We start from the raw sequence: 48,830 nt of genomic DNA on the forward strand, positions 1-48,830 counted from the left end.
GTCAATACACTAAGCGTGATCAGAGTAGTCGGCAAATAAATCTTGGTAATGATCCGGTAGAAAAAAACATCTGTTAAGGGAAGCGTACTTATGATGCCCAGAACAATGTAGAACGGAAGCAGAAACTTGACCACGGAATAGGTATGTAGGCGATTAAGCAGCTCATGAATGAGAAACATAGCAGTCGATATGCGCAAAAAAGCGCCTGCCATCCACTGATAAATCGAGAGAAAGTCGAGCCGTTCCACATTTTTGGCAATAATAATTAACTTCCATTCTTCGAAAGCGGGATAACGCAGTCTCGACATCTCATCAACACCGAATTCGGCAATGCCTCCAGTTACAGGTCCTAGTGTCAAGCCGACGAGAATAAGCGCTAGGATCATAAGTTGCCAATATCGAATGGGACGGGTCAAATATTGTTGCATGAACAGCAGGATAGTCAGTTCGACCAATCCAGCTCCACAGATAATCATTCCACTGAAGACTGGATTCCAGCCGTGCTCGAGAATGGGGAGTAATCGAGTGTAATCTTTGTTCGGAATATTGCTTCCCATTACAAAAAATCCTAACGCCACGATTCCCGGCAACAATATTCCGGCCATAACAGAAATTACACGAAGGCCTTGGATGGAAGTTATATAGCAGAGCAGTATGAGAGAGAGGATCAGAACGAATCTCGGAGTTTCCGGCAAGTAGGATGTGACTGCCCWAGTGACCGTATCTTGAACGGTGATGACTGCCGAGAAAAACAAATAGATGCTGGCTACTACCGCGATAGTCATGGCGACGAATGTTCCGTAAGCGCTTTGAATCCATGCAATCAAATGCTGTTGACTGCTCTTCTTCATGACGAAGTACAGCAGGCTGCACCAAACCAGAAATGGCAGGGTAACGAGAATAACGGAAACCCAGGCATCTCTTCCGGCATGATCAAGCAGCATAGGGATAATAAACACGTGGTTGATCAGGCCGACGGAGGACATGATGATCATGATGATTTGCAGGATGCCGATGGATTTCATCTGATGCTCCTTTCAATACGGAAATGGAAACATTGTATTAGAGTTTCCAGCAGCCCCCTATATTATGTACAGATAATGGTTCCATACCTGTCTTTCACCTGATATAGTAATAGTGTMATCTGGAATATAATGTAGGGAGGATGAGAACATGATTACATTAGAGCAAAATACAGAGGTTGACCGTAAACGAACAGGTCCAGTAACAGCCATTATCGTAGGAGCCGGGCATCGTAGTCTTGTATATGCTTCTTATGCTAAGCTTCATCCAGAGGAGTTACAGATTGTAGGGGTGGCAGATCCTGATCCGATTCGCCGAGATCGAACTGCAGAGAAATATGGTATCCCAATGGAACACCGATTCGAATCGGTACAGCAGCTCGTATCTGTTGGTAAGTTGGCCGATGCGATCATTAACGGGACGATGGACGCTCAGCATGTTGAGACGACATTGCCACTTCTGGAAGCAGGGTATGATGTACTGCTGGAAAAACCGATCGGTACTACTCAGGAGGACGTACTGAAGCTGTTGGAACGGGCTAAGGCTCTGGGACGCAAGGTGATGATCTGTCATGTACTGCGCTATGCTCCGTTCTACGCGGAGATTCGCCGTCGTGTATCGGCAGGCGACATCGGGGAAGTATTGAACATCCAGACGTCTGAGAACGTCAGCTACCACCATATGGCGATGGGTTTCGTACGCGGAAAGTGGAGCAGCAAGGAGAAGTGCGGATCGCCAATACTCATGTCGAAATGCTGTCATGACCTGGACATCCTAACCTGGATGAAGGGCGAGTCGAAGCCGGTCACGGTCAGCAGCTTCGGTGGATTGTCCTACTTCCGTCCGGAACGCGCACCGGAAGGAGCGGGGACCCGCTGCCTGCTCGATTGTCCGATCGAAGCGGACTGCGAATACTCAGCCAAGAAGCATTACCTGGAGCAGAAGCTGTGGGCTTCCTATGTGTGGGTACATTCTCATCTTGGCATTGCCCCGTCTGAAGAAGAGCAGATACAATCGCTTCGTATGGATAACCCTTATGGACGTTGTGTGTGGCACAGCGACAATGATGTCGTCGATCATCAATCGGTTATGATTGCGTTCGATGATGGCTCCACAGCTACCCACAACTTGATGGGCGGAACGTCCAAGCCTTGCCGCCGCATTCATTTGCTCGGAACGAAAGGCGAGATCGAAGGTGTCATCGAGGACGGTTATTTCATCGTGCGTCATCCGGATCCACGGGCAGGACACGAATACACGGAAGAGCGGGTAGAGCTTAATGTGTCGAATGATATGCATGGGGGCGGCGATCTGCGGCTTGTTGCTGATTTCGTTCGTGTCATTCGTGGCGAAGCGGCATCGCTATCAACGACAACGCTTGAGGATTCCATCTATGGCCATCTGATCGGATTCTCCGCAGATGTGTCGATGGAAGAGAGACGTGTGGTAGACATTCCGAAACTTTAGTTCGGTCACCTATCGGACTTATGAAGGAGGATGATTTGTATTGGAATCGACTGGGTATACGTTCCGTCCTGCGACCAAGGAAGATTTTGCTATTATCTGTACATTTCCTCAGAATGCTCTGGAGCTGTTCTATATGTACCCGAGCGGAGTGTTTCCCCTAACGGCAGAGCAGTTGGAGCGCGCAGCTTCTACCCGCTGGAAGCCTACCGTCGTTGTGGATGATTCGGGTCAACTTGCCGGATACGCCAACTTTTACGGACTTGATCCAGAAAAGCATTGTTGGCTTGGTAATTTCATCGTACATACGGAATATCGGGGCAAGGGAGCTGCTTCTGCGTTGATCGGAGAGATGGTTCGCATTGCAGGGGTGGAGTTAGGTGTCCCTAAGCTGCTGCTCGGTTGTCACAACACGAATCTAACCGGACTGCTCTTCTACAAGAAGCTGGGCTTCAAGCCGTTTGACATGAATGTGATGAAAAATCATCTTGGCGAAACCGTTGTGGGCATTCAGATGGGGCTCGCTACATAGCCATATAGTAGATAGTAGATACACTTTGCACCCGCGGCTTGATCAAGCCTGCGGGTGTTATAACGTCACGCGGTCTTTGAACAGGAAAGCGGAGATGGCATAGTAAGCGGCGCCCCGTACGGTGGAATGCGTCTTCAATTCAGCGAAGCGAATATCCAATCCTTCTCGATGATAGGGAAGGGCTCGTTGGCGTACCGCCCGTTGTACAGGATTACGCAGCCAAGCTTCGGCCCGAACCATCTGATTGCCGATCAGGATCAGCTCGGGATTGAATGTGTTGATGACATTCGCCATCCCGATACCGAGATATTCGCCGGTCTGGTGGAACAGTTGCAACGCTTCAGGCATACCGGCCTCGGCCAGTTCAATGAGTTGATCGAAATCAGCGGCACCGATCAATCGGGCATGCTCCATTAATGCGCCTTCGGAAGCGTACAGCTCGAGGCAACCGCGGTTCCCGCAACTGCAGCGCTTGCCATTCGATTCAATCGACGTATGACCGATTTCCCCGGAAAATCCCGATGACCCTCGGAATAGATGACCTTTGATGACGATCCCGGCTCCGATGCCGGTGCCGACGCTCAAGTAAACCAGATCATCCGACTCCCGTCCTGCTCCGTATTGCTTTTCACCCATTGCACCTGCATTCGCTTCGTTGTCGATTGTGACGGGCAGCCCGAATTCTTCCTCCAGTCGCTCACGCAAAGGGAAATGCTCCCAGTGCAAATTCGGGGCGAACAGGATTGTTCCTCCGGCATCTACGATTCCCGGAACCCCGATGCCAATCCCAATGATGCCATATGGACTAGTTGGCGCACGCTCTAGCAGATTCCTCACTTGCCGGACGAGGATCTGGATTACGGATTCAGGGTCCTGCACATGAAGCGGCATACGTTGCTCCGCCACGATATGTCCATCCAGATCGGTAAGCACGGTCAAGATGTAAGTGACTCCCAGATCGATGCCAACCGCAAACCCTGCTGTTTTGTGAAAATGCAACATCATCGGCTTTCGGCCGCCGCTGGATTGACCGAGTCCGATCTCATAGACCAGATGGTCGTCAATCAGTTCATTGACCAAGGTGGATACCGTGCCTTTATTAAGACCAGTCGTCTCCGATACTTGAGCTCGAGATAAGGGACTTTCCGAGCGGATCGTCTCCAGTACGATCGACTTGTTAATTTTTTTGACTAGAAATTGATCGCCTGTTGTACGCAATGTTGCAGCTCCTTTGGCTTCAAACTTCGTTTAACCGTTAGTCTAATATAGCTAGTGTAGAATAGATTAAGCAAAAGTACAATAATAGTTACTCGAAACTTAGTTTAATGGATATACAAAGTTAGTGGGCTTTGTTATGATGAGGACAGAACATGGTTCACTACACATTCATCTTAGGAGGCAGGGCATGAACTATTTTTCATCGATTGATCGCATTACTTATGAAGGCAGTCGTTCAACGAATCCGCTCGCGTTTCAACATTACAATGCGGAGCAGATCGTGGCAGGGAAGAAGATGGAGGAGCACTTGCGTTTCTCGATGGCATACTGGCATACTTTGACTGGCGGGGGCAATGATCCGTTCGGCAGTGCGACCGCTATACGTCCTTGGGGCTCGCTGAGTGGAATGGATCTGGCCAAAGCCCGGGTTGAGGCGGCATTCGAGCTGATGGAGAAGCTGGGCCTCAAATACTTCTGCTTCCATGACCGGGACATCGCACCGGAAGGCGATACGCTGCAGGAAACGAACCGCAATCTGGACGTGATCGTCGAGATGATCAGCTCTCATATGAAGTCCACGGGTATCAAGCTACTATGGAATACGGCGTGCTTGTTCTCACACCCACGTTTCGTCCATGGCGCAGGTACGACGAGCAATGCTGATGTATACGCTTACTCAGCCGCACAACTGAAGAAGAGCCTGGAAATCGGCAAGCAGCTTGGCGCTGACAACTATGTGTTCTGGGGCGGCCGTGAAGGCTACGAGTCGCTATTGAATACGGATATGAAGCTGGAACTGGACAACCTCGCGTTTCTGTATCGGATGGCGATTGATTACTCGAAGGAGATTGGCTTCGACGCTCAATTCCTGATCGAGCCTAAGCCGAAGGAGCCGACCAAACACCAGTATGATTTTGATGCAGCGACTACAATCGCTTTCCTGCAAACATACGGTCTGGAGGATCACTTCAAGCTGAACCTGGAAGCGAATCACGCTACACTGGCTGGTCATACGTTCGAGCATGAGTTGCGGGTTGCGCGCCATCAAGGGATGCTGGGCTCGCTGGACGCCAATCAGGGCGACTTACTGCTGGGCTGGGATACAGATGAGTTTCCGACCGATCTGTACGCTACAACATTGACGATGTACGAGGTGCTGAAGAACGGTGGCTTAGGCCGTGGCGGTATTAACTTCGATGCGAAGGTGCGCCGTGCTTCTTTCGAGCCAGAAGATTTGTTCTATGCGCACATTGCCGGGATGGACGCCTATGCCAAGGGTCTGAAAGTAGCAGCGCGGCTTATTGAGGATCGTGTCCTCGATGATGCGGTCGATCGACGTTATGCAACGTTCCGTGAAGGTATCGGCAAAGAGATCGTAGAAGGACGGACCACACTGGCCAGTCTGGAGCAGTATGCACTTCAGAATCAGACGATTGTGAATATCTCAGGTCGTCAAGAACGGTTGAAAGCTGTGTTTAACCAGTATTTGCTGGAGGCGGACAAGTAAATGAGCTATGTCATTGGCGTTGATTTGGGCACTAGCGCGGTCAAGACGCTGCTCGTTGACGAGAAGGGTGTCGTCTGCGCTGAAGCAACCGAGAGCTATCCGCTGATCCAACTGCAATCCGGCTATAGCGAACAGGACCCGGAGGTGTGGGTGACCGGGACGCTGGCAGCGCTGCGGCGGCTTGTACAAGAGAGTGGAGTGTCCGCTGAGTCTATTCAAGGGCTGAGCTTCTCCGGGCAGATGCACGGGCTCGTGCTGTTGGACCGCGATCATCGCGTGCTGCGTAACGCCATCTTGTGGAACGACACGCGCACGACCGCGCAATGCCGCGAGATCGAAGCGGCGCTCGGCGATGAGCTGATCGCGATCGCCAAGAATCGTGCGCTTGAAGGCTTCACCCTGCCGAAGCTGCTCTGGGTGAAGCAGCACGAGCCGGAGCTCTATAAGCAGACAGCGGTGTTTCTGCTGCCCAAGGATTATTTGCGCTACCGGCTGACCGGAGCGCTCGCTCTTGACTTGTCTGACGCAGCGGGAACGCTGCTGCTCGATGTCGCGAGCAAGCGCTGGAGCGAGCGTATATGCGCCGCGGTCGGCGTCGACCCGGCGCTGTGCCCGCCGCTGTGCGAGCCGGCCGCTGAAGTCGGCGCGCTGCTGCCGAACGCCGCTCGGCAGGCCGGGCTCTCGCCGCGCACGCGCGTGTTCGCCGGCGGCGCCGACAACGCTTGCGGCGCGATCGGGGCGGGCATCCTGTCCGCCGGCGAGTCGCTCGTAAGCATCGGCACGTCCGGCGTCGTGCTCGCCTATGAGGCAGATGGCAGCGCGGATTACCGCGGCCAGCTGCACCTATTCAACCACGGCAAGCCGGGCGCTTACTACGCGATGGGGGTTACCCTCGCGGCGGGCTATAGCTTGCAGTGGTTCAAGGAAACGGTCGCGCCGGACATCGGCTTCGACCGATTGTTGGGGCCGGCGGCTGGCGTGGCGCCCGGCTCAGGCGGGCTGCTGTTCACCCCGTATTTGGCGGGGGAACGCACGCCTCATGCGGATGCGAATATCCGCGCCAGCTTCATCGGCCTCGATGCGACGCACGGGTTGCCGCATATGACTCGCGCCGTGCTGGAAGGCATCACCTTCTCCTTGAAGGAGTCGGTGGACATTCTTCGCACGGCGGGGCGGCGAATTGATTCGCTCGTCTCGATCGGTGGCGGCGCGAAGAATGAAGCGTGGTTGCAGATGCAGGCGGACATTTTCAATGCAGACATCGTCAAGCTGGAGAGCGAGCAGGGGCCTGGCATGGGTGCCGCGATGCTCGCGGCTGTAGGGTGCGGCTGGTTTCCGACGCTCGAAGCTTGCGGCGCCGCGTTTCTGAAACGCGCCGCGACTTACAGGCCGCAGCGCAATGCTGTAGCCACATACGAGGCGTTGTACGCCGTGTATAAGCGTGTGTATACGCAGACGAAGGAGCTGAACGAGGCACTCGTTCCGTTCCGGACGAAGTAATCATCAACCAGTAACCAGCAACCAAGCTGTTGCAACGCCGCGTTTGTGTATATAGGAGAACTGAGATCCCTTATTGGCTAATCTATTGCACATGGAGCGCGGATAGCAGAACTCCGTACTTCTATTCACTGAATCATGGCATAGTTGGTGTCGTTCAGAATGAAATAAAAGAACGGAGTTCTCTTATTTCTCTCAAGGCGGCTACATTTTTGTTAATAAGAGAATCCAGTTCTTCTATTTGATACAGGCGGTTAACTATATAGACTTCAAAGCTTGGCTTCACTTTTTGGGGTATTTATGTGGAGGAGGAGTATACGATGGAACAGCAAGTGCGAATCGGGATGATTGGCTACAAATTCATGGGCAAGGCGCATAGTCATGCGTATAGGGATTTGCCGATGTTTTTCCCACAAGCGGCTCGTCCGGTGATGAAAGCGATTTGCGGCCGTAACGAGGAAGGCGTTCGGCAGGCGGCTAAACAGTTTGGCTGGGAAGAGGCCGTTACGGATTGGTCGGAGTTGATCGCGCGTGAGGACGTCGATGTCGTCGACATCAACGCCCCGAGTGATGCCCATCATGCGATAGCGATTGCCGCTGCACGGGCTGGCAAGCACTTGTTCTGCGAGAAGCCGCTCGCGTTAACGCTCGCGGACTCCAGGGAGATGCTACAAGCGGCAGAAGAAGCTGGCGTGAAGCACATGGTCGGTTTTAATTACAGGTTCGCTCCAGCTGTACGGTTAGCTAAAAAACTTGTGGAAGAAGGCCGACTAGGGAAGATCTATCACTTCCGGGCTTGGTTCCTGCAGGATTGGATTGTCGATCCGGAATTCCCGCTTGTCTGGCGGTTGCAGAAAGAAGTGGCTGGTTCTGGCTCTCACGGCGATCTGGGCGCTCATTTGATTGACTTGGCCCATTACCTGGTTGGGGATATGACTGAAGTGATCGGAATGAGCGACACGTTCATCAAGGAACGGCCGATGCCGAGCTCAATGACGGGCCTTAGCGCCCAAGGTAGCAAGGACGGTCCACGGGGACCTGTAACGGTTGACGATGCAACCTTATTCATGACTCGGTTCGATTGTGGCGCGTTAGGCAGCTTCGAAGCTACTCGTTTCGCTCCAGGTCATAGGTGTACGAACTCGTTCGAGATTAACGGCAGCAAGGGCAGTGTCAAGTTTGATTTTGAGCGGATGAACGAGTTACAGGTGTATTTCACTGACGATGCTGCTGATGTGCAGGGATTCCGCCGAGTATTGGCCACAGATCCAGCTCACGCTTATTCCGATGCATGGTGGCCGCCAGGACATACGATCGGGTATGAGCACACTTTCGTGCATGAGGTGTTGGAATTGATGGAAGCGCTTCAGGAGGACCGCCAGCCCGTACCGAATTTTCATGACGGGGTCAAATGCCAGCAGGTGTTGGAAGCGGTGGATCTCTCGATTACGGAGCGGCGCTGGGTAGCAATCAACGAGTTGTAAGTTGTAGCAATCCTCCATCTCATTTTTTAATCTGGAAGGGGCGTGTCGGTTGTGAGTGCGAAAAAAGCGTTAATCGTCTGGGGTGGCTGGGAAGGTCATCAACCAAAGGAAGTATCGGAGCTGTTGGCGGGCCTTTTGCAGGAAGCGCAGTTCGAGGTTGAAGTATCGGATACGCTTGACCGGTTTAAGGATGAAGCAAGCTTGAAGGACGTCGACCTGATCGTTCCGGTGTGGACGATGGGTAAGATCGAGAAAGAGCAGTTGGAGCCACTCATTCGCGCGGTCAAAGAAAATGGAACTGGCATTGCCGGCTGTCACGGAGGTATGGCTGATTCATTCCGGAATGATGTTGAGTATCAGTTCATGGTTGGCGGCCAGTGGGTGGCGCATCCAGGTAACGACGGCGTTCTCTATACAGTCAATATGCAACAGCAAGACCACCCCCTTGTGCAAGGAATTGGTGACTTCGAGGTCAGCTCGGAGAAGTACTACATGCATGTCGATCCGGCTATTGATGTAATAGCGACTACTACGTTCGAAGGCTACGGACCTGGCGGTCGTGACGTGCTAATGCCTGTTGTGTGGACGAAGAAGTATGGTGCGGGTAAAGTGTACTATTGCTCCCTTGGTCATCAAGCTAACATTGTAGCGATGCCGCAAGTGATGGAGCTTATGAAACGCGGTATGGTGTGGGCGGCTCGTTGATTCTAAGCTGTACAATCAAACGGAGGGGAAGCGTTCAGAATGGGTGAGAACAAGAAGCTGAAAGTCGGTATTATTGGTTGCGGCAAAATTTGCGATATTTATTTCAAAACTTGTAAAACGTATGATTCGCTGGAAGTGACAGCTTGTGCCGATCTGGACATCACTCGAGCGCAGGCCAAAGCTGCGGAGTATGGGATCGCTCAAGCTTATACAGTCGACGAGTTGCTTGCTGATCCGACGATCGACCTGGTCATCAATCTGACGATTCCTCAAGCACATGTTCCTGTAGGGCTCGCCGCATTGCGGGCAGGCAAGCATGTGTATGCGGAGAAACCGCTGTCTGTTACACGCGAGGAAGGTTTACAGCTACTTCAAGCGTCTGCTGATACGAAACTGCGTGTCGGAAGCGCACCGGATACATTCCTGGGTGGAGGAATCCAGACGTGCATCAAGCTCATCCAGGACGGATGGATCGGTCAACCGATCGCGGCCTCCGCGTTCATGGTCGGTCGTGGGCATGAGCACTGGCATCCCGATCCGGCCTTTTATTATAAGGCGGGCGGTGGCCCGATGTTCGACATGGGGCCGTATTACTTGACGGCGCTGATCGCTATGCTGGGACCGATTCAGCGGGTCACGGGTTCTGCGAAGATTTCTTATCCACAGCGGACGATTTCGAGTCAGCCTAAGTTCGGGCAAGTGATTGATGTGGATGTGCCGACGCATATTACCGGCATCATGGATTTTCACAGCGGGGTGACAGGTACAATCATTACGAGCTTCGATGCGTTCGGAGGAGCGGACTTGCCGCGAATCGAGATTTATGGCAGTGAAGGAACGCTTAAGGTGCCTGACCCGAATATGTTCGGAGGTCCGGTTCTCATTCGACGCAAAGATGCGAAGGATTGGAGCGAAATGCCTCTATCGCATGGATTTGCGGAAAATGGGCGCGGCCTGGGCGTATTGGATATGGCACGCGCGATCCTGGAAGGACGGCCACATCGGGCGTCTGGTGAGCTGGCTTATCATGTGCTTGAGACGATGCACGGCTTCCATGATGCTTCTGAGCAAGGCAAGCATTACGTGATGCAGAGCTCATGCGACACCCCTCAGCCTATGCCAATCGGCATATCGCTGGAGTCTTTCCGGTAACATTGCATGGAGTAACGAAGCAAGTGACTATCCTTCAAAACATGGATAGTCCCTTTTAATTTTTAGGTGTCGCCTCCATCGTGTAAGGCCGAAAAAGAGGCTGTCGATTCATCGTTGAGCAAGGAGTGGAGAGTGAGAAGAGGACCCCAGCGAGTTTTGGCTTGAACCTCCATACCGCTTAATCCCTTATACAATCAAGGGAGGTTCAAACAAGATGTTTGAGCTTACGGGGTCCCTTTTCACTTGGAACGGCCGTTTTTGCAGTGAATCGACAGCCTCTTCGGCCTTAGAGAGTGTCGAAGGCACCGCCCCGCTCCCGTTTCAACCTACGCAAGTACTCCTTAGGCGTACAGCCGTTATGACGCTTGAACAGTTCATAAAAGTGGGCCATATTCTGGATACCGATTGTCGCAGCAATCTCGGTAACACTGAGATCGCTAGTAACAAGCAGCCGTTCGGCATTGCGAATTCTTCGCAAATTTACGTAGTCTGTGAACGAGGCACCCATCGTTTTTTTGAAATATTTGGAGAAATAGGAGTAGCTCATACCAGCTAACTTGCTGACATCCTCCATATTGATTTTCGCCGACAAATGCTCGTCCACATAATCGATAATACGCTTCATCACTTCGGCGTCCACCCATTCGTGCGCTTGCAGCAGCCCCTTGCGATCCCCACGCAGCAGAGTGAGCAGTAGATGTTTGATATGCATGCTGGCGGCAATCTCGTAACCTTTGGACTTCCCGGTGATCTCCTCCAGAATGGCAAGAATGATACGGGCAATTTCCTGTTTGACGGGCTCATTTTCTTGGAAAATATAATTTAGCTCTTCCAACGGATAGTAAATTTCCGAAAAATGTCGATAATACATCATCATAGCTGGGTCGAAGTAAGGCTGCAAATCAAAATGCAATACTACGCAAGTCATCTTCGCATCACCGATCTTATGACCCAGATGAAGCTGGGAAGAACCTACTGCCACTACATCCCCTGGATGAAGCCGATAGACGTTACCCACCGTATGGATCTCGTGTACCCCTTCCCGCACAAGGACAAATTCGATTTCTTTGTGATAATGCCAGCGCGGCTTGAACTGTCTTTCCTTGTCTACGCTGGTGAACTCCATTACTTTAATGCACATTTGAGGGTTCTGATAATGAATGGGTTCCTTGATTACGTCCATCCGGATTTCACCGTACTTTCGAGTTAGAACAAAATTGGATACAAATGAGACAAATAACGGCATAGTCACGGCCAATCAGACATTGTATCTTTTCACTATAACCATTATACAACGAAAGAAGGAGAGAAGTGAGATGAAAGTAGCTGTAATAGGTTCCGGTGGAATGGGGCGGGTGCATGCGACTGCTTATGCGCAGATGCCTGACGTTGAGCTCGTTGGAGTTTGCGATATTGATTTCGGATTAGCAGAGGAACTGGCTAAAAAAACGAACACTCGTGCCTTTGCTTCTTTTGAGGCTTTGATGGAAGCCGTGAATCCGGATGCAGTCAGCTTGACGCTGCCCAGCCATTTGCATAAAGAGTATGCCATCAAGTCCGCAGAATTAGGCAAACATGTGATTAGCGAAAAACCAATCTCGCTCTCGCTCGAGGATGCTCAGGCGGTTATGGACAGTTGCGAGAAAAATGGAGTTCGTCTGTTTGTCGGCCACGTTGTTCGATTTTTCCCAGAATATGTGCAAATGAAAAAAGCGGTGGAATCAGGGAAATTAGGACGGATCGGCGTTGCTCATTTCAAGCGAATCGGTAGTCATCCAGGCGATGTACGTCCTTGGTTCAAGGATGAAGACAAAAGCGGTGGTGTAATCGTCGATCTGATGATCCATGACATTGATTATGCATTGTGGGCATTCGGAGAAGTGAAATCGGTTTATTGCATGAAGCATACGGATGGGAATCTGGACTATGCGCTTACGACATTGTTGTTCAAGAGCGGGGCTGTGGCCAACCTGGAAGCTTACTGGGGTTACCCGGGGCCGTTCCGTACCGCTGCCGAAATCGCTGGCACTAACGGTGTAGTTCGTAGCGACAGCGCCAATTCCAAATCGTTGCAGATTCGTAAATCGTCAGCTGCTAGTGAGGGAGGCCGATTCGTTGAAATCCCGCAAAGCCCATCCTATCAGGATCCGTATTCCATTGAACTCAGTCATTTCATCGCTTGTATCCGAGACAACGTGGAGTCGATTGTGACGGCTAGGGACGCTTTCAGAGCGCTAGAAATCGCTAACGCCGCGCGTGAATCTGCTAGAACCGGACGAGCTGTATTGATCGGAGGAGAGAACCAATGACAACCAAACTTAAAGTAGGCATGATCAGTTTCGCGCACGGCCATGCTTTCTCGTATCTGGAAGCGCTGGCTGCCCTTCCTGAAGTAGTAATTGCGGGCATCGCTGATGATAACCGGGAGCGTGTGGAGAAAGTTGTAGAGAAACACGGGGTGCCGTATTTCGCGGATTACCGTGACCTGTTGAAGACAGACATAGATGCGGTTGTGATTTGCTCGGAGAACGTGTACCATGCTCAATTGACTATTGATTCCGCGAATGCCAAGAAGCATGTACTTTGTGAAAAACCGCTTGGTATCTCCGTTGAAGAAATGAAGATGATGATTGAAGCATGCGACAACAACGGTGTTCAATTGATGACCGCTTTCCCATGTCGATATATTACGGCCGTTGTGCAGGCTAAAGAAGCCGTTAATCGCGGCGAGATTGGGGACATTGTAGCGGTGAAAGGAACAAATCGCGGTTCGTTGCCGGGCGGCTGGTTTCTGGATAAAGAGCTTTCCGGAGGTGGTGCGCTGCTGGATCATACCGTCCACGTGATGGATTTGATGAATTGGATCATCGGCTCCAAAGTGAACGAGGTGTACGCGTATGCTGCTAATTTGTTCAACGAAGGGATTGGCATCGATGATGCCGGGATGATTCATGTCAAATTCGAGAACGGAGCTTTCGGCGTTATTGATACGAGCTGGTCGCGACCTAAAGCATTCCCGACATGGGGCGATGTAACGATGGAGATCATCGGCACGAAGGGTGCCATCTCGGTCGATTCGTTCGCACAGAAAAACGAGCTGTACACGAATGATGTTGGAAAAGGGGTTTGGAGCTTCTGGGGTGACGGCATGGACGAATACTTGGTCAAAGGCTTCGTTGACGCGTTGCTGCAAGGAACTCCCGTGCCGATCAACGGCGTTGACGGTCTGCGTTCTGCAGAAGTCGCTTTGGCTGGATATCAATCAGTGGAATCAGGTCAACCTGTACGGATATAAAGAATCCTCACAAAGACATCCCCACAAAAGTGAAGTGAACCTCTGTAGTGTTTTCCTATTACTTTGCGGGGACTACGGAACAATCCCGTAACGGTACACTGCAATAGCTTAATTAACGACCTCCCGATGTGTAGCATCGGGAGGTTGTCTTGCCTTCTGGACATATCCGGTATACGATAAGAGCAGCATGAGACAATCGGATCGTGTATTGGTTATAGCAATGTTTGGAATGGGATGGATGGGAGCTATTGTTAATGAATGAAACCAATCTTAATCTGGATCAGGCAAGACGGGTGCTGCAGCGTATTTATGGGTATCCCGATTTCCGTGAAGGACAGCAATTTATCATACGCGATATTTTGAATCAGCACGATACATTGGGCATTATGCCAACCGGTGGTGGGAAATCGATCTGTTATCAGGTTCCTGCACTTTTGTTGCCCGGGACGACGGTAGTCGTTTCCCCGCTCATTTCCTTGATGAAGGATCAAGTCGATGCGTTGGACGGGCTCGGGATCCCAGCTACTTACATTAACAGTTCGTTGACGGGAAGCGAGACGAATCGGAGGCTACGCGGTGCTGCTGCAGGCGAATACAAGCTGCTCTATGTGGCTCCTGAGCGTCTGGAGTCGGATATGTTCCTGTCACTGGCACAACGCATCGATATTCCGTTTGTCGCGATCGATGAGGCCCATTGTGTTTCACAATGGGGGCACGACTTCCGGACGAGCTACTTGGCGGTCGCGCCATTCCTGAAGCAGTTGGAGCGACGTCCGCGTATTGCGGCTTTTACCGCTACCGCAACAGAGAACGTACGGACGGATATCGTAAGGCTGCTTGGATTGAAGTCGCCGCAAGTACATGTTACGGGCTTTGATCGAGCGAATTTGTCGTTCGCCGTGTTGAAGGGAGTCAACCGGGAAGACTATGCGATGCAATATGTGACTAAGCATGAGGATCAAGCGGGTATTATATATGCGGCTACGCGTAAGGAAGTCGATCAAGTGCATCAAACCCTTAGTCGCAAAGGTATTCCCGCAGGCAAGTACCACGCTGGGATGACCGATATGGAGCGGCAGCAAATGCAGGATCGGTTTTTGCGTGACGATGTTCGTGTAATGGTCGCGACGAATGCGTTCGGTATGGGCATCGACAAGTCCAATGTGCGTTATGTGCTGCATTGGAGTATGCCGAAGAACATGGAATCCTATTATCAAGAGGCAGGCCGCGCCGGCCGTGACGGGGAACCTGGCGAATGCATACTTCTGTTCCAGCCCCAAGACATTTTGTTGCAAAAGTTTCTGATCGAACAATCCGTGTCCGCCCCAGAGCGTAAGCAGCAAGAGTACCGCAAGCTGCAGCTGATGATCGACTACTGTCATACACAAAACTGCTTACGGGCGTATGTGTTGAACTACTTCGGAGAACGACTGGAGTCGGACTCTAAATGCGGCAACTGCGGCAGTTGCAACGATGACAGTGAAATCGTCGATATGACTGTAGAAGCACAGCAAATCTGTTCTTGCATCCGACGTATGAATGAACGGTTCGGTGTGACGTTGGTCGCTCAAGTGCTGAAAGGTTCGTCGAATAAGCGCGTCATGGAATTCCGATTCGATCGGCTGCCCACATATGGCTTGATGAAGCAATATCCAGAGAAGACAATCATCGATATGATTCAATTGCTCATTGCCGATGGTTATGTGGGTCTGACCGAGAGTCAATATCCGGTGTTACGCTTGCTTCCGCCTGCTGCGGACGTGCTGCGTGGGGAGAAACAAGTGACGCGCAAGGTTCGCGAGGTCAAGCGTCAGAAGCGGGTAGGCGACGAGCTGTTCGACCGTTTGCGCACGCTGCGCAAGCAGTTGGCGGATCGGGACGGCGTACCGCCGTATGTCGTCTTCGCGGACAACACACTGCGTGAGATCGCTGAGCTGTTACCCGAGACGGAAACGGAGATGCTAGCGGTGAAAGGTGTAGGGCAAGCGAAGCTCAGCAAGTACGGTGCACCGTTCCTGGATATGGTTCGCGGGTATGTTGCTGAAAAGGGTTAGGTAAAACATAACAGCCTGTATGCGAACGATCGCATACAGGCTGTTTGGTTGTTGTTCGATTAGTAGGTGCTGACTCGTTTCAATCCTGCGATGTCGGCATCGTGTTGGATAAAGCGGAACGATAGCTGTTCTATCACTTTTTGTTGCTCCTGCTGCACATTAAGAATCGTTTCTTGTCGCTCTTTTAACTGGGTAACATCGCCATGCAATTGATGAATATCCATAGAGATAGCGTCCAACTTGGCATCCGTCTCGTCTTGGCGATCACGAATCGCTCTAGTAATCTGATGTAGTTCCCGTTGGCCGGATTCCAGCGAGTCCAATCTTCCATTCATCGTGCGCATTTCGGCCTTCATACCCTGTATGTCCGACTTCATTTCTTGAATTTCGGCCTTCATACCCTGTATGTCCGACTTCATGCCCTGCATTTCGGACTTCATACCCTGCATGTCCGCTTTCATGCCTTGAATTTCGGCCTTCACTTCAACCATTTCGCTCTGAAGCTTGTTGATGCCGGAATTAATTTTCTCCAGCTGTTCCAAAATCAGTTTTTCCACCTGAGCTCACTTCCTTTCACCGCTATTCCAATCCTTGCTTCTGCGCTCAAGTTTCCTGTTGGTTATCATTATACAGGAAAACAAGCACGAACGACACCTGTAAAGATGACGAACGGGCTTGTTTTCGACATAAACTTACATATTAACGAGGGAGGAACTGTGTGAACAGAAGCTCCGCCCATTCCTTATTCGCATGGATCGTGCGCCCAGCAATATGGGGCGTATGCACGACGTTATGTCGGCCGATCAGAGGATCATCCAGTGGCAGCGGCTCGATGTCGAACACATCGGCAGCCAAGCTCAGCTCATCGGCTAGTACGCGTTGCCGCAACGTTTCCATGTCCACGATACCGGCTCTTGTGACGAGGACGACTAGACAGCCTTGCGGCAGTGCCCGAATATGTTCAGCGGTGACGAGTCCTTTCGTCGAGTCGATCAGCGGGACCATCGGTACGAATATATCGGCATCTTGGACAAGACGGTCCAGGTAATGCTCTCTCCGTGCACCGGTTCGATGGAAGTTGGGCTCGCTCGCATAAGGATCCCAAACAGCTACATCTGCACCAAGCATATGCACGAAGCTGGCATAACGGCTTGCTATATTGCCCGCTCCAACGATGCGAACCTTCTTGCCAGCTACAGTGCCATTCGTGAATCGGGAATCGTCACCATATTGGCCGCCGCGGGCACCAGGAGCACTTTTTCCGCCAGGAGGCTCGAAATTCCATGGAGCAAGCTCTTGTGCTATCTGACCATGAAGCTGAGGAATGCGCCTCAAGCCGCATAAGGTAAGTGCAAGACCGAACTCCGATACGGATTCGCCCCAGAAGCCTTCGCTTCGTTGTCGGTAGCAGAGAACACCCTTCTGTGACAGATGCTCTATAACATCATTCCCTCGTCCCCCGAAACCGTACCCATAAGATAGAATAACTTCCTCAAGACCGGTCAGCGCATCTGTACAAGCAGGTGTAACCTTGACGGACAATAGGATCAAACGCTGGATTCGCTCAGGTTCATGGTGATGCTGTAATAGCTCTCCCAACGTCCGAGTGTCTTGATGTTGCAGTCGTTGGAACTCGACATCGCCTTGAGCCAAGAAGAGTGAATGCAAGTGATCGGCGGCGAATGGCCATATACTGTCGAAGTCTGGATGAACGATAATAACGGTTCTAGCCATAGCAGGATATCTCCTTTCTATTGTGAAGCTTTGTCAGCAAAATCATTCCATATTTGCTCGATTTGATCTGTCTCCGGTCGGCCCGTATAAACAAACACGCGATGACGGAACTCAACTTGTGCATTTTGTGCAAGTGTCCAAGCCCCTGCGATGCATCGACTCGGCGCTATGCCAAGCTGATGATCGACTCGCCAAGGAACAGGGTGTTCGGGATTGTCCGGGTGGTCCATAATGGCAATTCCAGCCCAACTTCCATCTCTCTCTGGTATCGGCAAACTGACTGCGGTCCATCTGGCTCTCTGGCCTTCGCCATCGCGATCCCGTTGTCCCTCACTGTTCAGTGCTGTTCCCCCCAACTCATGTCGGAAAGGCATGCGAAGAAACAATCCACCATAGTTGTACTGTCCGAATTTCAAGTCCACCAGCGCATGAAGAGTCCATCGTAAATCCAGGACATACGAATCACCATGGTCCGTGAAAGACCAATCTTGAAATTCCGTAATCATAGGAACTTGATCGGGTGCTCTCCACTCCGTCTTCACTTGCCAGCTTACACTATTGGGACTGGTCACTGAATAGTCGAGTGGGGCGGGGTGGAACGTGCCATCTGTTGGTTTGCCGCCACGACCTTCCTCCCAGAACCCAATTCCATTGATATCATTCAATCCGACGTACAAGCCGTGCTGCCAAGGATGATGCGGAGGTTCGTTTTCGGTCAATACCCCAACACCGTCAGGAGCTACAATGGGGTGGATGAATGGTCTCGTATCAGGTTGTGCATGTTGGACAAGGATTGGCTGAGAAGCCTGCATTCGAAAAATCTCAATCTGTTGTTGATTGGCCTGGATAGATAAGCTCGGATAAGATTTACTCAACGGCTTCACCTCCTGCTGAAGAGTGGGACCGCCAAGCTGGCAGCTTAACGATGACTCCTCCATTCATGGCCGATTCATGGGCACACAGTCCGGCACATGTCCAGTTAGCGGATTGAAAGACGTCCGGGAATGGAGCTCTTCCATCCAGAATGCTTCGGACGAATTCGTTCGCCATATGAGGGTGAGAGCCGCCATGTCCGCTGCCTTGCTTGAACGAGAGATGCTGATTGGCATCGCTATCGTATACGCCTTCTGTTGTATAAGAGCGAATTTCCTCTGGAAGTAGATGGGCGAAGTCTGGAATGTGTACTCTTGCTCCATCTTCTCCCTTGAATACTACTGGGTCTTCCGCTTCCAGCTGCTGCCATTCAAAGGTCATCTTATCTCCATACACATTGAAGCTCTCCACATATTCCCGAGAAGTCTCGAAGAGGGAGCGGGTGACTTCAGCTGCCAGGTTGGATTGTCGCAACCGGAATAGAGCTGACTCCACAGCGAAGGGGGAACCATATTTGCTAGCCAACGATTCGGCAATGCTTCCCGACCCGAAGCAGGACACATAGTCCGCTTCTGCACCAGCAAGGGCGAGCAGAGGACTGACGGCATGCGTAGCATAATGCATCGGAGGCAAGCCTTCCCAATACCCCGGCCAACCCGCCATTTCTTGCTGATGAGCGCCACGAAGAAACTGCAGACGACCTAATTGCCCACTATCGCGCAGCTCTTTCACATACAAGAATTCACGTGTGTAGACTGCTGTTTCCATCATCATATATACTTTGCCAGACGCTTGCTGAGCCTCGATGATATTCTGGCATTCTTCGACTGTCGTTGCCATTGGAACGGTACAGGCTACATGCTTACCCGCTCTAAGTGCTTTCACGCTCTGTTCGGCGTGCAGATGAATCGGTGAATTAATGTGTACAGCATCAACCTCAGGATCGAGAATCATTTCATCAAAGGAAGTATATCGTCGCTCGACGCCGAAAGCGTTCCCGATTTCGTTCAGACTTTGCTCTGATCTTTGGCAGATGGCATACAAATTCGTATCCGGATGCTTCTGGTAGATCGGAATGAATTCTGCGCCGAATCCGAGTCCGACGATGGCGATATTCAGTTTTTTGCTCAAGTAAGCACCTCCATAACTTTGATTAGGCTATATGGTAACGACATCAGTATAGGCTACCTGCAGGAAATGGTCTTCTCTGATCCCATCGAATCATTCTCAGTTTCCTTCATTTTCTCGTACTGTTAGCATAAGAAAAAGCCGTCCGGAAGATCGGAGATCACCGGACGGTACTTGGTTGTTGATGATTTCAGTTAGCGTGTGGGTCGGGCAGGTAGGAGGTTCAAGTTCATCACTCCAGACTCTTGCGAATCGTCAGGGTCGATTGGTCGCGGTAATCATTCGGTTTCATGCCAACCCAGTCATGGAACGTCCTGTAGAACGAGGCTCCGCTCTGGAATCCGCTCTGCAAGTACACTTCCGTAATAGTCAAGTCTGTACTAGCTAACAATTCTTTCGCTTCGTTAATCCTTAAGTACATTATATAAGTCTTGAATCCCATGCCGACCGCTTTGTGAAACAGACGCAGCAAGGTGGACTCACTGATCGCGAAAGAAGCGGTCACGTCTTGCAGACTTAACGGTTCGCGGAACCGTTCTTTCATGAACGCGATAATCGGAGCAACCGCTTGATAATCGCGGAGCGCCCGATTCCACTCCATGGCAGACATGTCGTGCTCATAATGGCGCAGCAGCAGGATGCAAATGTCCAGTATCAAGTAGCGGAGCCGATATGGGTACGCTTTCTCCCGCGTGTAGAATTCCGTGTGCAGCTTACGGATGAGAGAGCCGATTTCCTGAGCAACCGGAAGCTCAGCTGGTATACGGTTGATGAACTTGGCCGGCTGGTAGACGAAGGGAAGCAGCAGTTCCTGCTCGGTCTCTCCGAAGATGGAAGCTTCGAAGCTCAAGAAATAGTAGTTACTCGGAGAGACCGGGTCGGAGATCGCCCGGTGTCGCTCTATATTATTGACGACGAAGATGTCGCCGGGATGAACTTCATATTCCTTCTCACCGAAGAAGAATAAGCCTTGACCGGACAAGCAGAGCCCGACTTCCAGCTCCTGATGACGATGAAGCGGTTCCCGGTAAGGATTAGGCGAATGTTCCCCAACATGAATGCCATGATTGATCGATTTCGTCAATGTGTGTGTCCGCCTCCGATATTCCCAGTCCCCCGATAGGGATCAAGCCTGTGATGAAGAGTACTCGAACCGGTATTGTCCTGAACCTAGTTCTACTTGTACACCTTCCTCTATTATAACATGTCTTCTTATTCCTGCAGCTTCCGTGAGAGAGGTACCGCTCTCGGTTACATGGTCGAGTTGTGCGTTTGGCAGCGTAACTACAGCATCCGTGTTCGGCGGGATCGTGACCGAAATTACTGTTTTCCCATCCGGTAGCGTTTCCCAAGAAGAAGCGATTTCTCCGTGCATCGATTGATAGGTAGCCGAGACATGACTTAGCGCAGCATTCAGGTGAGGCTTAATGTTAATCCTTTTGTAGCCCGGATATCCCGGATCAGTGTCGATCCCGGCAGCAACGCGGTACAGCCAATCACCCACCGAGCCATAGGCGTAATGATTGAACGAATTCATATCATCACTCCAGAACGTGCCGTCTGTTTTGATTCCGTCCCAGTGCTCCCATATCGTCGTAGCCCCTTGCAGCACGGAGTACAACCAGGATGGATATTCTTGTTGCAGCACGAGCTGATACGCCAATTCCGAATAGCCGTAACGAGATAAGGCTTCGCACAGGTAAGGCGTCCCAACGAATCCAGTCGTCAGTCGAACTTTATTGTCCTTGATGTAAGAAGCAAGGATGCCAGCAGCACGCTTGCGGTCCTTCTCCTCGAGCAAGTCGAATGCGAGTGCCAATACATAGGCCGTTTGCGTCGGTGAAGCGACTCGGCCGTTCGGTGTTACGAATTCCTTGCGGAACTGCCCGATGATATGGTGATGCAACTCTGTGTAATGGGCGGCATCTTCCGCTTTGTTCAAGACGATGGCACTATTGGCAAGCAGCTTAGTCGAATAAGCATAGAAGGCGGTAGCGATCAAGTCTCTGGGTGTAGCGCCGATATAGCTTCCTTCCTTAGCGTCCAATGCTACCCAGTCTCCGAAGTGGAAGCCGGTGTTCCACAAATATTCGTTATCGCCTTGTGAACGCATGTAACTGACCCAAGCTTTCATACTGTCATATTGCACTTCAAGGATACGCGCATCTCCATAGCACATATAGATCGTCCATGGGCAAATAACAGCCGCATCTCCCCAAGCCGCAGATGAATGTGAGTTCGGATTCAATACGTGCGGGATGACGAAAGGTACGCCTCCATCCGGAAGCTGGTCGGCTTCCAGGTCTTTCAGCCACTTGGTGAAAAACGGGGCAACGTTCATATTGAACGCGGCCGTTCGAATGAACACTTGCGCATCACCTGTCCAGCCTAGACGCTCATCACGCTGTGGGCAATCTGTTGGGACATCGACGAAGTTGCCCTTCTGCCCCCAGACGATATTGCTTTGCAACTGATTGAGCAGTTCGTTGGAGGTGTGGAAACTCCCGGTAGGCGTCATATCGGTATGAACCACGATCCCTGTAAACCGGCCTTCGAGCTGGTCGGCCGGAATGCCAGTAACCCTCACATAGCGGAACCCTTGAAATGTAAAGTAGGGTTCATACGTTTCCTCTCCGGTTCCTTTACTAATATAGGTTACGGTCTGCTTCGCCTTCCGCAAGTTGCCGATGTAGAAGTTACCTTCTCGGTCCAACACCTCGGCATGATGCAGCACGACCTCCGTCCCTGCCGGCGCTTCAACCGTAAATCGTATCCAGCCGACCATATTCTGGCCCATATCCAGTACCGTATCGCCTTGCGGTGTGGAGAAGATGCTAACAGGCTTTAACTCCTGAATCGCCCGGGTCGGATCATTCTCTTGGGCGACTAATATATTCTTCGAATGTTCGAGTGCAGTTACCTTCCCCCAGTCGGCATCCTCATAATCCGCTCGCAGCCAACCGTTCGTCTCAAGCCTTGCATCATACGTTTCGCCATGATACAGCTCCGACATAAGCAACGCGCCTGAACGGAACGACCAAGTAGGATCGGTTCGGATCACTTCTTCGGTTCCATCTGTGTAAGTGACGTGCAGTTGCATTAGCGCGGCACGTTCAGTACCATATATGTTCCATTGGTGCTCCCAGCCCAAATTCCCTTTAAACCAGCCGTTACCCAGCATGATCCCGATTGCATTTTCACCTTCCGTAAGGAATCGGGTCACATCGAATGTCTGATATTGCAGCCGATTGTTGTAACTGGTCCAGCCAGGTGCGAACAATGTATCATCAGCCGCTTCGCCGTTCACGTACAGTCGATACAATCCAAGTGCTGTTGCATAAATCCGAGCTGAAGCAATTTTATGGTTCAGATGAAACGTTTTGCGCAGCTGATGGCACGGTTCTGGTGTGTCCTCGGCATGAGGCAGCTTGGCTGTAATCCAGTCGGCTGACCATTCACTGCTGCTGAATAGGGCGGTTTCYCAGTAAGCGGTCTCGCTCCAGGCTGAAGCGCTGCCTTGTCCATCCCAGACCCGAACCCGATAATAGTAACGCGTCCGTGATCGCAGGCTCTCGCCATCATACGTAAGGTGAATGGATTGGTTGGAGCTTACCTTGCCGGTATCCCATTCCAAGGCTCGATTAAATGTGTCTAGGGTACATACTTGAATTTGATAAGCGGATTGCCATGTATCTCTTGCATGAGCAGCAAGTTTCCAACTGATTCTAGGCTTTCTTTCATCGGTTCCGAGCGGGTTACGCTTATATTCACAGCTGAGATCAATGACGTACAGGGATTGGGACATGGCTCTCTCCTTTAATAGAATTGGATTCTCCATTCTCAGTGTAAAGGGGGAGGGGAGGGAATTACATCGGTGATCTTGACTTTTCTATACGGCATAATGGACAATATAGGTATAGAAAATGGTCCAAGGAGCAGGTGAGTCGTTTGTCGACGCGACAGCAAGTCATGAAAGGTTCCGATTTTTTTCGCAGTGAGCTAGCGATTTATGTCAATCGTGCAGAGGAAAGCTTCGAGAGCAGCTTCCATGCTCATGATTTTATTGAGATCACATACGTTTCGGAGGGAAGCGGGTATCATCATATCGGTGATCAGGTGCAGGCGGTATGCAAGGGTGATTTGTTCGTGCTTCCGGTAGGTGTGCCCCATGTGTTTCGTCCGGCTTCAGCGCACCCTAATCAGCGACTCGTTGTGTATAATATTATCTTCACAGAAAGCTTGTTCGAGCATTTGAGAGATCAGGTAATGGTGGACTTGGATGTGAGTTCGCTGTTGAAGCTGCGGCCAGGGGACAACGACCATGGATATTGGATACGGGATCGCGAGCTTGCATGTGAGCCGTTGTTTCTTGCGATGCACGAAGAATATTCGACCCAGCGCAGCGGGAGAATCGCCGTACTATACGGGCATCTCATACAATTGCTTGTTTTGCTACACAGGAAAACCACGCAACCCAACACCCGAACGTTCGAAACCGATGACCCGATCGGTGATGCGATTGAGTTCATTCGTTCCCATGCGAATGAAGGGCTGACGTTGCGAAGCATGGCGGATATGGGCAGAATGAGCGAGCGGCACTTCTTCCGTCTGTTCAAGCAACGAACGGGGCAGACGTTTCATGAGTTTGTGCAGCATGCTCGGGTTCGGACGGCATGTGAACTGCTGCAATGCACCGCGCACAAGATCAGTTTGATCTCAGAAACTGTCGGATATTCGGATATGGAGAGCTTCTACCGTGTATTCAAGCGCATCGTAGGCATGACGCCGGGTGAGTATCGCAAGCGCTCGGATTAGTAGGGACTAGGAGGGTGGGTAACACAACACGACAACAAGCTCCTCGCTCGATTCGCCTCTGTTCCACGTCATCGACTCCAGCCCAGCGGGTATAAACAACGTTTCCCCTTGTGTCAGCTCCATGATGCCTTCTTCGTATGTCAGTGTTCCGGTGCCCGATACAATAATGGCCGTAACAAATTGATCCTGCTTGGCATATTCGTAGACGCCTGCAACGTTCAATCGACTCATGCGGAAGCGGTCCGTGTGACAGGCTTGAATCAAGCTGGTTTCATACCCGCCCTCTGACTCAGCCGATACCTCAGGCTCCACTTTCCAACGTTGCAGGGCCCCCTCCATATCGGTAGATTCATAATGAAAGCATTGCAGCATGCGATCGAACCCGATCCCTTGATGACAGGCTTGATCCCGGAGTGCAACTCCCCTTGGGGTCGTCCGTTCGGTGCGTAAGGTAAGGTCGGTCGGCTCTTGAATCTCGATCAGCAAGCAGCCACTTCCGATGGCATGAGGCAATCCACCTGTGATGAGAAACACGTCGCCTTCCTGTACAGCAATTTTATGTAAGGACCCAATCATGCCCTCGATATTCTGCTCTTCAAACAACTGACGCCACGATGCTTCAGTTACTCCACTTTTGAACCCTAACAACACATAGGGCGCTTCTCCATTGATTGATCTGCCACCGAGAATATACCAGGCTTCCGTCTTGCCGAATCGAGAGTTGAATTCTCGCATCGCAAACTCCCGGTCAGGATGTACTTGAATCGTCAGTCTTTCACAGGAATCCAGTACTTTGACGAGCAGGGCAGGGCTAGACGCATAACGCTCAGCATGAAGCTTGCCCAGGAACAGGACCGGGTCTGATTCGATAAGCTCTTTTAGGGTGTAGCCCGCGTTATCCAACAAGCCTGGCAGGATCACCTTGCTTAACCCTTCCACAGGCAAATGTTCGCGTCCCACATTAACAGCTTGGACAGTAGAAGCGACCCATAACTCAGGATATTCGCTGTCCTGTGGATGGTCGCTATTCCGCCATGTGTCAAGACTTTTTCCTCCGCTGTACGTGCGCCATACTCGATCGTCGATCAGCTTGAGCGGCATTTTGCTAAGACGGAATGCAATATTCTCCATTGTCGGCCTCCGTGCTTCCATAGGAATGGGTTATTAAACCCATTGTACCAGTAATTATCCCCCACATACACTTGGAGGGTAAAGGAAAGAAGCACAAAAGAGGGAGTGAGCAGGAGAGTGGTGAAGCGAAGCGTCCGCCTTTGAAATCGATTCCTAACAACGACAATATTCAATCAAAGGAATCGATTTCAACAGCGGTCGGAACCTCGTGTTCACTCCCTCCCACGCGCCAACATGAACTTTACGCTCCAAAGACCTAACCAAATGACCAAACTCTAGTTATCGATGTTTAATCTGAGTTATATAAGCCATACTTGAAACCTAATATAATGAATTCATGCAAAGCGCTTTCAACCGATTCATCAAAAAAGTTCCAACAACTAGAGGGGGACAATGGGAGCATGAACAAATCGTTTAAACGATGGCTGGGTGCAGGTATGGTAACCGTTGTGGCAGCGAGCGTATTGGCTGGCTGCGGAGACAACACGAAGTCGACAGACAACAAACAACAAGGAGCAGGTTCATCCGATCAACCGTTCAAAGGGAAAAGCATTTCGATCGTTCTGGCGAACCATCCATGGGGCGACACACTCAAGACGTTAATTCCTGAGTTCGAAGCGAAGACGGGTATGAAAGTAAACGTGGAAAGCTTCTTCGAGGATCAACTCGATCAGAAGCTTGCCGTACAACTGACAGCGGGATCGACAACGCCTGATGTGATGATGTACCGCCCGTTGCAGCAAACGAAGTTGTTCGCTAAGAACGGCTGGGTCCAAGAGCTGGACAGTTTTGTAACCAAGGATGCGGCTTACGACTTCAATGATTTTGCCAAATCGGCTGTAGGCTCGACTATGGCTAACAACAAGCTGTACGGGATTCCGATCATTACCGAACGCGAAATCCTCTACTATCGCAAAGACATCCTGGAGAAAGCGGGCATTTCCGTACCGAAAACATTGGACGAGCTTGTAGCAGCGGCCAAGAAGCTGCACGATCCCAAAGGGGAGTTTTACGGATTCGCGGCTCGCGGTCAACGCTCTCCACTGATCAGCCAAGTGTCTTCCTACTTGTATTCAGAAGGAGGAGACTGGATGAAGGACGGCAAGGTGGCAACGGTCAATACGCCGCAAGCGGTCAAGGCATTTACAACATACGGTACGCTGCTGAAAGACTACGGCCCTCCGGGCGTGCTGAACATGTCCTGGCCGCAAGCGCTAGGTGTGCTTGCCCAAGGCAAAGTCGCCTTCATAACAGACGCAGATTCGGTCTACACGAACGCCGTCGATCCAGAGAAATCGAAAGTAGCGGACCAAATCGGATACGCGCAGTTCCCGGCTGGCGCTGCAGGCTCCAAACCGACGAACGTGTCCACATGGGCGCTCGCGATTAACACCAAGACAGCCAACAAAGATGCAGCATGGGAATTCATTCAATGGGCCACCAACAAGGAGAACACATTGAAGTTGCAGCAAAAAGGGAATCCGTCCGCACGGAATTCCGTATACGAGAATCCAGAAGGAGCCAAAGGGTTCCCGCCACAGTTGTATGAAGTCATGAAGTCTTCGATGAAAGTCGGCGTAGCGTATGACCGTCCTACTGTTATCAGTGTTGGGGAAGCGCGTGACGCGATTGGTGAAATTGTGCAAAAGGTCATTACCGGTGATACGAACATTCAAGCAGTGGCTGATAAGGCGAATGCGGCCTTCCAAGCCATTATCGACAAGGATAATAAATAAACACACAGTTCTGAACGGGAAAGGGTCATTCAGTGACCCTTTTCTTCCTTTCATGACATGCAATCAACCATTCCTAACTACGGAAGAAAAGGGGGAAACTCATGAATTACAGTTGGATTGATCGGAATATCAAATGGGTGTACACGCTGCCAGCGCTTCTATTCGTTGTGTTGATGATGGCGTTCCCTATTATATATACGGTGCGCCTTAGCTTCTACGAATGGGGTATGTCTTCGACTAGTCCTCCGACTTGGGTGGGCTTGGACAACTATATAACGTTAATCAAGGATTCGAGATTTTGGCACGCGGTCAAATCGACCTTTTATTTCACCAGTGTATCCCTCGTCGTTGAGGTCGTGCTGGGGATCGCCATTGCCGTGCTGCTGAACCGAACCTTCAGAGGGAAAAATTTCGTGAAGACCGTATTCCTGCTGCCGATGGTGGCCACTCCAGTCGCGATGGGTTTGGTGTGGACATTAATCTACGAACCTAGCATAGGCGTGGCGAATATTTTCCTGAAGGCGCTAGGCTTCGAACCCCAGTTGTGGCTGGCATCGCCTACGCAGGTCATACCGTCTCTGATTATTATCGATGTATGGCAGTGGACACCGATGATCTCTCTCATCATTATGGCGGGGTTGGCGACATTGCCGCATGATCCTTACGAGGCGGCTGACGTTGATGGAGCAAGCAGTTGGAGAAAATTCATCTCGATTACACTGCCCCTGCTCAAACCGACGATCATCGTCACAACGATGCTCAGACTCATCGACGTTCTGAAGACGTTCGACATCATATATGCCACGACTCAAGGTGGACCAAGCTTCGCCTCGGAGACGCTCAATCTGTTCGGGTACGTACTTGGTTTCCAATACTTTAAGCTTGGGTTGGCATCTGCCTTATTAGTCTTATTCTTCCTCATTGTGATGGGCTTTACGTTATTTATGCTATGGATGAAAAAACGAACGGAGGCCGCGTGATGAAGCAAAAAAGAAGAACGACAATCATACTGGCGCTGCTTACGTTTATAGTTCTGGTCGTCTTTGCTTTTCCATTCGTTTGGATGCTGCTGGCCTCGTTCAAAAATCAGGCACAGATCATGTCGACGGATCAGTTTTTTATTTTCAAGCCAACTGGGAAAAACTATTCCAGTGTATTTAAAGAATACGATTTCCTTAAATTCATTATTAATAGCTTCGTGGTTGCCGTGGGCGCGACGTTCTTCTCCCTCATTCTGGGCTTGCCAGCTGCCTATGCGATTGCCCGGCACCGTCTGCAGAAGCTGGGGGTTGTCATTCTGATCGCTCGGATTATTCCTGGGATTACGTTCTTAATTCCATGGTTCATTATATTTACGAAGATGAATCTGGTCGATTCGTATGTATCCCTGATATTAAGCCATATGCTCGTCAGCATGCCGTTCATTATCTGGATTATGATCTCTTTCTTCGAACAATTGCCATACGAGATAGAAGAAGCAGGCCTGATCGACGGTTGTACGCGGCACCAAGTATTCACGCGCATCATCTTGCCTATATCCGGTGCGGGTGTAATCACATCGTCGCTGCTGTCGTTTATTTTCTCATGGAACAACTTCATGTTCTCGATCATTATAGCCGGTGATAAAACCAAAACGCTTCCGGTTGCGGTGTTCAACTTCATGTCCTACTCCGAAATCAACTGGGGTGCCCTGATGGCGGCAGCTTGCATCATTACCCTGCCCGTTCTCGTTATTGCCTTGCTGGCACAACGTTATGTCGTTAGCGGTATGGCTGTTGGCGCGGTGAAGKGGTAACCGTTACTTACATGAACGAATACATCTTGAGGGAGGCGTGCAGGAATGATTACATTTGATAACACGAGAAGCTTGGACTTGATCGGCATCGGTCGATTGTGCATCGATCTGAACGCGAATGAAATTAATCGTCCGATGGAGGAGACGAGCACATTCACCAAGTATGTTGGAGGGTCGCCTGCGAACATTACAATTGCTGCCGCTCGGCTGGGGCTAAAGACTGGCTTCATCGGACGGGTGTCGGACGATCAGTTCGGCCGATTCATCATGCAGTACCTGGAGAAGGAGAAGATCGACACGTCCCGCATCGTGACGGACAAGCCTGGAAGTGTAACAGGTCTGGCTTTCACAGAGATCAAATCGCCGACCGATTGCAGCATCCTAATGTATCGGGACAACGTTGCGGACTTGAATCTGGAGCCGGATGACGTGCAGGAATTTTACATTAAACAGGCCAAAGCGTTGCTAATATCCGGCACCGCGCTAGCTCGCAGCCCATCCCGCGAAGCGGTGTTCAAGGCGGTGGAATTGGCCCGCAAGCACAATGTCGTTCTTGTGTTCGATATTGATTATAGACCTTACACGTGGAACTCCAAAGACGAGGTATATACGTATAACCGGCTTGTTGCGGAGAAATGCGATATTATTTTGGCGGGTCGGGAGGAATTCGATCTCGTCGTGCCGGGATGGACAACGGATGGTACTCATGATGACTTTGCTACAGCGAAGCAATGGTTCCAACACGAAGCGAAGCTTGTTGTCGTGAAGCATGGCAGCAAAGGCTCCATCGCCTTCACCCGGGACGGCAGCGTATATGAAGCTGGTGTCTTCCCAACCCAAGTTGTGAAGACGTTCGGCGCTGGCGATTCCTTCGCCGGAGCATTCATTTACAGCTTGATGCAAGGCCGGTCCGTGGAACAGTGTCTGGCGTTCGGCAGCGCTTCGGCTTCGATCGTCGTGGCTAGCCACAGCTGTTCGGATGCGATGCCGACCGTAGAGCAGATCCAGGAAGTTATCGACCGCGGTAGATAAGGCTGAACATTAGAGGGGGAGCAACACATGTTGGTGGGGTTGAAACAAATCGTAACGGATGCGGCGGAGCGGGATTATGCCGTTGCCGCATTCAACGTCTTCGGGTATGAGGATGCCATATCGGTTGTCCGCGCGGCGGAGGAGCTGCGCTCGCCAGTCATCTTGGCTGCCAACATCGTGGCGGTTACCCATACGCCATTGCCGATATTAGCGGCTGTTATGCGCTTGGCCGCGGAAGAAGTAACCGTGCCGGTATGCGTTCACTTGGATCATGGCAAGGACTTCAACTATATCATGCAAGCGATCCGTCATGGCTTCACTTCGGTTATGTATGATGGTTCACAGCTGCCGTTCGATGAGAATGTGAACCGCACGAAGGAGATCGCCCATGCGGCACATGCATTCGGCGTAAGCGTAGAAGCAGAGATTGGATCGGTTGGGTACAGTGATCCCACGATTAAGATGAAGCATGAGACGTCCGATCCGGATGAAGTGTTGGCCTTTGTCGAACAGACGGGGATTGATGCGGTCGCAGTATCGGTTGGAACGCTGCATCGCATGGAAAGCCAAGGGGCGAACATCGATTTCGATCTGCTTACAACGATACAGAACAAGCTCTCAACGCCGCTTGTTATTCACGGTGCAACTGGTGTGCCAGATGACCAGTTGCAGCGGCTCGTCTCCCATCGCGTAGGGAAGATCAACATTGGAACAGCGCTCCGGATGGCATTCGGCCAGTCACTTCGACAGGCCATACAAGAGCAGCCGGACGAATTCGACCGAATTAAGCTGTTCCAGCAGCCGATGCAGGTTGTTAAGGAAACGGCCATGAACAAGATGAAACTACTAGGATCCATGGGGAGGGCTTAATCATGTCACAATCAGCTCCATTACTATCGAACTTTATCGGCGGCAAGTGGGTCCCAGCTCGAGTGGATCGGCAGGAAGCCGTTCCAAACCCGGCTACGGGAGAGACGATTGCCTATGTTCCGCTGTCTTCCGCTCAAGATGTTCAAGATGCTGTTGTTGCAGCGAAAGCGGCTTTCCAGGAGTGGAAAAGAGTCCCTGTTCCGCGCCGGGGCCGTGTGCTGTTCAAATACCAACAACTGTTAGTCGAACATTGGGACGAGCTAGCCCGTCTCATCACGAAGGAGAACGGCAAGAGCTATGGTGAAGCGCACGGCGAAGTGTTGCGCGGCATCGAGTGCGTGGAGTTCGCCGCCGGCATTCCAACGCTGATGATGGGCAGCGTGCTTCCGGACATCGCAACCGGACTTGAATCCGCGATGTACCGGTATCCGATCGGCGTAGTCGGCGGTATTACCCCGTTCAATTTCCCGATGATGGTGCCATGCTGGATGTTCCCATTGGCCATCGCTTGCGGGAATACGTTCGTACTGAAGCCGTCAGAAAGGACCCCGCTTCTTGCGAACCGTCTAACAGAATTGTTCGCTGAAGCCGGATTGCCGGCCGGTGTACTAAATATTGTCCACGGCGCGCACGATGTCGTGAACGAAATCTTGACGAACGAAGGCATTAAAGCCGTGTCCTTCGTCGGCTCCCAGCCTGTCGCTGAGTACGTATACAAGACCGCAGCGGCTAATGGGAAGCGGGTGCAAGCACTGGCCGGAGCGAAGAATCACTCCATCGTCATGCCGGATGCTGATCTGGCGCTGACAGTCAAAGAAATAACGAACGCTGCATTCGGTTCGGCTGGAGAGCGCTGTATGGCCGCTTCCGTTGTCGTAACTGTGGGCGACATCGGCGATGCCCTCGTTCAAGCTCTGCAGGAGTCGGCAGACAAGATCGTGATCGGCAATGGACTTGAGGAGAATGTCTTCCTGGGACCGGTCATTCGGGAATCCCACAAACAACGCACGGTTTCGTACATTGAGAAAGGCAAGGAAGAAGGAGCCGAACTAGTCGTGGACGGCAGAGAAAGTCAAGCCGTAAGCGGTGACGGATATTTCATCGGCCCGACGATCTTCGATCAAGTGACGAAGGATATGTCGATCTGGAAGGACGAGATCTTCGCCCCAGTCTTGTCGATCATTCGCGTCAACACACTGGATGAGGCAATCGCCGTCACCAATGAATCGGAATTCGCCAACGGAGCTTGCCTCTACACGAATGACTCAAGAGCCATTCGCCAATTCCGCGATACGATTGATGCTGGTATGCTTGGCGTCAACGTTGGGGTTCCTGCTCCGATGGCGTTCTTCCCATTCTCGGGCTACAAGAAATCGTTCTACGGCGACCTTCACGCGAATGGCAAAGACGGCGTCGAATTTTATACCCGCAAAAAAATGATCGTCATTCGATAACATTCCAAAAAATAAAGGGGACCAATCAAATGAACTTATTTGACCTGACGGGCAAGAAAGCGATCGTAACCGGAGGCAGTCAAGGGTTGGGACGCGGTATGGCAACTGGATTGCACAATGCCGGTGCGGAAGTCGTCATTATCGACATTTCCGACAAGGCGCTGGAAACAGCAGAGCAATTAAGCCAAGAAGGCGCTAAAGTCTATGCGGTGAAAGGGAATCTGATGGATCGGACTGATCTGGAGCGTGCTTTCCGTGAGGCCGTGCAGCTATTAGGCGGGAAATTGGACATTCTAGTGAATAACGCAGGTACGCATGACCGTAGAGCAGCTCTTGAGCTGCCGGTCGAGAGCTGGGATCGTGTGTTAGAATTGAACATTACCGCCGTCTTCCAGCTGTGCAAGCTGGCAGGTGAAGTCATGACCCAGCAAGGCAACGGGAAAATTATTAGTACAGCCTCCATGCTCAGTTTCATTGGCGGCTTCAATGCGACAGCCTATGCAGTCAGCAAAGGCGGTATCGCGCAGTTGACCAAGTCGTTATCCAATGAGTGGGCGGGTAAGAACATTCAGGTCAACGCGATTGCACCGGGGTATATGGCAACAGAGATGAATACCGATCTGATGGCCGATACTGTCCGCATGCCGCAAGTATCCGCTCGGATTCCAGCGGGACGGTGGGGAACCCCAGAGGATTTGGAAGGTGTCGTGGTGTTCCTGGCGTCCGATGCTTCCAACTACATCACGGGTGCCGTCATTCCAGTAGATGGCGGGTATTTGGTCCGCTAACATTCGCTATGTCGAACGGTTATCATGTACGATTGATCGCTGGTCACATTACATGTCACAGGCAGATGTGTCGGGGCTTCCATGCCGCTCCGATGCATCCGCTTTTTTTCATACAGGTTGGTGAGAGACGGGAAGGTGCGCTATGCTGTTCAAACCGGGTATTTTTCGCAAAATAGTTATGCTGCTGATCCTGCTCCTCGTCCCGATTATGCTGATGTATACCGTTTCGTACCGGATCAGTACCAACGTGGTGCAGAAGGAGCTTCGTACGTCGAATCTCGATCAATTGTCGTTTTTCCTGCACCAAATCGATAGCAACATTCAACAGCTGGCTATGTTCCCGACGATCATGAGCAATGATCCATACATCCGCGAGTTTATTAACCCGCCAGAATCGCTGGATTTGCTGAATGCCCAGTCTCGACTCTCCCAGAAGCTGAGCTTGCAAAGTGTCGCGAATAGCTGGAGCAACAAAGTGACCGTGTTGATTCCGCCGCAGAAGCGGTTTGTATCCTCCGACATCTTCCTAACACAAGAAGACCGTATGTTCACAGGGCCTATGTACAAAAGGTGGACCTATTTACAAGAATCGAGCATCTATTCAGGACAATCCTACTTTCTTCAGGAGATCGGAGATCCTGTTAATGAATCGATGAGGGAGCGGACAGATACTGTATTCCAAGTGCAATTCAGCAGTGAGAATATTACGAATATGCTAGACGTCTACAAGCGGGGACACAATAACAATCCGTTGCTCTTCCATCCCAAGTATGATCCGATCTTGAATAGTACGGCATCACGCCCTCTTGTCCAGCAGGTGTTGCTCAATCTGCGTTCTGAAGAGTTAGGTGCCACGGGGCAAAAAGTGATGACGCTGGATAGTCGTTCCTATCTAGTCAGTTATGCACAGTCGAAGCAGTTGGATTGGTATTTGGTCGACTATGTGCCTGTGCAGGATATACTTGCCCCGATTCGTACAAGCTGCAACTATTTTTACTTGTTCATAGGGGTACTGCTTATTCTGGGTGTTATTTCTAGCTTTTGGCTCTATCGCAATGTGCAAATTCCGGTCAGTGAACTGATGCAAGGGGTTAATCGAATCAAGCGAGGCGACTTCTCAGCAAGAGTCCAGTACCGGGCGAATAATGAATTTGATTTCGTCATTCATCATTTCAATCAAATGACTGAGCAGATCCAGATCCTGATCGAAGATGTGTATGCCGAGAAGTTAAGGTCGCGGGAAGCGACACTCAAACAATTGCAGTCCCAGATCAATCCGCATTTTCTGTACAACTCCTTGTTTTTCATTATTAATTCTGCTCTGATGGATGACCGGGATTCTGTCGTGCAGATGTCGCAAAATTTAGCATCGTTTTTCCGCTATGCGACGCGGTTGGAAAATCAGACAGCGACTGTGCGCGAAGAACTGGATATGGTACAGCATTATTTGGTCATCCAGAACCTAAGGAATGAACGGCTGCAATTCGAGATTGACGTGCCTGCGGAGATGATGGACTTGGAGATCCCACGCCTCATTCTTCAGCCGATTGTGGAGAATGCGCTCGTTCATGGTATTGATCGCAGTGAGCATAACGGCTTCATCCGGATTGAAGGGGAATCCGATGAGGATCACCACCGTCTGATCGTGGAGGACAATGGTGCCGGAATAACGGCTGAACAGATCAAAGCGCTGCATAGACGCTTATCCCTACCCATGTCAGAGGAGATCGGTACAGGTACTTGGAACGTAAATCGCAGGCTGCAGTATTTGTTCGGTGAAGGATCAGGGCTGACATTCGAGCAGGCGCCAGGAGGTCGCACAAGAGCAATTCTGACGTGGAATCGGAACAAACCATAACAATGCGAGAATGGAGGAGACTACATTGCAACTGCTTATTACGGACGACGAAGCTCACGTGGTGGAGAGACTGAGTACCGGAATCGATTGGAAGGCGATTGGGATTGATCAAGTACACAAAGCCGGTTCGGCCAAAGAAGCGCTTGAATTGCTTCGTCAATTCTCGATCGACATCGTCATCACGGATATCCAGATGCCGGTCATGAACGGACTCCAGCTCGTCGCAGAAATCCGCAAGCGCTGGACGAGAACGAAATGCATCCTGCTGTCTGGCTACAGCGACTTCGGCTATGCGAAGGAGGCGATCCATCACCAGACGGAAGAATATTTGATCAAGCCGGTCACCGATGAAGAATTGATTGGGACGGTCGTTCGTACGATGGACAAGCTGAAGCAGGAGTGGGAGGAAGTGTTGTCTCGGCAAAATCTGTCTCACACGCTGCAGGAAAACCTTCCCCTGCTGAAAGGAAACTTATTGAACGAGTTGCTACAGGGGCGCAAATTCCCTGCTTCTTCCTTGCTGGACAAGACGCAAATGCTAGGTATTCCGGATCTGGTCGAACAACCGATCGCTCTTTTGGTCGTTCGACTGGAAGATCCGTTTGTCGAGCTTGATTTTCGCAGCCTCTCCCTTATGGAGTACGCAGTTGGGAACATGGTCGAGGAGCTGATGGGGCAGCAGTTCGTAGTCTGGCATACGAAGGATTCCCATGATTATCTCGTCTTCTTGCTCTCTCCCCGAGAGCTAGTCGATTCCGATGCCAACGAACGTAATCGGCTGTTCGAACGTGCCGCTTCGCAGCTGCAGGATGCGGTACGTACTTATTTGAAAGGGACCATCTCGGTACTGGTCAGCGGTTGGGGGACATTTCCCGGAGACAGTTCTTCCTTGTACAACAGCTCCATCTCTGCATTCCGCAAACGGATTGGCGGCGAGAAAGAGCTGTTCGTTCGCGTTCAAGACGATCTGATCCAGATGGAAGTCAAGTCACTGCAGCACTTGTACGAGCCTCCGGGTCTAATTCCCTTGCTCGAAGCAGGCAGATGGGACATGGCCGAGGAGAAACTCAACCAAATTTTCAAAGAGCTTCAGGACAAGTGGGGCGGATCCCATGAGCATATGCTGGAAGTGTATTTTCACATCTCATCGGCCTATATATTTATTATTCATAAGAACGGTCATCAATTGTCACAGCTGCTGGATGATGATTTCGACATGCTGCTGGAACGTGCTCCGTTTCGGTCGGTTAACCTGCTTCATGAGTGGTCCTTGCGCATTCTGCAGCGCTTGGTTGCGGATACGGTTCGGGAGAGCCGGGATACTAGAACGACGATCATCAAGGAGATCCGCAACTTCATTGACCAGAATCTAGCGGACGACGTATCGTTGCAAGCGATTGCCAACCATGTGTACCTGCACCCGACTTACATTTCGAAAATTTACAAAACGGAAACAGGCGACAACCTGAGTGATTACGTGAATAAGGTGCGAATGGAGCGAGCGGAGTATCTATTGAAAATTGGCCATGAGAAAATCTATGAGATTGCCGCCAAGCTCGGCTACCAACGGCCCCATTCGTTCAATCACGCCTTCAAAAAGGTTCATGGGCTAATACCTCAGGAATATCGCGATCAGTATTCTTGACTATATAATCCAAGCACTTAGTCACGACGGGCATCACTTCCTGGAACAAAAGCTGGTACGATTAGAAAGAAGACATGCTTGTTTTTGTCGACCATTTCTATTCAGGGAGTGACTGCCAATGTTTCCTGCTCAAACGAAACCATTAGTGAAAGGTGTTGCCTACCACGGAAACCGGATGCTTAGGCATGTGGAAACGGATATGCGCGACATCGTCAACCATCATTTCAACTTGGTCGTGCACATGTTGTCGCACACCGATTGGGATCGTCACCGCCATGTGATGAAAGAAATCATACAGATTACGGAAGGACATGGGCTGGACGTATGGGTAGACAACTGGGGTCTCGGTGGGCCTCCAGGCGACAAATCCCATTTCCTAGGCTATTACCCGGATAGCCATCAAGTGTATTCAGATGGTTCGGTTGATCCCGTACGGGCTTGCCTGAACAGTCCGCACTTTCGCAGCTTCACGAAGGAATGGATAGATGTTGTTCAGGATATCGGTGGGAAAAGTATATTTTGGGATGAGCCGCATTTGGCTGCCAAATCGATGGAGAATGGAAAACCCAAAGTGTGGACATGTTTCTGCGATCGGTGCCAAGCCTTATTCCGCGAGCGTTATGAGAAGCCAATGCCGGACGTGTTCGATGAGCAAGTGGAAGAGTTCCGCATCTGGTCGGTTGTCGATTATTTCCGCGAGGTCACGGGCTACAGTCAGAAGAAGGAGCTGGAGAACATCGTCTGCGTCATGTTGGGCGGTTCTTACGGTATCAATCTCGATTCCATCGAGGCGATCTGTAGTCTGGACTCTCTTGGTAATATAGGATCAGACCCGTACTGGAGCAGCATCAAGGATCAACATCCGTATGATTTCGTGTATGAAGCAACCAAGCGTAATCTGGAAGTTTGCCAGAAGTTCAATAAGGATCATAACATCTGGATTCAAGGGTACCAAACTCAGAAGGGGCGCGAAGAAGAGATCATTTGGGCGACGGATGCCGCCTATGATGCAGGAGCTCGCACCATTCTGGTGTGGGGATTTCGTGGTTCTGAATCGAATGACTATCGAGCTGTCTATCCGGATATGACTTGGAACGCCATTGGGGAAGCGATGCGACGAATATCCGATAGGCACCGTGATGAGATTCGACAGTCCAGGCTTGGTGGGTTGAAGTAATCTAAAAAGTACGCCCCTCTCTTTACTTGGAGAGGGGCGTACTTTTTATTTCGAAGAACGTTTCCTTCGTTAACAGCCGATCTCTCGCAGCAACTGAGTACCTTCGCGAAGCTTGGACAGCTCCGTGCCGGGAGCGTATTCCAGAATAAGCTGGCAACTGGGGGCGTCGCGGAGCGCATCCCAGATTGGCGCCAAATCGATGGTCCCTTCGCCGATCGGCAGGTGTTCGTCGGCACTTCCGGAATTGTCGTGAAGATGAACGCAGCCGAGCCTTGGCGCCGTTTGCCGGATCAAGGCCGGAATATCCCAGCCGTTAATGTGAGCGTGTCCGGTGTCCACCAAATAGACGGCTGCTTCATCCAATCGTTCGACGAAGCGTACGTATTCCTCTTGGCTGAAGAGGGAGCTTCCGTGGTAACCGACATTTTCGATTGCAAGCTGGATGCCAAGCGGCGCTGCGATGCGGCACAGCTGGTTGACTGCCTCCTCCGCCCGAAGCGCGGCGGTTTGCTTGTCAAACGCGGGTGAGAAGCAGAAGCCGGGATGGATGACGACATGTGTCGCCCCGATTCGATGTGCAAACTCGATCGACTTGCGGTACTCCCCGAACGAAGCGTCGCGTATCGCCCGGTTCTCGCTCGTCAAGTTCGTATCCCACGCCGGCGGATGCACGGTGTATGACGCCTTTGTGCCGATTAAATACGGAACAAGCCTCGCCGATGTCCCTTCCATATTGTCCCACGATTTGCCGTCCAGCAGCAATTCGATATGCGTCGTTCCTTCTCCCAATAGCTTTTCCACATTGATTTCCGCTTGTCCGCCCAATAACAGCAAATCCGAATAGCTGATCATTCGCTCCATTGTGTAGTTCCTCCGTCTCCAACCCGATATGATCGCCGAATAGACGATGCCAAGTTTATCCTAAGTCCGATCACGACGGGATGCAATTGACACTTTTTCGTATTTTGTACAGTTCTTTGGAGAAAGCCAGTTTCTACCCGATCATGCCTCGAAATGGCTATTTGGGCAAGGGCCGGATTCGGCGGGATTAGAGGTGAATCGGTGCCTTCAACAAGCCGAATGTGGCGTTATTTCTTGCGGCGAGAGAGTTGCCATTTGTTACGAATGTGTTCTAACGTTACGATCGACCCGACAGTTGCAAGGTATCGTGGAAGGTGTGTATAGGGGAGTTCCGTTTGACAGCTTATACTGTGGGGGAAGTATCGGTACAGGAGGCTTGCCAATATGATAGGGTCTCCCTAACCAGATCATGGAGGGATCGAACATTAGTCAAAATCAGGAAAAGCTCACTCGAAGAAAGCTACTTGCCGGGTTCGGTGCGGCTGGGGTCGTTTTGGCATCGCAAAGCTTGTTGGTCGGCGGTCTGTATGGTTCGGCGAAGGCTCAAACATCCGTGTCAGACAATGTATACGGCGACAATAAGGAGAAAGAGATTAAAGCAAAACCATCTGTACATATCGATTGGATTAACGTAAAAGATTATGGAGTGAAAGGTGATGGCGTCAAAGACGATTACACTTCAATGGATACAATCATTCGGCAGCTCGATTCGGTTGAAGGTGCGACGCTTTATTTTCCAGAAGGGACTTATCGAATCGGTGCGAACTTGACGTTCCCGCCTTCGGTTCGGTTACTGTTCGATCAAGGGGCGATGCTGGCTCCGGGATCAGGGGTAGCCTTGATGCTGAATGGGCCTATAGAGGCTGCGTTGTCTCAAATTTTCACAGGCAATGGAGACATTGGCGGAACTTTTGGCGCCCGCGACCTATATCCACAGTGGTGGGGAGCCAAAGGTGATGGGGTCGCAGACGACACGCAAGCGTTTCAACGGGTGCTGAATCTGAGTAAAACGAATAGCGGAATCACCGTTGTTGTTCCGAAAGGCATATACACAGTGACCAAGATCCTGCTGATTTACGGCAATACCCGATTGTCGCTAAATCACAATGCGGTTATGAAACGGTTTCACGATGACAGCTTCTTCCTCAATGGGGACTATGGAGCCCAGTATGATCGTTACGAAGGCCAAGGCAATATCATCATCGAAGGCGGTATGCTGGATGGGAATATCATTCAGTATCCCGACGCGTTTAATGGGATCAATATAGCCCATGCGAACAATGTGACGATCCGCGATATAACGATTAAGGACATTTCTTGGGCTCACGCTATCGATATCAATGCAAGCAGCAATGTGCTTGTGCACAACTGCAAGTTTCTCGGGTACAAAAATGCCGCCGACGGCTCGCGTTACTTCTCGGAAGCCATTCAAATCGACGCGATGACAAAGCTGGGTTTCACTGCTTTCGGCAAATATGACGGCACTCCAAGCCGAAACATTACCGTACGGGACTGCTACTTTGGTCCAAGCGGAACGGAGGGAACGGCCGCCTGGCCTGCGGGAGTAGGGACTCATGGCGCGATTCACGACGTATGGGCGCATAACATTAAGATCGTTAACAATACATTCGACGGGCTGACGTATTGGGCGATCCGGTTATTCAAGTGGAACGACTGTATTGTCCAAGGCAATACGATGCTGCGCTGCGGCGGAGGGATTACAGTAAGCACGCCAAGTCCGAACAGCGAATCAACAAAGGACAAGGACGGGATTCAGCGCGTTACATCGCAAGCAGGAAGTCGGATCATGATTTCCGATAATTTGATTACTGGGACGACGCAGTTCGCCGCAATAAGTTGTTATGGTGCGGTTCAGGTGTTCGCGCAAGAGATTGCAATTACCAATAATATCGTTCGCGATGTATTCACTGATAAGACGGCCATTACAACGTCATGGTGTAAAAATGTTCAACTGCAAGGGAACATCGTAACCAATGTAAGACGCGGTATTTATACCGAGAATACACTGGATTGCCATGTGGCGGATAACCGGATCGAAGTCGCGAGTGCGGATGGCATTTGGCTGGCCAAAGGATCCAATATGTCCGTTCACGGGAACGATATTAAAAATTGCGGCTCGTACGGGATTCTATTGAACGAAATCACCGGTATCACCATCCATCACAATGTCATGGATTCCGTCAGCGCCGGCGAAGCCAACCGTTATGACGGCATTATGCTGAGCAGCAAAGTGGAGAACGGATCCATTCACAACAACACCGTAAGAAAGGCGGTTAACGGAAACCCGAACCGTTATGGGATCCAGATTACGGCCAGCTGCAAAAATATAGATACGTTCAACAATATAGTTGAGGGTGTCTCCGGTAATTACCGCAACAGTTCAACAACATCTTCCGACTCCTATTGCCTGTACTCTCCGAACGGCTCCTGCTTTAAGGTGTCGGTGGATGATGCCGGTTCGCTAACGACAAGAAAGATCCAATGAAGTTCATGTGACGGATGAGAAGGGGAAATAACAATGATCGGAAAACAGTTCAAAAGCCTTGTTATAGTGGCTGCGGCGTGCGCCGTATTAGCAGGATGCTCCGGTAAAAAGGAGCAAGCGGATCCTGCGGGGGCAAGCAATCAAGTTGTAAGTCAGGAACCGGTTACCGTCACGCTCGGCGTACGGCCCGGGTATTTGTCGGATGAAGAGATTGAGCGATATTTCGTGGAACCGACGAAGAAGAAATACCCCCATATTACAATTCAAAAAATCGTTCTCGACGATAAAGTGAACTCGTTCGACAATTTAGTTGTGCGGAGCGAGGTACCGGATATTATCGTACATACGTCCTTACTTCTCGGGGATATGAAACGATTAGGACTGGAACAAGATTTGAGCGAATGGATCCAAAAGAGCAAACTGGATACCGGCCGCTTCAATCCCGCAACGCTTGAGGCAGTCAAGCTGGCCAGCGAGAAGGATGCTCTGATCGCGATCCCGTACACCTACCTGTATAACTCTTTGTACTACAACAAAGATATTTTCGATAAATTCGGTGTTTCTTATCCGAAGGACGGCATGACCTGGCCGGAGGTGACGGAGCTCGCCAAAAAATTGACGCGATTTGAAGACGGCGAGCAGTACAGGGGGCTGGAACCCGATTCCGTCTATCGGGCAGGCTCGCAGCTCGGACTTCCTTTGATTGATCCGAAGACGTTCAAATCGATCGGCAATACGGATAACTGGAAAAAAGTTGTTGAGATGGTAAAGGGAATTTATGAAATTCCCGGCAACGGCAACATTCAAACGTTCACCAGCGGTATGAAAGCTTTTACCAAGGATCGTAAGCTGGCCATGCTTGCGAGCGTGAACCCGCTGGCCGACTTTGCGCAGGTGAAGAACGAATTTACCAATTGGGATCTCGTTTCTTATCCCACTTGGCCGGAATTGCCTGGAGTCGGAACGCAGTTCGATCTTCATCTGATGATTATTCCGTCCACGAGCTTGCATAAAGATGCGGYGATTCAAGTGGCGAGTGTCGTCGTATCGGACGAAGTACAGCTGGATATGGCTCACAATGGCAAGCTTTCCGTGCTGAAAGACAAGAAATTCCAGAATGAATTCGGCAAGAAAATGGATCACGTGCAGGGGAAAAATGTGCAGGCTATCTTCAAAACGACTCCGGCGAAGCCGTTTCCGCCAACGGTATACGGCAGCAAGTCTTTTAACGAGATAACCAAAGTGATGACCACGGTCGTAAAAAACAAGGTGGATATCAATACCGCGCTCCGCAATTACGATGAATTGATGGATAAATATATCGAGGCAAATAAACCGAAATAACCTACTACTATTTACTACAGCTAACGGGAGGATTAATAAGGATGAAGAACAAGTGGATTTCTTTGCTCGCAGCAAGCTTATTGACAACGACGATATTGGCAGGGTGCGGAGGAGCAGGCGACAAGGCCGCTTCAGGGGGCCAAAGTCAGCCATCGAACAAGGAAGTGAAGAAACCGGATCCGGTAACGATCACGATCGGGATCAGAGCGACGGGCTATTTGACCGATGAGGAAATTCAGCGCTACATCGTTCAGCCGGTAGGCAAGAAATATCCGCACATCACGATCAACCGGATCGTGTTGGACGATAAAGCCAATTCGTTCGAAAATTTGCTGGCCTCAGGTTCGCTGCCGGATATCATTTTCCATACTTCGCTGCTCCTTCCGGATCTGAAAAGGCTGAAAGCCGATCAGGATTTGACCGAATCGATCAATGCGGCGAAAATCGATCTGAACAAATTTAATCCGACGGCGCTCGAGGCGGTCAAAATTACGAGCGAAAACAGCTATTTGATGGGCGTTCCGTATACGATGCATTTTAATGCGCTGTATTACAACAAAGATATTTTCGACAAGTTCGGCGCTCCCTACCCGAAAGACGGCATGACCTGGCAAGAATTGACCGAGCTCGCCAAAAAAGTAACGAGGACGGAAGACGGTGTACAGTACAGGGGATTCGAACCCGATTCTATATACCGGGCAGGCTCGCAGCTCGGGCTGCCGCTAGTAGACCCGAAGACGTTCAAATCGCTCGGCGACACCGCCGAATGGAAGAAAGTCGTGCAAATGGCCAAGGACGTATATGAAATTCCCGGCAACTCGACCATTCAAACGTTCAGCTCGGGCGTCAACGCTTTCGTCAAGGACCGCAAGCTTGCCATGCTCGCGGGCTTGAACTGGCTTCCGAACCTCGCCGAAGTGAAGGACCTGTTCCCGAATTGGGATCTGGCCTCCTACCCGACATGGCCGGAAAAGCCGGGCGTCGGCACCCAGATCGACCTTCACGTCATGGTCGTGCCTAGTAGTAGCAAGAATAAGGAAGCGGCCGTTCAGGTCATCGACACGGTCGTATCCGAGGAAGTTCAGCTTGATATGGCCCGCAACGGAAGGGTTTCCGTGTTGAAGGACAAGAAGTATCAGGACGAGTTCGGTAAAAACCTCGATTTCCTGAAAGGGAAAAACGTCCAGGCGATATTCAAGTCCGCGCCGACCAAGCCGTTCCCATCCACGGTCCATGCCAATAAAGCATTTAACGAGATTACGAAGGTCATGACCCAGGTTGTCAAAAACAGAGTGGATGTGAATACCGCTATGCGCAGTTACGACGAGCTGATGGATAAATATATTGCGGGTCAAGGCAAATGAGTTTGCACAACTCTGGTATAATGCTAGAATAGATAGCGGGAATTGTCGAACGGAAGCGGGGGGAGAATCATGGGTCAGGCCAAAAAGTGGATCTTGGCGACAGCAGTGTTGCTAATTGTTGCTTGCTCGCTCGTATGGATCGGCAGCAATCACACGAATAAGGCGGACACGGCCGAAGGGCCGCCCCTTCTGCTTCCGCAAGGCATGCCGATTATGAGCAAGCCGGTGGAGCTGACGTTTCTGACCGGCAAATCGGCTACCAGTGCCTCCAATTGGAACGAAGTGCTGCTCTGGAAGCATTACGCCAAGATGACCAACATAAACATACGGTTTCAGCTTGTTCCCTTCGAAAGTTTGGGAAAGGCAAGAAGGATGGCGCTGGCTACCGGAGATTACCCGGATGTTTTCTATGCAGCCCGGTTGACCGCTTCCGAGCTGATGAAATACGGAAAAGACGGAGTACTGATCGGGCTGAACGACATGATCGATAAGTACGCCCCGAATATCAAGCGTTTGTTGGACCATTATCCGGACTTACGGAACGCCTTGACGATGCCGGATGGCAATATCTACTCGATCCCTTCGTATTACGATCCGGAATTTTTGTCCATGCTGATCGGAACTCCGCTGTGGATCCATAAGGACTGGCTTGAAGCGCTGCATTTGTCCGAGCCGCAAACAACTGACGAATGGTATGCCTACTTGAAGGCGGTGAAGAACGGCGACCCGAACGGGAACGGAACCGCGGACGAAGTTCCCTTCGGGAGCATCGGAATCAACGTGCTGATCCATCAGTTGAAGGGGGCGTGGGGGCTTGGCAACCGTGGGCTGGCCAATACGTTTGTGGATTGGGACGAATCGGCGGGGCGTCTCCGATTCATTCCCACCGATCCCGCATACAAAGAGGTTCTCGAGTACATACATAAGCTTTATGCCGAAGGGCTGATCGAGAAAGACATCTTTACGATCGGAAGCAGCGAGTTTTATGCTAAAGGGGCACAGGGCTTATACGGTTCCATGGTCATACCGAATCCGGTTACGTTGATGAAGCAGACCGGTTACGTCGGAACGCCCGCCCTGCAAGGACCGCACGGCGATAGACTGTATTCCCACGTGAAAGCCCCGCTTGTCCACGTAGGCGCCTTCGCGATTACTAGCAAAAACAAGCATCCCGAAGCAACGCTCAGATGGATCGATTATTTGTTCGGCGAGGAAGGCAGCAAGCTGTTCTTTATGGGAGTTCCGCCCGTAAGCTATGAAGAGACGGAGGACGGGGAACTCCGGTATGTGGAGAAGATTACCAACAATCCGGATGGTCTGACGATGGAGCAGGCGCTGACACCGTATGTGACTTGGCTCGGCGGAAGCTATCCGGGCTATGTGCGGCTGCCGCTGTTCAACGGCTCGGAAAGCTTGCCCCAATCGCTCGAGGCCGCCAGTAAAGTGAAGCCCTACGCAGTCAAGGAAATATGGCCTCCGTTTAACTTCACTCCGGGGAGTCTCGGAACGGAAATTTTCTCGTATATCCAGGATATGCAAGCCAAATTCATTACCGGAGAGGTACCTTTCGCAGACTGGGACAAGTACGTCGGCGGTCTGAAGATGATCGGACTCGACAAATATATGGAAATGTACAATGACGCTTTTCAGGACTATTTGAAGAGCAAGTAAAACCGAAACTAAGAAAAACCGTCCGGTTCCCGGACGGCCCTTGGTCGTTGCTATCAGTTTGGCGCATGGGGAGGGGCAGGCAGAGGGGTTACGACCGCTGTTGAAATCTTGTGCTTTGGATTGGAATGGGTAAAGGGTAGCACAATCTTTCAAAGGCGGACACTTCGCTTCTCCACTCCCTCTACCTGCCCTTCTTTGAGCTACTTTCGATCAAGACGTTACTTTCTCCGCACGCTCCGACATCCCATATGTTGTAATCAGAATCAGTAATTTGAAACATTCAGGCTGTTAGTCGATTCTATCGACGAGTTAACCTATCCAACCTACCGTTTCAGACTCCTTCCCAGCCATGATAACCGAACTTCCCTGCTCCCAGGCCATATCAGTTGAAAATGGATAAACCCCAAAAACTTATAAATTCTTATATGTTGAGAATAGCCGGACTACGCCTGCAGTCCGACCTTGCTTTCGAGTGCCGACCTCTTGCGGTAGTCTCCGGGAGTAAGGCCGGTTATTTTTTTGAACATCCGGATGAATGACGTGACGTTGCGGTAGCCGATTCTTTCGCCAATATCCTGAATGCTGAGGCTCGTTGTATGCAGCATCTCTTTCGCTCGGCGAATGCGCACGTTGTTCAGATGATCGCTGAAGTTCGTTCCCGTTTTTTCTTTGATATAGGCGGACAAGTAGTTGCTGGACATGTTCATGCGATCGGCTACCGAATCAAGCGACAAGTCCTCGGCATAATGCGTCTCCAAATAATCGGCCAAAAACTCGACAACGGGATCCTTCTCGTCGCGTTTTTTTTTGATAGAATCGGCCGCTACCGAGACGAAGCGGTCGAAAAACTGTTTGTAGTCATCGAGTGTGAAACATTCCTCCAGATCTGTCAGCATCCCGTTTAATTGCTCCGATCTATCCAGATCCACATTTGCCTTTTCCGTAGTTTTAAGTATTTTAGAAGTTGCACCATTGGCAAAGTCGCGGAATTGGATGCGGAACGCTTCTTTTCTGTGCATATGCTCCAGCATCCGATGGATCAGTTGGCCGCATGCCGCCCCATTGCCCTCCTGCATATTGACATAGAACTCCTGCTCCTGCTCTGCCGTAAACACGAAATGATTCGCGTTGAGAGCATCCTCCCATACAACCTGCATCTCATCCCGAAGCCCGGCCCGCTTCACGCGGTCCGAAGCCTGCATGTAAGCACGGTTAAAATCCGATCCGGCGCTAAAAACCGAGCTCACCGCCACCGTAACGAGATAATGGTCCTTATCCCTGTCGAAAATCGGTTTCAGTACGGCCAGCGTCTCCTCAAGCTTCTGATGCGGCTCTTCCCCATAAACGACTGATACGAGTTGATTGCTCTCGGTTTGCAAAGTCCGTGAATGTTCGAACCGGTTCGACATCATCAAATCTACGCATTCGCGCGCGGCGTAAGTCAACCGTTCCGCCTTTAAATGCATGGCATGGAGCAGCGTATGGCGGAAGCTCAATTGAAACAGGACGATCCGGAACGGAGGCGTGTTCGCAATCGCCTCTTTCCACTCGCTGGAGCCTGCTCCAGTTGCGATCATTTTCAGATTGCTTATATATCCGAAATCGGTGAGCAGCGACGTTTTGTTCTGCAGGTCGTCGTGAATGTCGTTCCGCTCCTGAATGAGCTCCCTCGATATTTCGTTGATCAGCGTAAACTCATATATGCTGCTCTGCAAGACTTCGGGACTCCGGTGTCTCAGGGAGGCGATAATCTGCTTCACCGGGGCATTGATTTTCCGGCTGAACACGACGGATGCCGTTGCCGCAATCATAACGGACAGGATGAACAGGACAAGCAGCGTCCATTTCAGTTTGTAGATTTGCGCTGCAATTGTCGAGTACGGAACCGACGTCATATACGTCAAGTTCGATTCTCGGCTCTTCTTGTAAAAGTAATAAGTATCATCGCTCGCAACGTAGTCCTTGTCCACCGTGGGAATAAGCCGCTTGCCCGCCCCCGCGGGACCCGAGGAATCGAACAGAACGGTTCCGTCCTGATGGAGAATCGTAAAGGCCGGACTATCGTTGCTGTAGAACGATTCGAAGAGCTGCTGCGCATCGAGTAGACCGATGATGAGATGATTGTAGCCGGGCAGCTTGACGGTCATCGGAAACAGCTGCTTGCTCTGTTTATCCGAAGAAACGACGGAAAAAAAACGGCTCGGATGCARCTCCGACGTATACGGCTGTTTAAATTGCTGCTGCCAGAAGTCGATTCCATATGTCTCGCTGGCATAGAATCGGGAGAACAGTCGGTCGGCGTCGCCGGTACCATTTTTGTCCACCGTAAAAGAAGCCGAATTGTAGAACACGATGATGTTGTCCAAATACAGGAACGGATTATTGACGTCATGTCGGATTTGCTCCATGATATCTGCCGGCTTCAAGTAATTGACCTGGGCCGTTTCCTTCGCAGCAAGCTGTCTGCTGAACGAGTTGACATTCTCGTCCTGATACAGCTTGAATAGCGAGTTTTTGATGATCGACAGATGCTTCTCGTACCGGTCTGCCGTGTTTTCCAAAGCGATCCGGTTATGTTGGATAATTTCCCGCTGAATATTCGTTTTGAAAAAAGTGAATGACAATAAGTTGAAAGAAGCCAGCAGCACGATGATCGCCATAAAGCTGATCATGCTTTTAATAAATAAGGAATTGACGTTGATGGGTATCTTGAACAAGCTGCCGGACCCCTTTAAGGCGATGTATGATCCATAAATTGAACTGCGACTTTCAGTAAAGGCTTCAATTTAGTTGCTCTTATTGTACAGGAAAATCGGGAGATGGAGAACCGCCAAATATCACTTTTACTCTTTCTTAATCTTACAGCTTTTGTACAAGGAAGTGATGCCCATCGGATTGCGTCTAATCGTAGCGTGCAGAATACGCCCGCCCTTCAACTGTTCGTGATATGTTGTCGTACACCGAATGGGATCGTCATCGAACTGTGATGAAAGAAATTATACAGATTACAGAAGGTCACGGGCTGGATGTATGGGTAGACAACTGGGGTCTCGGGGGGCCTCCAGGAGACAAATCCCATTTCCACGGCTAATACCCGGACAGCCATCAGTGTATTCC

37 protein-coding genes are annotated in these 48,830 nt (G+C 50.8%); 25 read left to right on the forward strand and 12 right to left on the reverse strand.

Annotation, left to right across the window (positions count from 1 at the left end):
* On the reverse strand, positions 1-1,025 hold a 1,025-nt coding region (locus AC1DWB_RS19595; protein ID WP_477542778.1), incomplete at its 3' end, for a GerAB/ArcD/ProY family transporter.
* Positions 1,026-1,173: 148 nt separating this feature from the next.
* Here AC1DWB_RS19595 and AC1DWB_RS19600 point away from each other — a divergent pair.
* Both AC1DWB_RS19600 and AC1DWB_RS19605 read left to right on the forward strand, forming a co-directional pair.
* Positions 1,174-2,490 carry a Gfo/Idh/MocA family protein gene (locus AC1DWB_RS19600; RefSeq protein ID WP_477542779.1) on the forward strand — a complete coding sequence of 439 codons (1,317 nt, stop codon included), beginning with the start codon at positions 1,174-1,176 and terminating at the stop codon, positions 2,488-2,490.
* Between the two features lie 40 nt (positions 2,491-2,530).
* Positions 2,531-3,019, forward strand: a complete 489-nt coding sequence (locus AC1DWB_RS19605) for an N-acetyltransferase family protein (protein ID WP_477542780.1) — start codon at positions 2,531-2,533, stop codon at positions 3,017-3,019.
* A gap of 57 nt (positions 3,020-3,076) precedes the next feature.
* Here AC1DWB_RS19605 and AC1DWB_RS19610 read toward each other — a convergent pair whose 3' ends face one another.
* Positions 3,077-4,237 carry an ROK family protein gene (locus AC1DWB_RS19610; protein WP_477542781.1) on the reverse strand — a complete coding sequence of 387 codons (1,161 nt, stop codon included), beginning with the start codon at positions 4,235-4,237 and terminating at the stop codon, positions 3,077-3,079.
* 187 nt (positions 4,238-4,424) lie between these two features.
* Between AC1DWB_RS19610 and xylA the strand changes: the two genes are divergently transcribed.
* From xylA to AC1DWB_RS19635, 5 genes are all read left to right on the forward strand, one after another.
* Positions 4,425-5,744 (forward strand): xylose isomerase, encoded by a 1,320-nt coding sequence (xylA, locus tag AC1DWB_RS19615; RefSeq protein ID WP_477542782.1) that lies wholly within the window; start codon positions 4,425-4,427, stop codon positions 5,742-5,744.
* Positions 5,745-7,244, forward strand: coding sequence for a xylulokinase (xylB, locus tag AC1DWB_RS19620; protein WP_477542783.1), 1,500 nt, complete (start codon positions 5,745-5,747; stop codon positions 7,242-7,244).
* 317 nt (positions 7,245-7,561) lie between these two features.
* A complete protein-coding gene (locus AC1DWB_RS19625; protein WP_477542784.1) occupies positions 7,562-8,725 on the forward strand; it encodes a Gfo/Idh/MocA family protein in 1,164 nt (387 codons plus the stop codon).
* A gap of 51 nt (positions 8,726-8,776) precedes the next feature.
* A complete protein-coding gene (locus AC1DWB_RS19630; RefSeq protein ID WP_477542785.1) occupies positions 8,777-9,430 on the forward strand; it encodes a ThuA domain-containing protein in 654 nt (217 codons plus the stop codon).
* Positions 9,431-9,469: 39 nt separating this feature from the next.
* Positions 9,470-10,582, forward strand: a complete 1,113-nt coding sequence (locus tag AC1DWB_RS19635; protein ID WP_477542786.1) for a Gfo/Idh/MocA family protein — start codon at positions 9,470-9,472, stop codon at positions 10,580-10,582.
* A gap of 286 nt (positions 10,583-10,868) precedes the next feature.
* Here AC1DWB_RS19635 and AC1DWB_RS19640 read toward each other — a convergent pair whose 3' ends face one another.
* Positions 10,869-11,765, reverse strand: a complete 897-nt coding sequence (locus AC1DWB_RS19640; RefSeq protein ID WP_477542787.1) for a helix-turn-helix transcriptional regulator — start codon at positions 11,763-11,765, stop codon at positions 10,869-10,871.
* A gap of 133 nt (positions 11,766-11,898) precedes the next feature.
* Here AC1DWB_RS19640 and AC1DWB_RS19645 point away from each other — a divergent pair, with 133 nt between their 5' ends.
* The 3 genes from AC1DWB_RS19645 (at position 11,899) to recQ (ending at position 15,931) form a co-directional block, all read left to right on the forward strand.
* Entirely contained in the window at positions 11,899-12,891 is a 993-nt protein-coding gene (locus tag AC1DWB_RS19645) for a Gfo/Idh/MocA family protein (RefSeq protein ID WP_477542788.1), read from the forward strand.
* A complete protein-coding gene (locus AC1DWB_RS19650; protein WP_477542789.1) occupies positions 12,888-13,877 on the forward strand; it encodes a Gfo/Idh/MocA family protein in 990 nt (329 codons plus the stop codon). Before AC1DWB_RS19645 ends, AC1DWB_RS19650 begins: the two co-directional genes overlap by 4 nt.
* Before the next feature lie 254 nt (positions 13,878-14,131).
* Entirely contained in the window at positions 14,132-15,931 is a 1,800-nt protein-coding gene (gene recQ / locus AC1DWB_RS19655; RefSeq protein ID WP_477542790.1) for a DNA helicase RecQ, read from the forward strand.
* Positions 15,932-15,990: 59 nt separating this feature from the next.
* On the opposite strand, the gene AC1DWB_RS19660 is transcribed toward recQ, so the two are convergent.
* From AC1DWB_RS19660 to AC1DWB_RS19685, 6 genes are all read right to left on the reverse strand, one after another.
* Positions 15,991-16,488 carry a hypothetical protein gene (locus tag AC1DWB_RS19660; RefSeq protein WP_477542791.1) on the reverse strand — a complete coding sequence of 166 codons (498 nt, stop codon included), beginning with the start codon at positions 16,486-16,488 and terminating at the stop codon, positions 15,991-15,993.
* Between the two features lie 142 nt (positions 16,489-16,630).
* Positions 16,631-17,665, reverse strand: a complete 1,035-nt coding sequence (locus tag AC1DWB_RS19665; RefSeq protein WP_477542792.1) for an NAD(P)-dependent oxidoreductase — start codon at positions 17,663-17,665, stop codon at positions 16,631-16,633.
* A gap of 17 nt (positions 17,666-17,682) precedes the next feature.
* A complete protein-coding gene (locus tag AC1DWB_RS19670) occupies positions 17,683-18,540 on the reverse strand; it encodes a DUF6807 domain-containing protein (protein ID WP_477542793.1) in 858 nt (285 codons plus the stop codon).
* On the reverse strand, positions 18,533-19,669 hold the full coding sequence (locus tag AC1DWB_RS19675; RefSeq protein ID WP_477542794.1) for a Gfo/Idh/MocA family protein: 1,137 nt from the start codon (positions 19,667-19,669) through the stop codon (positions 18,533-18,535). The genes AC1DWB_RS19670 and AC1DWB_RS19675 overlap by 8 nt, the downstream gene beginning before the upstream one ends.
* A gap of 229 nt (positions 19,670-19,898) precedes the next feature.
* On the reverse strand, positions 19,899-20,750 hold the full coding sequence (locus AC1DWB_RS19680; protein ID WP_477542795.1) for a helix-turn-helix domain-containing protein: 852 nt from the start codon (positions 20,748-20,750) through the stop codon (positions 19,899-19,901).
* A gap of 42 nt (positions 20,751-20,792) precedes the next feature.
* Entirely contained in the window at positions 20,793-23,471 is a 2,679-nt protein-coding gene (locus AC1DWB_RS19685) for an alpha-L-rhamnosidase (protein ID WP_477542796.1), read from the reverse strand.
* 143 nt (positions 23,472-23,614) lie between these two features.
* Here AC1DWB_RS19685 and AC1DWB_RS19690 point away from each other — a divergent pair, with 143 nt between their 5' ends.
* Positions 23,615-24,481: an AraC family transcriptional regulator gene (locus AC1DWB_RS19690; protein WP_477542797.1), complete on the forward strand. Its 867-nt coding sequence runs from the start codon at positions 23,615-23,617 to the stop codon at positions 24,479-24,481.
* 6 nt (positions 24,482-24,487) lie between these two features.
* Here AC1DWB_RS19690 and AC1DWB_RS19695 read toward each other — a convergent pair whose 3' ends face one another.
* Positions 24,488-25,612: a type I phosphomannose isomerase catalytic subunit gene (locus AC1DWB_RS19695; RefSeq protein ID WP_477542798.1), complete on the reverse strand. Its 1,125-nt coding sequence runs from the start codon at positions 25,610-25,612 to the stop codon at positions 24,488-24,490.
* 401 nt (positions 25,613-26,013) lie between these two features.
* On the opposite strand from AC1DWB_RS19695, the gene AC1DWB_RS19700 reads away from it, so the two are divergent.
* The 10 genes from AC1DWB_RS19700 (at position 26,014) to AC1DWB_RS19745 (ending at position 37,967) form a co-directional block, all read left to right on the forward strand.
* Positions 26,014-27,348, forward strand: a complete 1,335-nt coding sequence (locus AC1DWB_RS19700) for an ABC transporter substrate-binding protein (RefSeq protein WP_477542799.1) — start codon at positions 26,014-26,016, stop codon at positions 27,346-27,348.
* A gap of 101 nt (positions 27,349-27,449) precedes the next feature.
* A complete protein-coding gene (locus AC1DWB_RS19705) occupies positions 27,450-28,328 on the forward strand; it encodes a carbohydrate ABC transporter permease (protein WP_477542800.1) in 879 nt (292 codons plus the stop codon).
* Positions 28,328-29,143, forward strand: coding sequence for a carbohydrate ABC transporter permease (locus AC1DWB_RS19710; RefSeq protein WP_477542801.1), 816 nt, complete (start codon positions 28,328-28,330; stop codon positions 29,141-29,143). Before AC1DWB_RS19705 ends, AC1DWB_RS19710 begins: the two co-directional genes overlap by 1 nt.
* Before the next feature lie 45 nt (positions 29,144-29,188).
* On the forward strand, positions 29,189-30,175 hold the full coding sequence (iolC, locus tag AC1DWB_RS19715; protein WP_477542802.1) for a 5-dehydro-2-deoxygluconokinase: 987 nt from the start codon (positions 29,189-29,191) through the stop codon (positions 30,173-30,175).
* 27 nt (positions 30,176-30,202) lie between these two features.
* On the forward strand, positions 30,203-31,045 hold the full coding sequence (locus AC1DWB_RS19720; protein WP_477542803.1) for a class II fructose-bisphosphate aldolase: 843 nt from the start codon (positions 30,203-30,205) through the stop codon (positions 31,043-31,045).
* Positions 31,046-31,047: 2 nt separating this feature from the next.
* Positions 31,048-32,499, forward strand: a complete 1,452-nt coding sequence (locus tag AC1DWB_RS19725; RefSeq protein ID WP_477542804.1) for a CoA-acylating methylmalonate-semialdehyde dehydrogenase — start codon at positions 31,048-31,050, stop codon at positions 32,497-32,499.
* A 29-nt stretch (positions 32,500-32,528) separates the two neighbouring features.
* Entirely contained in the window at positions 32,529-33,287 is a 759-nt protein-coding gene (locus tag AC1DWB_RS19730) for a glucose 1-dehydrogenase (RefSeq protein WP_477542805.1), read from the forward strand.
* A gap of 142 nt (positions 33,288-33,429) precedes the next feature.
* Positions 33,430-35,145 (forward strand): sensor histidine kinase, encoded by a 1,716-nt coding sequence (locus AC1DWB_RS19735; protein WP_477542806.1) that lies wholly within the window; start codon positions 33,430-33,432, stop codon positions 35,143-35,145.
* 25 nt (positions 35,146-35,170) lie between these two features.
* Entirely contained in the window at positions 35,171-36,790 is a 1,620-nt protein-coding gene (locus tag AC1DWB_RS19740; RefSeq protein ID WP_477542807.1) for a response regulator transcription factor, read from the forward strand.
* Between the two features lie 118 nt (positions 36,791-36,908).
* Complete coding sequence (locus tag AC1DWB_RS19745) at positions 36,909-37,967, forward strand: hypothetical protein (RefSeq protein ID WP_477542808.1); 1,059 nt, start codon at positions 36,909-36,911, stop codon at positions 37,965-37,967.
* Between the two features lie 69 nt (positions 37,968-38,036).
* On the opposite strand, the gene AC1DWB_RS19750 is transcribed toward AC1DWB_RS19745, so the two are convergent.
* A complete protein-coding gene (locus AC1DWB_RS19750) occupies positions 38,037-38,828 on the reverse strand; it encodes a sugar phosphate isomerase/epimerase family protein (protein WP_477542809.1) in 792 nt (263 codons plus the stop codon).
* A gap of 409 nt (positions 38,829-39,237) precedes the next feature.
* On the opposite strand from AC1DWB_RS19750, the gene AC1DWB_RS19755 reads away from it, so the two are divergent.
* From AC1DWB_RS19755 to AC1DWB_RS19770, 4 genes are all read left to right on the forward strand, one after another.
* Positions 39,238-41,334, forward strand: a complete 2,097-nt coding sequence (locus AC1DWB_RS19755; RefSeq protein ID WP_477542810.1) for a glycosyl hydrolase family 28-related protein — start codon at positions 39,238-39,240, stop codon at positions 41,332-41,334.
* Between the two features lie 33 nt (positions 41,335-41,367).
* A complete protein-coding gene (locus AC1DWB_RS19760; RefSeq protein WP_477542811.1) occupies positions 41,368-42,678 on the forward strand; it encodes an ABC transporter substrate-binding protein in 1,311 nt (436 codons plus the stop codon).
* Between the two features lie 41 nt (positions 42,679-42,719).
* Positions 42,720-44,042, forward strand: a complete 1,323-nt coding sequence (locus AC1DWB_RS19765; RefSeq protein WP_477542812.1) for an ABC transporter substrate-binding protein — start codon at positions 42,720-42,722, stop codon at positions 44,040-44,042.
* A 69-nt stretch (positions 44,043-44,111) separates the two neighbouring features.
* Positions 44,112-45,713, forward strand: a complete 1,602-nt coding sequence (locus AC1DWB_RS19770; RefSeq protein WP_477542813.1) for an extracellular solute-binding protein — start codon at positions 44,112-44,114, stop codon at positions 45,711-45,713.
* A 443-nt stretch (positions 45,714-46,156) separates the two neighbouring features.
* Here the strand turns inward: AC1DWB_RS19770 and AC1DWB_RS19775 are convergent, their stop codons facing one another.
* The gene (locus tag AC1DWB_RS19775; RefSeq protein WP_477542814.1) at positions 46,157-48,430 is read right to left on the reverse strand and encodes a helix-turn-helix domain-containing protein; all 2,274 of its coding nucleotides are present in this window, start codon (positions 48,428-48,430) and stop codon (positions 46,157-46,159) included.
* Positions 48,431-48,830 lie beyond the last annotated feature (400 nt).

Source organism: Paenibacillus sp. P4_E11 (assembly GCF_056401635.1).

What these genes read in the sequence shown, in the direction of transcription:
- AC1DWB_RS19600 (WP_477542779.1), top strand. Translation starts at nt 1,174, where the DNA reads ATGATTACATTAGAGCAAAATACAGAGGTTGACCGTAAACGAACAGGT.
- xylA (WP_477542782.1), top strand. Translation starts at nt 4,425, where the DNA reads ATGAACTATTTTTCATCGATTGATCGCATTACTTATGAAGGCAGTCGT.
- xylB (WP_477542783.1), top strand. Translation starts at nt 5,745, where the DNA reads ATGAGCTATGTCATTGGCGTTGATTTGGGCACTAGCGCGGTCAAGACG.
- AC1DWB_RS19625 (WP_477542784.1), top strand. Translation starts at nt 7,562, where the DNA reads ATGGAACAGCAAGTGCGAATCGGGATGATTGGCTACAAATTCATGGGC.
- AC1DWB_RS19635 (WP_477542786.1), top strand. Translation starts at nt 9,470, where the DNA reads ATGGGTGAGAACAAGAAGCTGAAAGTCGGTATTATTGGTTGCGGCAAA.
- AC1DWB_RS19640 (WP_477542787.1), bottom strand. Translation starts at nt 11,765, where the DNA reads ATGGACGTAATCAAGGAACCCATTCATTATCAGAACCCTCAAATGTGC.
- AC1DWB_RS19645 (WP_477542788.1), top strand. Translation starts at nt 11,899, where the DNA reads ATGAAAGTAGCTGTAATAGGTTCCGGTGGAATGGGGCGGGTGCATGCG.
- AC1DWB_RS19650 (WP_477542789.1), top strand. Translation starts at nt 12,888, where the DNA reads ATGACAACCAAACTTAAAGTAGGCATGATCAGTTTCGCGCACGGCCAT.
- recQ (WP_477542790.1), top strand. Translation starts at nt 14,132, where the DNA reads ATGAATGAAACCAATCTTAATCTGGATCAGGCAAGACGGGTGCTGCAG.
- AC1DWB_RS19665 (WP_477542792.1), bottom strand. Translation starts at nt 17,665, where the DNA reads ATGGCTAGAACCGTTATTATCGTTCATCCAGACTTCGACAGTATATGG.
- AC1DWB_RS19695 (WP_477542798.1), bottom strand. Translation starts at nt 25,612, where the DNA reads ATGGAGAATATTGCATTCCGTCTTAGCAAAATGCCGCTCAAGCTGATC.
- AC1DWB_RS19700 (WP_477542799.1), top strand. Translation starts at nt 26,014, where the DNA reads ATGAACAAATCGTTTAAACGATGGCTGGGTGCAGGTATGGTAACCGTT.
- AC1DWB_RS19705 (WP_477542800.1), top strand. Translation starts at nt 27,450, where the DNA reads ATGAATTACAGTTGGATTGATCGGAATATCAAATGGGTGTACACGCTG.
- iolC (WP_477542802.1), top strand. Translation starts at nt 29,189, where the DNA reads ATGATTACATTTGATAACACGAGAAGCTTGGACTTGATCGGCATCGGT.
- AC1DWB_RS19720 (WP_477542803.1), top strand. Translation starts at nt 30,203, where the DNA reads ATGTTGGTGGGGTTGAAACAAATCGTAACGGATGCGGCGGAGCGGGAT.
- AC1DWB_RS19725 (WP_477542804.1), top strand. Translation starts at nt 31,048, where the DNA reads ATGTCACAATCAGCTCCATTACTATCGAACTTTATCGGCGGCAAGTGG.
- AC1DWB_RS19730 (WP_477542805.1), top strand. Translation starts at nt 32,529, where the DNA reads ATGAACTTATTTGACCTGACGGGCAAGAAAGCGATCGTAACCGGAGGC.
- AC1DWB_RS19735 (WP_477542806.1), top strand. Translation starts at nt 33,430, where the DNA reads ATGCTGTTCAAACCGGGTATTTTTCGCAAAATAGTTATGCTGCTGATC.
- AC1DWB_RS19745 (WP_477542808.1), top strand. Translation starts at nt 36,909, where the DNA reads ATGTTTCCTGCTCAAACGAAACCATTAGTGAAAGGTGTTGCCTACCAC.
- AC1DWB_RS19750 (WP_477542809.1), bottom strand. Translation starts at nt 38,828, where the DNA reads ATGGAGCGAATGATCAGCTATTCGGATTTGCTGTTATTGGGCGGACAA.
- AC1DWB_RS19755 (WP_477542810.1), top strand. Translation starts at nt 39,238, where the DNA reads ATGGAGGGATCGAACATTAGTCAAAATCAGGAAAAGCTCACTCGAAGA.
- AC1DWB_RS19765 (WP_477542812.1), top strand. Translation starts at nt 42,720, where the DNA reads ATGAAGAACAAGTGGATTTCTTTGCTCGCAGCAAGCTTATTGACAACG.
- AC1DWB_RS19770 (WP_477542813.1), top strand. Translation starts at nt 44,112, where the DNA reads ATGGGTCAGGCCAAAAAGTGGATCTTGGCGACAGCAGTGTTGCTAATT.